Genomic DNA, 56,355 nt, shown 5'->3' with positions numbered 1-56,355 from the left:
GCCGTCCGTCAGATAACGGAACGCGGTTATTCCGTTGCCGAAGTATCCGACCGTCTGGGCGTTTCTGCGCACAGTCTCTACAAGCGGCTACGGGCTATCAAGCCTGATAACAGCGAACAGCATGCCCGGGATTTACTGGAAGCCAAAAGCGAGATCCTGAAACTACGGGCGCAGCTATAACGTACCGAAGAAGAACGGGATATCCTGAAAAAGGCCGCGCAGCACTTTGCAAGGGAGCCCGACTGAAGTACCGCTTTATCAATGAACACCGCACTGTGTGGGGTGTTATGACGATGTGTCGGGTACTGAATGTCGCCCGGGCCGGGTTCTATGCGTGGCTGCATAACCCGGTCTCGGCGTGTGATAAAGATAACCAGCGTCTGCTGATGCTTATCCGCGATTCCTATTCACTGAGCGGAGGCGTATACGGTTACCGGCGGGTTCATGGCGATCTGAACGAAACCGGGGAAACCTGCGGCAAAAACCGGGTGGGCCGTATTATGCAACTGAACCGGATTAAAGCCGTGCGTGGCTATAAAGCGCCACGGCGTATCGCCGGCCGACCTTCAGTGGTTGGCCCCTAATCGCGTGCAGCGGCAGTTTACCGTTGTCCGGGCCAATCAGGTCTGGGTCACCGACATCACTTATAGTGTGCCCGGAGTTCAGGGTGAGCATGGATGCTCAAATGAACCACGAGTCTGTCTGGAATATTGAACCGGTAACTCACGATGAGAAACCCAACAATCCCACCAGGTGTGACGGTGGAGAACCTGAGCGGCAGTGACCTGCGGCATGCCCGCAGGGTGATGTAACCCGCTGACAACGGGGATTGAGGCGAGATCACTAAGCCGAGATGATCCTCAAGGTTACGTACTGAAAGGCTGAAGAACATGAACCCGTTAATCCGCCTCTGTGGGTTGAAAACGTCACCACGGCCTACGTGATCTGACAGGCCGTGCAGGAGGAGCTGGCAGTGATACGTAAGCACTGCCGGTCGAAGGTGTTTTGACATGTATGCGAAACTCCGGGGCAGCAGCGTCTATCACACTCGCGTTGCTGACTTCTGCCAACTTGCGGCAAGCAAGGATAAAGAGTGCGACGGGCAGCCTCCTCAGTATGTCTGAGTCCAGACAGGAAAACCGGGGAAGGTCAGCGACGGATGTTAAGGGGGCATGGCTCCGATGACGCGCTGGCTGGCGGAGCTTCCGTAGTAGTCCGCGATGGGGAAAGCCCATTACATGGCGAAGGGAAGCAGTTTGAATGTGTTTGCGACGTGAATTAACTGACCTAACGAGGTGAAAACCTTTGATAATCAGCGAAATGCAACGCAAGCTTGCCACATGGGCAGCCACCGATCCGTCCCTACGGATTCAACGGCTGCTGCGTCTGATAACACAACCAGAATGGCTGGCTGAAGCGGCGCGGATCACGCTTTCATCAAAGGGGGCGCATACCCCCGGTATTGATGGCGTGAACAAAACAATGCTACAGGCCAGACTGGCTGTTGAGCTGCAAATCCTCAGGGATGAATTACTCTCAGGCCACTACCAGCCCTTGCCCGCCAGACGGGTTTACATCCCTAAAAGCAACGGCAAACTGCGACCACTGGGTATCCCCGCGTTGCGGGATCGTATTGTTCAGCGGGCCATGCTGATGGCAATAGAGCCGATATGGGAGAGTGATTTTCATACGCTCTCATATGGCTTCCGGCCTGAGCGCAGTGTCCACCACGCGATCCGCACGGTGAAATTACAGCTCACAGACTGCGGTGAAACCCGGGGACGCTGGGTGATTGAAGGCGACCTGTCCAGTTACTTCGACACCGTACATCATCGACTGCTGATGAAGGCTGTACGCCGCAGGATCAGTGACGCACGTTTCATGACTCTGCTGTGGAAAACCATCAAGGCGGGACATATCGATGTCGGTCTCTTTCGGGCGGCCAGTGAAGGTGTGCCACAGGGCGGTGTTATATCGCCGCTATTATCGAACATCATGCTGAATGAGTTCGATCAATACCTGCATGAGCGCTACCTGAGCGGGAAAGCCAGAAAAGATCGGTGGTACTGGAATAACAGTATCCAACGGGGCCGAAGTACGGCGGTCAGAGAAAACTGGCAGTGGAAACCCGCGGTGGCGTACTGCCGCTATGCCGATGATTTTGTCCTCATCGTCAAAGGCACCAAAGCACAGGCGGAAGCCATCAGGGAGGAGTGTCGGGGTGTGCTCGAAGGCAGTCTGAAACTCCGGCTGAACATGGATAAGACTAAAATCACCCATGTTAATGACGGCTTTATCTTTCTGGGGCACAGGATCATTCGCAAACGCAGTCGTTATGGCGAGATGCGAGTGGTCTCAACGATCCCGCAGGAGAAAGCCAGAAACTTCGCCGCATCGCTGACAGCACTGTTATCAGGCAACTACAGTGAAAGCAAAGTCGATATGGCTGAACAACTCAACCGAAAACTGAAAGGCTGGGCCATGTTCTATCAGTTTGTTGATTTTAAGGCCAAAGTCTTCAGTTATATCGACCGTGTCGTGTTCTGGAAGCTGGCTCACTGGCTGGCCCGCAAATACCGTACAGGTATCGCTTCCCTGATGAGGTGGTGGTGTAAATCACCGAAACCGGGTCAGAGCAAAACGTGGGTTTTATTTGGTAAAACCAATCACGGCAAGCTCAGCGGCGAAATACTGTACCGGTTGGTGGGACAAGGCAAGAAGCTGTTCCGCTGGCGGCTACCCGAAGGTAATCCCTATCTGAGGACGGAAACCAGAAACACGTATACATCGCGCTTTACAGAAGTGGCAATGGCGTTCGCCAGCATTTAAATGGAGAGCCGGATGCGCTGAGAGGTGCACGTCCGGTTCGGAGAGGAGAGGCAGGGAAATAGTCCGACTACGCCCTGTCTCTTACTCTACTCCGGACCTGGCTGGGATGGTTGTATCTGGCGGTGGTTATCGACCTCTTTGCCCGTAACGTGGTGGGCTGGTCGATGAAGTCGACCCTCTCACGCGAACTGGCACTGGATGCGCTGATGATGGCGGTCTGGCGACGTAAACCGGACGGAGAGGTTATCGTGCACTCAGACCAGGGCAGCCAGTACGGCAGCGACGACTGGCAGCGTTTCTGCCTGGCTAATAACCTGGCGCCCAGTATGAGCCGGCGTGGCAACTGCTGGAATACTCGTTCTTCAGTTCGCTGAAAAACGAAAGGATCAGAAAACGCATCTATAAAACCCGGGATCTGGCCCGGGCCTATATCTTCGATTACATTGAAGTCTTCTATAACCGGTCCCGCCGCCACAGTCATCTCGGCGGAGTCAGTCCGGAGGCCTTTGAACAGGCCTCGTCGTGAGGACAGAATTTGTCTACCGATGTGGGGCCAGTCCAACTATAGGGCAGAATCGTCTATCCGGGTGGGGTCAGTCCATAAATGACTCTGAGGTGTCCGTTAAATCAGTCGCGATTCACTCTCGACCAAGTGTTGATGTGATATTGACTTACTCTTGATATATTCCCTGTATCATTACTACAACCATAAGCTAACTCATATTGGCTAAGTTAATAATGCTTTATGAGAATATTATTTCTACAGATTTAAGGTAAAGGCATGAAACAAGTTTTTCGCATGGGATTGTTAATGAGTGTCCTTTCTTCTGGTGCGTGCAGTCACTCTACTCCAGATATTGTGGCTGGGTTGAGTGGTTTGCAAGTTCCTGTTATTCAACGTACGCCTGAGATGACTAATTCTAATCAATATAATAACAAGCTTGTTTTCTCTGAGAACGCTAAAGAAATAAGTAGTCTGAAAATTTACCTGAAAAAAAATTACCTTGAAAAAGCAAATGTCAGAGATATATTTGATGATCATAGCTTGTCGCATGAGGTTTATATAGCTCTTACTAATCTCGAGCAATCTGACGCGATAAATGAGAAATATCTCAGTGATGGAAATACCCAGGGATTAATCCAACTTCATCAAACACTACATCCCTTTGTTTCAAAAATTTAAATCGCCTCGAAAATGTGAAACGGATACCGGAGAAATACGCCGGGTAGCCATCTTCGTGGCTGTGATGGGTGCATCCAACTATACGTATGTCGAGGCGTGTGAAGGCCAGGACATGATGTCCTTGCTAAACGCCAACAGCCGCTGCCTAACCTTCCTCGGCGGCGTGCCGAAGCTGCTTATCCCCGATAATCTCAAAAGCGCGGTGAAAAAAACCGATCGCTACGAGCCGGTCATCAACGACAGCTATCAGGCGCTGGCGGAACACTAGCAGAACGGACATATGCGCTCCCCGCAGTATTGTCGATAACACTGCAGATAAATCCAGCGTACCGGTGCCTGTCATGTCTTACGGTTATGTTTCTTTGGCATGAGTTTTCAACCCCGTGACTCAGTAATGCGTTGCTGTAGCCAGGCTTCCACTTCGCTTTCAAGCCAGCGGGAGCTTCTGCCCAGCTTAATGGGTTTAGGGAATTCACCCAATGAAATCAGTTTGTAGAACCATTTGTCCGTTAAGCCGGTGAGCTGGGTGATAAACGCCATATCGACAAACTTATCGGTAAGAAGGCTGGCTGGTGTGGTCATCGTTTGTTCTCCGTTGATGGTAAGGGAGAAGAAGTCAGATATTCGAATGGTGCAGACTTCTTCAAACGATGACGGTCCGACGTATTTTTTTATCGTCGGGTTCAGCTGTACTTACGCCGCCTGCCACTGACTGCCGGGGCATGGCTTCCGCCACACGATGAGCACCATTCTGCATAAGCAGGGTTTTAACTCAGCGTGGATTGAAACGCAGCTTGCGCATGTAGATAAAAACTCGATACGTGGTACTTACAATCATGCTCAATATCTGGATGGAAGGCGGGAAATGATGCAGTGGTACGCTGATTACATTGATGATCTAGCATTAGGAAACATTATTATCAAAGGGACGTTTGGCAAAAGCGCATAGTTATATTGGTGGGCTGGTTTCCTTGACGCAAACAGGGAGAAGAGCATTAGTCCTTTTGATTACGCCAAAATCAATAACCCACTCAAGTAGAAACAGCACTGTTCAGTACAGCAAGTGTGAAATGATGTCGTGGTATGCGGATTACATTGACCTGCTTATCAATTCATCAGCAGGTAATATTTAGTGGTAGACCCCTGGTCCCTGAAGGACCGAGGACATTGTTCTTTTATTTTTTGTTTGCCCGATGGCATATAGTGCTTTGATTAAGTCAGGGCAATGGTCGAAGGATGCGGTGGAGCACCAGATGAGCCATATGGAACGTAACTCGGTACGCGCAGCATATATCCATAAAGCGGAACATCTGGATGAACGCAAATTGATGCTGCAATAGTGGGCGGACTTTCTGGATTCGAACCGGGAGAAAAGTATCAGCCCGTTTGATTTTGCGAAAATTAATAACCCCATGCTGACCTGATGAGACATGCTGCAAAATGATGGCCCATAACTCCGTAGAGTAAACATGAGTTATTACATAAAGAAGGCATCCATACTTTAATGTTCGGATGCTTTTTTCTAACAAACTGAAATTAAGGAGAATTATATAATGACTACGATATGTCCGGAATGTGGTTCTGATCGTGTAAGTGAACGACACATAGGCAGGAAAACGGGAGGCATTGTTGGCGTTCTGTTGGGAAGGTTTGTCGCTGGTGCAACGGCTGGTGCTGAATTTGCAGCACGGTGGCGAAATGGAAAATGTGAAGATAAACAAACCGACATTACTAACTGACGGTTGTATCTAATACTGGGGGCCGGTCAGCCGCGCCAGACATTAAACTTGGTCACATACCTCAAGCTGCATCCAAACTCCTATCAATTAAGTAATCCTCTGCACCAAGTTTTATAAGCTGTGCTCTCGCTGCACGGCTAAATGGCGCATCAGCCCGTGTTTTGGCCTTAAGCTGTTCTATCTGTCGCTCTATAGTTTTCATTGGTGCTTCATCACCCAATGGATCTAAGTCCTCAACACTTTGTTGAATAGTTTCAAGAAGTTCTTTTGCTTCTCTCATGACCTGAAATCGCGCTTCACGCATTTTCTCAAAATTAAGGCCATAAATAACAGCAGACTGGTGTATCCTTAATGCTGCTTGTCCAATACAGTGTCTACTCGAAGTAAATCTACCGTTGTCGTCATAGTCTATATAGGTGAGGTCAGCTTGAACTACAGGGTCCAGAAGAGTGACTCTTTCATCATTAATACAACGATTATCCCAGCTTGCTTTAGGGCTACCATTTAGCAGAGGGAACCAGCTACCTTTACCTACGGTGTTACCTAATTCATCCGTGTTCAAACGGTTACAATTTTGAGCGGAAAGTCGGAAGTTCCTCCAATCAAATGCTAACCATGCATAACCCTCGACATCGACTAAATTTTCAGCCCTTTTTGCTTCTGCTTTAGGTCTGAAATGATCTACATCGAAATTTGCACCCGCATCTTTAGCTTCAGAATACCAGCACTTACCATAAGACATTTTGGCAAGATACTTTGAAAAGCCTCTCCATATATGAGACTTTTTCTTGATGAAATCTTTCCTCTGCTCGGCGGGTAATTGTTCCAGAGCATTTTGTGCCCGCTGAGCAACATTAAGTACCTTTTCAGGAATAAGCGCAGCGTCTCGTTTGATGAAAATCATTCGCTAGCCTTCTTAGCTTGAAGTACCTCAATTACCTTCTTCATGGCAACTCGTCTCTGAGCTGCTTTATCTGGAGTTAAGGGTGGCCTTTCACTGTATTTTAGATCTTGCCATGCTAAAAGGAACTCACTGTATAATGGATCTCTGTTTTCAAATGAAAACCCAAGTCTGTTTAACTCATCATTAAGGAGGTCTAGTTGGTTGCTCTGAGCTTCTGTTCGGCTTTCGATGTGGGCTAGTTCGTTCCTATCATCCAGTAACTTTTGGGTCTCAAGATCCAATGTTGTATTTAGACCAAAAACTTCAGTAAGTGTGGCCATAAAACCAGCACCACGTGGATCTATGTAAGGTTCTTGTGAGTGAACATTATACTCATCATCACGCCACATGACTTGGACTTGCTGTTTTTTTAGCTCAGCAATAGCCAAAGGATGGTGTGTAACCATCAGTAAATGGCTAGTTTCATGGTTGGGTACGAATTCACGCAGGAATTTCAGATAGTTAATGGCCCATGACGGATTAAGGTGGGTGTCAGGTTCGTCGAGTAAAAACAAGGAGTCTTTGCCGCCGGTAAATTTGAGTAGACCCAACACGGTTAGTAGTTGTTGTTCTCCTTCGCTGAGTTCTCGGAAAGTAAGAGGTACTTTACTACTGGATACTTTCACCCGAATACTTACTTCAGAGATAATTTCTGATAGCAGTGTACTTTCGAGCATTTTAAAAAGCTCATCATCACTTAATCCTTTTGCAAATGTGTGTAGTACTTCGACATTAGGTAAAAATAAATGGAAAAATTCGTTTCGAACATGACTACCAGTTAAAGATGTGTCTTCTTGTCGTATCACTTTTATAGGTGCTAGCGTATATTTTATTAGCTCATCTAGGAAACGACGGACTACGCCACGTGCCCCCCAGAATAGCTCGCCTTTTTGTTTTGCCCAGCCGGGTTGTCGCATCACAAAGTGAATACTATCTAAATCTTCTATACCTAAATGTTCCTTAATAAAGGTGCGCTGAGGGCTATTTTCGTCAGATAAGAAAAACGCCAAGAGTACAAACTGGCTGTGGTAGGGCTTTGCATAAAAAAGCGGACGAATGTCGCCCTTAAGATTTAGCTTTTTATCCGGCTTATCATTTAATAAATGACGATAAAAATCTGTCCGATGTTTCTTGAAGTAGCTTTCTAATCGATCACTAGGACCTGAATAGTAGGCAAACACATAGTTGGGCAGGTAAGGCGCTTTACCTTCTTTATTGCGCTTAACTTTTGAAAATGGAATAACTATACCTGAAGTCTTTTCATCAAATATGTCTTCAGGTAAGTCGTCATTCAAAAGATTTCGCATACGTACTTCGTATTGCTTTGCCAGCGTTCCACGATCTGGATCGGCATCAATGGTGATTTCCAGCCATCGATTACTGGGTCGATTGGGTTTGTGAGGTTCACCCAATCGATAAGTCAGTTCGTATGAAAACGCTGGCGCCTCACCTAAGTCAAGATTGCGGAATATAGATACTAAGGCTTCCAGAACGTTGGATTTACCGGAACCATTACGACCTACCACAACGGTCATCAGATGATTTTCGTCAAAGTCCACTTTCACGTTTTCAAGATTTTTAAAGCGTGAGCGGATATAAAGTTTGTCGACTTTCATAGGCTGTCCTTAGTACTATGCTTTGCTTATCTCGACTTTCTCAGCTAAGGTGAACCAATCTTGGCCGTCACCACCACGCTCAAGTTTTACAATGGATTTTTCAATGGCAAGAGCGTCACGAATATCTAGAAAAAACTGTTCCAGTTGCTCAGTACTGCTGTCGTTGGGATAGCCAGCCGCCGCCAACAATTGCTGACCACTAAGCGGTTCTCCAGCTTGTTTTAACGCTTCAACTACTTTGATCATCTGTTTGCTCATACGGCTACCTGCATTTTTTTTTACGGCAGAACGTTTTGGTTTAGGTTGTCTTTTGACAGCCTCACGTTCGGTCTTAATTTTTTTTAGCAAGACTTCGACACTGTTTTCTCCGCTAATTAAATCCGGGTTGGCCACGCGCCAATCAGCAGTGAGCTCACCCCGGAAAGCTTTGACTAGTATGGATTGACTGATTTTATTGATTCGCTCTAATGCAATTGCAGCTTTTATTTCAGCGTGATCTGCGAAGGTGAAAAGTTCTTCAACGCGGCGGACAATTTCGATTTGTTCTTTACACGAAGGGAGTTGTAAAGGGTATGTAGCCAAACTCTTTGCTGATAGATTCGGCTGAGCAGAACCGTTATCAAACTTATTAATTAAATTTTTAGCTGGAGGACTAATAAGAAAATAATATGCGAAATCTCTGTCTATGTAATCACTTGGTCTGACAATTACAAGGGAGGATGCAATCGCCCCTGTTTTGTAGTGAACACGGGCGGTTTTTCCCATTGTTGCTCCACGGAGGCAATAAACTAGGTCTGTTGATTTCGTTTTCCCTCCACTTAATGAGCCATACTTAGTTTCCGAAATGAAATTCATGCGTTCATCATCAAGTGTCCCGTCTGCATTAATATGCCCTGTATTTATAAATGGAATTCCTTTTTCTACATATTCACTTTTATTCGGATAATTTTTCCCTCTATCACCATTTATGAGATTAACAACAGACCCTAGTCTTACCCATTGCCATCCCTCGATAGGGTCAAGATAATATTCATCTTGGGTTAACGTTGGCAGATTGACATTGTGTTTCACAGCTACGTTTTTGAATTTATTCTTCATTCGCCATACCTCTGTCAACTTTCCACTAACTGCGGCGGTGAGGATTGATTGGCGGAAGGTTTTTAGGATTTCAGGGATGCGTTCGAGGCGGGCCTTAGTAGCTTCCACCTGCGCCAACAGGGTATCAAGCTTATCGGCAATAACTTTTTGTTCAGCTAAAGGGGGAAGTATGAAAGGCAACGTTTTTGCAGTAGCGCCCGAAATTTCCTTAAAGGTTGTGCCCGTGCCCATACTTTCAGCTACATCCTTAATGCTTCTAAGGTAGTGGTAGGCATAAACTGAATCAACACCATAGGTAAAAACAAAGCTCTTAAACCCTTGATTAGTTGAAATCTCATTTTGTGCAATGGCTACATATCCAATCGGTGCACGGCTGCTAAACAGCAAGCTTCCTTTAGGCAATATTTTTGCGGAACTCGAATCGTACCCTTGCTGACTCAAATCTCTAGCACCGAAGCTTATATATTTGCCAGTATAACCACGAAGATCCGCTGGAGTTAACCAAGGAATCCCAGTACCCGATTCTTTAAAGTTTTCTTGATTACCAGTCTTTGGGGTCCCTCCAGCAACAACGTCTGCAATGTCCCCAATCTTTAGATCTATCCAATTGCATGAATTGGTTGAAATCATTAATTAGCCCCTTCCAACGCCGCCAACAACCAATCCAGCTCATTCAACGCGGTTTCCAGTTCTTCTTTTGCTTCTCGCGCAAGCACGTCAGGCTCGGGCAAATTGGCGGCATCCACGCTATCTTTATCTATTAGCCAAGAGATATCCAACGAGTCACCTTTGATGTCAGCGATCCATTTACGGCTAAAGTAGCGCCAGCGTGAATGGCTGAGGCGTTCATCAATATCCTGATTTTCTTCCACTATGTCTTTGCGTACTTCAATCTCTTGTGCACCGAAGCTGTATTCACCTTCAGTACGCTTGCTGATTCCTGCAGGGTTGTCACCATACACTTTTTCAAATGCGCCGAGGTGTGGGTCTGTGCCGAAGTCTTGTGGCGCAAAGCCAATGTCGGCATCACCAAAGGGCGTGCGCTTACCAAAACTAGGCATATTGGTACGCAGGTCGTATACCCAAACATTCTCAGTACAGTTTTCTTGCTGATATTTGTTTTTTGCGCTCCCTTTAGCGAAAAATAATACATTGGTTTTTACGCCATGTGCGTAAAAGATACCAGTTGGTAAGCGTAAGATGGTATGGAGATTGCATTTGTTCATTAAATCGCGGCGAACATCCGTACCAACACCAGACTCAAATAGAACGTTATCTGGCAACACTACAGCTGCCCGACCACCAGCCCTAAGCCCCAGATAAATATGCTGCAAAAAAGCAAATTGTTTATTTGTATTAGGAAATGGAATATCGCTGCGCAAAGGACGCTGTCCCCCGGCCTTGTTACCAAAGGGAGGGTTGGCTACGATTACGTCAGCTTTATCCAACTCCGCTGCGTCATCAGTTAGCGCATCACCATAAATAATACTTGCGTCTAAACGATGTAAAAAAGTATTCATCAAGCAAATTCGACGAGTATTCTTCTCTATTTCTACACCTTGGTATTTAGGAGGGTTAGTTTGATATTCTTTGTGCGAATATTTGTTTCGAATGAAGCTATCAGCAGAGACTAAGAAACCACCACTTCCGATCGCAGGGTCCTGAATTAATTCGCCAAGGCCTGGTTGTATTAATCTCACAATAGTATTAACTAAAGAGCGTGGAGTGAAATACTGCCCAGCCCCCGAACGAGTATCTTGAGCGCTCTTATCGATTAAGCCGCTGTAGAGGTCACCAAATCCATCTTTTCCTACTTGATGCCACTCTATTTTTGAAATACCGTTTATGACAGCTTTTAAATTTTCGGAATGAGAAAAAACCGTTGTAGGGAATGCATAAATCGCTCTTATAACTTCATTTTCAACATTTGCACCCAAATGCGTGAGCATCTCTTGATAGAACCCTAGTAAGCCTTCTTCTTCATGGGATTCTAGGTCAGCCCATCGATAACCTTTCGGTATCAATTTTTCTGAACCATTTTCCTGAGCAATCTTGAGAAACAGTAGATAGCTGAGTTCAGATACATACTGATAATAGGTGATCCCATCACCTCTCAGGATGTTACATAAACTCCAAATTTTTTGAATGATTGTCTCTTGTTTCATGTTTTCTTTAACTCAGGATTAAACTACGCTCAGAATGACAATTCTACGTTAAGAAAGCGATAAAAAGATACTCATTGGTAATCAGTTTGTCTTGTCTTCCGTCAGAGATAGTGGGATCTCAGAAGCCTTCGTGTGGAAACTCATCAATTCAGGCTCCCTGCAGGGTATTGGCACAGTGGTAGTAATTTCAGCATATATAGGTTACTACCCTGACTTGGCTCATTTAGGGAGGAGGGGAATCACACATCGACAATACTGTCAGGTAAGTAATCGTCCTGTCAGACGAAGAGTCGCGAGTGGTTGAATACGATGACTGAAGCAATGCGTGTTGAATACAAAATCAACATTATCACAGCGTTTCAGTATGGTAGTCTGAATGCAGTATTCAACCCGGATCTGATTACCGATAACTCACTCAAACATGAAACAAGGTAACCGGTGCTGACCAACTGTAAATAGACCCGTTTTAGTTCCATGCATTTTTTTTGATCCCGGCCAAATAATGGTACTGTCGGTATTCCTCCGGTGTCATATTGTTCAGTGATTCATGAGGGCGTTCACAGTTATATTCTGACACCCATCTTTCCGTGATTTTCCGCACTTCATTCAGCGTACTGAACAGATAAAAATCGAGTATTTCTGTACGGTATGTTCGGTTAAAGCGCTCAATAAAAGCGTTCTGTGTCGGCTTACCCGGCTGGATAAACTCCAGTTTTACTGCATGTTGCTCTGCCCATTCAGCCAGTGCAAGTGAGATAAATTCCGGACCATGCGTAACATGACAGGATAGCCGCGATTTGCCGCGATCCTGTCAAGCACACGGACCACGCGCTGAGCTGGCAGATTCAGATCGATTTCAATCGACAACGCCTCACGGTTAAAGTCATCAACGACATTGAACGTGCGAAAACGACGTCCACAGACCAGGGCGTCATGCATAAAGTCGACAGACCAGCTCTGGTTCAGCGCTTCCGGAGTGGCCAGTGGCGAGGGATCACGCACCGGCAACCGCTGTTTGCCATTACGGCGAAAATTCAGTTTCAGCAGACAGTAAATACGGTGGATCCTTTTGTGATTCCACGGATGTCCCTCCCGCCTCAGAACCTGAAAAAGTTACGGAAAACCGTATCGTGGGTATCGCTCGGCCACTGCCTGCAACGCGACAATAACGGGTTCGTCCCGCGTGGTATCCGGATGGTAATGGTAAACCGTTCTGCTCAGGTTCAGACTCCAGCAGGCCTGACGGATACTGAGTCCAAATGTCGTTATCAGATGAGTGACCATCTCTCGCTAACAGGCTGGTTTTAAAGCTTTTTTTCGATAACATCTTTCAGTGCCCGGTTCTCAAGGCTCAGGTCGGCAAACATCTGTTTGAGACGCCGATTCTCGTCCTCAAGATCCTTGATTTAATATCAGAAGCCTCCATGCCGCCGTACCTGGACTTCCAGTTAATGGGATGGACTACCTCCTCCCGCTACGGTTAACTGTACGAAATATGCTCACCAGGAGAATCACCATGAATATCGTATTTCTGGGTATTGATCTGGCTAAAAATGTTTTTCAGATCTGCGGGTTAAACCAGGCCGGCAAACCGGTTTATACAAAACGCACTGGCCGAAAAGAATTGCTCCAGACGCTGGCAAATATTCCTGCATATCTGATTGGGATCGAAGCGTCCACCGGGGCATTTTACTGGCAGCGTGAGTTTGAGAAACTGGGTCATAACGTAAAAGTCATCAGCCCCCAATATGTAAAACCTTTTGTCCGGGGGCAAAAAAAATGACGGTAACGATGCGCAGGCGATAGCTGTGGCTCTGATGCAACCTACGATGTAGTTTGTTCCACCGAAAAGCCCTGAACAGCAGGATATTCAGGCTCTGCACCGAGCAAGACAGCGTATTGTCAATCATCGTACTGCGACAGTCTGTCAAATCCGGGGACTGCTGCTTGATCGGGGAATAACAATCGGCGCGGCAGTCTCAAGAGTTCGTCGTGCTGTTCCGCTTATCCTTGAAGATGCTGAAAATGGTCTTAGCGTTAGAATGCGCAGGACGATTGCCGAACTCTATGATCTCTTTAACGATCTCGAGCGTCGGATCCATTTTTTTGATAAGGAAATTGAAACAGTATTCAGGCAATCAGAAGCCTGTCAGCGTATCGCCAAAGTTAAAGGCATTGGCCCTAAAACGGCCACGGCCGTTATTGCTGCTATTGGCAAAGGAACTGAATTTAAGAATGGCCGCCACTTTGCTGCATGGCTGGGTCTGGTTCCACGCCAGCATTCGAGTGGCGACAGGCAGGTGCTGATGAATATGACGAAAAAAGGCGACAAGCATCTGCGAACACTTTTTATTCATGGTGCCCGCGCTGTCGTCAGGGTTGCCACGAATAACAATGATAGTCATATGAATCAGTGGGTTAACCAATTAAAGGAACGGCGCGGATTTAATAAAACGACCGTGGCGGTCGCTAACAAAAACGCGAGAATAATCTGGTCGATGCTGAGAAATGAGACCGAGTATCAGGTAGTGTGAAATTAATCCCCTGCCAGCAAAAGTTGCAGCGTACTGAGAAATGGTGACAGGTTGCACCTGCACACTCGGAACCTGACTATTATATTGGCCTCAGAGGCCGTCCAGTTGTTGAGGCGATTGTGTGCGGATTACCCATTTGGGCACAGATTTTCCTGATGCCGGATAGATGTAAGCAACAACCCAAAACCAGATTCAGTACTTGCAAAACGGAGGTAGTCCATAGATGTAGTAGGTGGCTTCAGATATACCGGCCTCCCGGCAGACATCTTTAACGGTTCGTCCTGCTTCAACCGACTTAATCACAGCGATGATCTGATTCTCAGTAAAACGGGCTTTACGCATCGCGATCTCCTTCGTTGGAAGATTGATTATGCCGGATGATCTCTAAATATGAATGGAATTAAAACGGGTCTATTTACACTGGCTTCTCACCATTTTCTATTTTCACTATAAATGAGAAAACAAAGTTAACATCCAGTGAAGATTTAATGTCACAAAGTGGTTTTACTTTGTCCTCAATTAAATCAACAAGATGATGAAGTTGATCACTGAGATCTAATGAAACCTCCTCCTTAGCGCAAATCTTCCAGCTAGTTTCAATACTTGGCCGTCTTTCTCTTCACCTTGGTTTCAGTTGGAGACATACCCTAGCGAATAGTAACATCCTCCGTATCGAATTTTTCTCCATAGATGGGAAAATCCGCCATTGCAGTTGTTCGGTAATGACTCCAACTTACTGATAGTGTTTTATGTTCAGATAATGCCCGATGACTTTGTCATGCAGCTCCACCGATTTTGAGAACGACAGTGACTTCCGTCCCAGCCTTGCCAGATGTTGTCTCAGATTCAGGTTATGTCGCTCAATGCGCTGAGTGTAACGCTTGCTGATTACGTGCAGCTTTCCCTTCAGGCGGGATTCATACAGCGGCCAGCCATCCGTCATCCATACCACGACCTCAAAGGCCGACAGCAGGCTCAGAAGACGCTCCAGTGTGGCCAGAGTGCGTTCACCGAAGACGTGCGCCACAACCGTCCTCCGTATCCTGTCATACGCGTAAAACAGCCAGCGCTGACGTGATTTAGCACCGACGTAGCCCCACTGTTCGTCCATTTCAGCGCAGACAATCACATCACTGCCCGGCTGTATGCGCGAGGTTACCGACTGCGGCCTGAGTTTTTTAAGTGACGTAAAATCGTGTTGAGGCCAACGCCCATAATGCGGGCGGTTGCCCGGCATCCAACACCATTCATGGCCATATCAATGATTTTCTGGTGTGTACCGGGTTGAGAAGCGGTGTAAGTGAACTGCAGTTGCCATGTTTTACGGCAGTGAGAGCAGAGATAGCGCTGATGTCCGGCAGTACTTTTACCGTTACGCACCACGCCTTCAGTAGCTGAGCAGGAGGGACAACTGATGGAGATGGAAGCCACGGGAGCACCTCAAAAACACCATCATACACTAAATCAGTAAGTTGGCACCATTACCTATTCCTTTATCTATTAAAATTACCTTTGGATAAGACTGGTTAGCTTCTTTTCTAGGAAATGTAGATAATTTATTTTCTGCATCTACATCTTTTTTTGCAATTGTGAGAATCGGAGATGGGTAGTATTTCCTAACAATAGGATTATTTTTTAGTTCTTTTAATAATGCTACAACTTCAGTGTTGGAATTTTCTTTGGGAAATAATGTAATGATGTTGTCTGAAAAAAAACGTGATTCAGCAACAAACTCAATCGTAGGGAATTGTAATTTCAAGTCGTTAACAAAACTTTTATAAATTGAGGATATTTCATCATCACTTAATGTTTCATTTTTTCGAGCAGTGAATAACTCCACAATTATCTCGCGTTTTTTCTCCAATAATTCTTGAGCTAACTCAACATCACTAATAGAGCATTTATCATTTCCTGTGTATAATTCAATGTCTTGGATCGCACTAACTTCGCTTCGTAGTTTTCCAACTTTAGGAACAATCTCGCCATTTTTATTAAATTTTATTTCAGATTGAACTTTCGCTTGAGATAGACGTTCAGCCAGGCTTGGTAACGATTTTTCATTAACCTGAACATATATTTCACCAATATCACCACCGCCGATAACTGGATATTTGTAATTGAATATTGCAGAAGTAGGTCTATGGCTTTTGGCTATAGCATCCTCTTTTAATGATACTTTTATAGTTGCAAATTTTTTGTTTTTCCTTTGCTGCAATTGCTGGGAGATCAAAGAGGTTTTAAATATTAACTCTGCTTTATGCCGAGCGAAAGCAGAGTCATCACCGTGGAAAAAATCTTTATTGTCTCCACCTGGAATTACTTCAGGACTATAAATATATTTTTTGCTGTTTTTTATCTTTAAAATGTTTTTTTTATTCATTTTTATCTTTCACCCATCTTGATATGGTACTTTTGTGTTTTCCAATGAGAGTAGAAACGTCTTGTATAGAATAATCATGTTTGGTTATTAGGTTCTTTGCCAGCTCATGCTCAGACCCCGAAAGTATTGATTTTGTTATTTCATTGTTATAATTGGCATTTATTACAAAGTATGCTTTGATTGCATTGTATAGGTCTACTGTTTTACACTCATTTATAATAGTGAAGCGCTTAATAAATTCAATGCAGTTTTTTATTTCTGCTGGCGTAAATCCATCTAAGATTATATTTAAAAAAGTAAGCTCGCCATTAGATATCGTCATTGGTGATAGATATGCTGATATTATCTTTTCACGAATAATTTTTGTCGGTTTAGGAACTTTTATTTTATTCTGAAAACGTCTCCACACCGCTGGATCTAATAACCCTTCATGGTTTGTTGTCGCTATTACAATGCCGCTTTCTTTTCTTCTATCTAAGCATTGGAGAAGAGTATTCACAACCCTTTTTATTTCTCCAACTTCCTTGCTGTCATCTCTATATTTAGCGATTGCATCAAATTCATCCAATAAAAGGATGCAATTATATCTTTCCGCAAAATCGAAGAGGGATGATATATTTCTTGCGCTGGTGCCTAAATAAGATGACAGCATAGCATCTAGCCTTGCAGAAACTAAGGGTAGGTTTAGTTTTGCTGCTAAGTACTTTGCTAATTCGGTTTTTCCTGTTCCTGGTTCTCCGAAGAAAAGACAGCTATAGCTAGGTAATATACCATTGGTTTTTAAACGTTCTGCATATTCCCATTCAGCTAAAATTCCATCAATTGCACTTGTAATATTTTCATCAAAAAAATGAAATTTTTGGAATTCGTTAATTTCGTTGGGGAAAATAACTTCAGCCAAAGGCATACTGTTTTCTTTATCAACAGGCAAAGGTGTTGATGCGGTCATTTCGCTTTTGCTGGAGAGAAATCCTTTGCTCCACGTTATTTTTTTATTGTCAAGAGCAAGGTTTTTTTTTGTGTCAGCTTTGTCCACCAGAGCACTAAGTGCTCTGGCTTCGATAGTTAGACCATCCTTCTGGAGGCTATCTCTCAATTTGAGAATTGCTTTAATCACCTCCTGCGAAGGGGCATCTTTCAAAGCAAAACGACAAATTGTGGCGATTAGGTTCATATACTTAGTCATTACATCATTCTTAGACTTTGTTGCAGATTCTTGCAACTATACACCTTGGGATGGATGCAAAAAAGATGTTTTGTGCAACATTTTTCTGAAATAACGGCATATTACTCGATTCTATGTTTTCCTAAGACCAAAAAACGTCGTAAATGAGACTTATGTGCCTTTGATAACAACCCATCTTGATATATTAATATTATTCAATTAGATAGGAGTTTATCGGTCGATTTTAAGGCGTTGATCTCGTCGGTGGTTTATGAAGAACAATCTATTAGTACTATAATGTCGCAAATTTGTTTGTTTTATCGATATCAAAAGCCACTCCGTGCGGTAGTTGATACCATGATTGACGCCACTCGGTGAGTAATTTTTGCCTTTTCACGTTCATAATGGTTCTTACCCGTTTTTGGGTAAAATTTGTACAGTCTGGGGTGGCATTGACTCTGACTCGAAATCCTGCTTCATTCAGAAACAGAATTCCGGCATGATCTACACTCGGCGAATGGAAGTGGTGCCGATGAAAAAATCACGATTCACCGAAGAGCAGATTGTCTTTGCCCTGAAGCAAGCCGAACTGGAGACGTCCTTGCCGGACGTCTATCCTAAGCTGGGCATTTCTGATGCCACATTCCATACTTGGCACAAGAAATATGGCGGGATTTCCCCTCCTGAGCTGAAGCATATGCGGCAGCTTGAGGAAGAGAATCTCAGGCTGAAGAAGCTGGTTGCCGATCTCAGCCTGCAGGATGTGCTGGCAAAAAAGAACTGACTCTGGCGCGTCTGCGCGAATGGGTCCCGGACCTTCAGGCACGCTATGGATCCAGCGAGCGGCAGGTCTGTTTTGCACTACGGATCAGCCACAGCTCTTTCCGCTACCGCTCTGTGGCGGCAGACGACAGCGCACTACGCCTTCGTATCAGGGAGATCACCGAAACCCGGGTCCACTATCGCTATCGCAGGGTTCACGTCATGCTCAGGCGGGAGGGCTGGCGGGATAATCATAAACTCATTTACCGACTCTATCGCGAGCAGGGTCTGTCCCTGCGTCTCAAACGCCCACGCCGAAATAAATCGGCACAGCGGCGACAGTCCCAGCCTCAGGGGTTGTATCCAAATCATGTCTGGGGCATGGATTTTGTCTCTGACGCCTTATTTGACGGGCGTCGGTTACGTCTGCTGACGATCATTGATCTCTACACGCGTGAATGTCTGGGGATTTGCGTGGGTCAGAATCTGCGCTCAACGGAGGTCGCAGAGATGCTGAACGCTATTGCGCTCAGACGTCCCTTACCAACAATTGCTGAAAACCGATAATGGCTCTGAATTTGCAGGGAAAATGCTGGACAAATGGGTGTACGAAAGAGGGATCCGCATCGACTTCTCACGACCGGGAACGCCAACGGATAATGCCACAGTGGAGTCGTTCAACGGCAGGCTGCGACAGGAGTGTCTGAACGAAAACTGGTTCATGTATCTGGAGGATGCACGGTGCAAAATCGAAGCTTGGCGCATCACTATAACCAGAGACGCCCTCATTCTGCGCTGGGCTGGATGACCCCGTCCGAATTTGCTGAAAAGTCTGCCGGTTGCCAGAACATGCAACTAACATGAAGCCGGTTATTCCTGATTATGACTGGAGCATATTCGGGGTCAGGGTCATTATGAAGACATTACTAACATTGGTGTGTATTAATCAACGGGGAGCAGGTCCGCATCTATGGGATACATATTTAGTAGGTGAATAAGATAAGAGGTTTCCGTTTAGGGGGGATAGATATAAAAATCACTTTTGAGTTCACCAAAGAACAGTGTATCTTATAGGCAAGATATGTTTAATATATACGACCATATATTAAACGCGTACGAGATAATGGATGAAATTAAACCCCTAACTTACAACAACCCAACCCAACCCAACCCAACCGAACCCAACCCAAACAAAATTTTAATCAATTCTGTTAAGGCGGCATATGACATCTGAAAGTAATAGAACCGGTTCAATTGGCGTTAACTATATATCAGGCATCTTCACGAAATGGGGATGGGGATTTCAGCCTATTTCTCAAGAAAATGATGACGGTTACGACGGATTACTATACATCCGCACAAAAAAGATTGACCCAACCGATCCTAACAATAAAAGTAAGCAGTCCTGGAATTTCACTGGTGGAGTGATTCACGTTCAAGTCAAGACAGGGAGTAGCTATATTACAAAAAAAGATAAAGACATAATGAAAATAAAAATTAACAAACTTGAGCAAAAAAAAGAGATATGGCAAATATCACCTATCCCATGCATCTTAATTCATGTTGATCTGGATGATGACGATGAACCGTTGCTTTCCTACTGGGCTGACTTGAAACTTCAAGATACATACAATCCAAAAGAGAGTTCTGTCATTACCATTCCTATAAAAAACCGTCTGGCTAAATCAAAGGAATGTCAAGGTCCACTAAGACGTTTAGCAAGAGTGTCAAAAAATTACTCTGAGAAACCAATTTTAGACTTGAGACATAATGACTCATTAAAAGGGATTCTTCCCTTAAGCCTTCCGGGGAATTTAAAAGATTCACTAAAATATAGAGCAATAAAATTTTACCAAGAATGGAAGGAAACAGGAGCGAAAAACCCTTTCTTTGGAGATATTTTAATTAATAGAACAGGGTGGAGCCATATAACACGAAAAGGGCGACCTATTGCAAGAATCGAAGCTAGCTTTGGGTTGTTACCAATTGCAGCCAGAATAATCAACGAGGTTTCCAGATGGAGAATGCTTACTCCTATGAGGCGTTATGATAATAGAAAAGATGGCTTTACCTCAATCGTTGATTTTGTAGGATTAACGGCCAAGGTTATTTTAAAGAATCGTTCTTCAGCTGAAGTAATGGTTGTTCTAAAAAGAGAGATAAAGTTTAAAACAAGTGAAGGAGATACAACCGCTAAAACTAGGCTTTGGTTTTATACTGTTTACGAGCCGGGCAGAGGGAAATAGGCGTTGGCGGTACACTCGCGCTCTGACTGAACCCAGACATGAAATCTTCACCGGTGCCAGAAAAAGGTCTGGCTCCTATATATTGCGGATACCGCAACGCCAGATGACACAATACTATATAAATGGATAGAGTCAATATTGTGAAACTTTTTTAACAAAATTATAACGCTTTTCCGCTAAGACCCAATATTAGTCAGCTAAGATAGAACATGGATTTTGAACATCTCAAACACTTAACCGACAACAACAGAAGCCCGCTTTTGCTGGCTGCATGTATCACTGGGTATGACTATAACGATGCTTTGATGATTCTCCGGGAGCTGGGTTGCAAGTTGGCCGGTACAATTAAGGCCGGTAAAAAAGATAGATACTGGATTGACGGCGCTTACATGCGAAGCTGTTGAGCATAAAGCCTACCTGGCAATTGGTGAGTATCTGGCCTTTGCTGGCGGAGCAGTGTCGATGCCCGAACGTCTGGAGGAAATCACACTGGCCGTGGCCGAGCTGCGCAACCGGCGTGGCCATGAACTGAACGTAAGAACGTGATCCGCCCCCTCCGTATCTAGTTCGATTTCGACCGTTTTTGGGTTGAGTTCTCAGATGGTCGCGTAATCGGCTCCCCTCTTTTCTGGTATCCGCGCCTGGAGCATGACAGTTTGGCGCAGCGCATGGCTTATGAGTTATCTTTCGAAGGCATCCACTGGCTGGAGTTCGATGAGGATTTATGCGTCGAGGGGATATTGGCAGGCGGCAAGAGTTCCCAGATACGCGAATAGTAGAAACTAAAAAGCCCCTATTGAGGGGCTTTATTTTTATGCGGCTTGAGGTGACAGATGGTAATCGCCGGAACCAATCCAACACATACGGTTACACTGGCCGCTAAGGGCATCAAGCACGTCATAAACAACATCTTCTGCATCCGCAGACATATCGCGTTCGAGAGCGTTATTTAGGACGTTGAATGCAAGAGCGCCGCCGTCGCGACCCAAGGCATCAACCATATCACGGACGAGCGCAAACAGAGCCTGACGACTCGCACCCTGCGTAACAATCTGGTTAATTTCTCTTTCGTAATTCACTCTATTTTTCTTCATCATTTTGAACCTCCCAAAGATGCCGGGTGGCTTCCAGGTGCTTCTCGTATTCCTGGATGTGCATATCATGCCTTGGGACAATCATAGCATGGGTATCTGAATCCACAATGATCTCTAAATGCTCATTGTAATCAAAAACGCTGACATCAATCCCAAAACAACACAATCCACGTCGAGGTTGGAAAAGATGCGAAGGGATATTGGTCTTCGGGGGTCTCGTAAGCGATAAGCCCTGCTCCAGATGAATAAACCGACCTTCTGTAGTCAGTCTAACGTCTATAACCTGATCAGCCTGAATATTTTCTTCAATCTCTGAGCGAACAGCCAGACAATCACGAGTACCCTGCATTATCAGTGGGAGCTGGTCAATATCAGCCGTCATCATACGCAGGTATCTAATCGTCACTTCATCGCTTCCTGATTGCCAGAAAATTGGTGAACGCATTCTGCCGCAATGACTTATTCACAACAAGAGGTACTACCAGAAAAGGCAGTGATATCGGGAATAATGAGGCGGTCTGATATTTTTGCCCACGGAACAAACTACTTGACGAAGTTTTTTTTCCCGGGCCCGTGATTTCTCTTCCGGACCCACGCATGCACATTTCATTAGCTGTTGGTGGGGAAAAGGTAAGTGGTTAGTCAGCAGTGACTTCGGTGCTGTGGTCACCTGCCAGGCAGTTCAGGCAGCTCAGGCAGTAGTGTTCAGCGTAGTAATCGCTGTAGCAACCAAGGCGGTGCCCGTCGGCCTTGCGTACCAATGGTAACGACGCAGCATGCGTATCCGTCGCGCCTCCAGCGGCTCACGGGGCACATACGGGCAGTGGCGTCCGTTCTCCGTCAGGTCTTCCCATGTGTGCTAGAACCACGGGCGGTTGGAGGCCCATTCAGGGTGGAATGCCAGCGCACTATCGCAGAGGTAGTAGGTATAGTGGTTGTAAGGATAAATCTGGGCAGTGGTCGCTCCCCCTGATACTTTGATTGCCATCGAGAGCAATAAACGATTTTGCGTACATAGCATTGGTCCTTTGTTGGATGACGTGCAGGGCTAAACCGTCCCAGAGAGGGCAGCAGTGCAGGTCATACGACTGATTGATTTAAATCAGGTGGGAGATGTGATTGCGCTAGTAGGTTACTGGCGGGATTGTGCGATACGTTGTTGCAGCCAGGTTTCCACTTCGCTCTCAAGCCAGCGGGAGCTTCTGCCAAGTTTGATGGGTTTAGGAAATTCGCCGAGCTGAATGAGCTTGTAGAACCATTTGTCAGTTAAGCCGGTGAGTTGAGTGATAAACGCCATATCGACGAACTTATCGCTGAGAAGACTGGTGGGTGTGGTCATCGTTTGTTCTCCGTTGGTGGTGAGGGAGAAGAAGCCAGGTATTCGAATGGTGCAGACTTCTTCAAACGATGACGCACTGACGTAATTTTTGATTTTTGCAGATTTGACCAGAACTGTTCTTTTTCCTGGTCATGCCAAGCCTTAAAATGAAAGCAGTGACAGGATAACTATCTCAATATTCTTTGGACGAGAACGGCCATTATGATGAATTCAATACCGCCTTTTAGCACAGACCCTGAATTATTCTGGACGAGTTCAGATCTACAACATATGGCGCGAACGATTGAATCATGCCTTGCAGCCCACTCCATCAACGCAAACATAACAGCGTATCCTTCAGGAACTGTATTTACTCTCTTTGGTATTGAAATTGCACCGGGTATACGGGTCAGCAAAGTTGCCGCACTCATACCTGAAATATCACGTGCTCTTTGTGTTTTTGGCGTAACGATGCTCAAAAACGTGCCAGGAACGTCTCATGCGGGAATATTGGTTACAAATAGGGTGAGGCAAGCTCTATCGCTGGCGAGAGTTTTGAATACGAGGGTATTTGATGAATCTGTTTCGCCGCTCTCCATGATGCTGGGCGAGGATATCCTGGGCAATCCCGTAAGTGTGGACTTATCTCGCATGCCACATCTGCTCATTGCCGGTACAGTCTGTTCGGGTAAGTCAGTCTTGATCCATGCGATGATGATAAGCCTGTTATACAAATCGACACCCGCTGATGTCAGGTTGTTAATGGTTGATACCCAGCAACTTGAGCTAACGTCTTATGACGATATTCCACACTTACTTTCGCCAGTTATCACTGATGTCCAGGATGCAGCAAATGCATTGAATTGGCTCGTCGCTGAAATGGAACGTCGCTATAAGCTACTTCGTGCTTTGGGCGTCAGAAATTTAGCGGGGTACAACGACAGGATTACTGAAGCAAAGCTCATTGGACGTATTATTCCTGATCCTTTCTGGCAACCAGGCTTTAGTGGAACAGAGACGCAACCCCCTCTCTGTGAAATGCCCAACCTTATTGTGTGCATTGACGATTATTCCGATCTGTTACTTTGGCGTGGAGCAGTCGAGGAAAAGCTAATCACTATCAGCAAACAGGGACATGCCGTGGGGATTCATTTAATCCTGGCGACACGTAATACATTGCCGGGTGTGATAACCAGCCGAATGAAAGCCAACATTCCGGCCCGCATCGCGCTGAGTGTCTCCGCCAAATCAGATTCCCGATTGATTTTAGATAGCGAAGGTGCTGAGGCTCTTTATGGGGCTGGTGACATGCTCTTTGCCCGCCCGGATGCCGTTGGGTTAACCCGGGTACAAGCCCCTTATGTCACTGAAAAGGATATTAGCGACGTCGTTGAATCATTGAAGATGAGCGGAAAAACAGATTATATTGAGGGCATTACCGGAGAAGTATACGATACCGAAATATCAGCAGTGCAAGAGCTGGATGTATTATTCGATCAGGCAGTGTCCTTTGTCCTCGAAAGGCGTAGAGCATCTATCTCCGGTGTGCAGCGCCAGTTCCGTATAGGCTACAATCGCGCTGCGCTGTTAATTACTCAAATGGAAAACCTGGGGATTGTCAGTGCCCCTGATTCAAATGGGAGCAGGTTGGTATTAGCGCCTTCTCCGCGAGGATGACTTTTTAATGCCGTACGGACATACCTGATGATGTCCGTAGTTAATTCCGTCCTCCCCCGGGAGCATTTGCGATCACCGCCCGACCCGTGGACGGCCTCTACGACTGGTCGCAGGAACATAGCTCAACTGGTAAGTCACTTTCTCGTCCTTCTGGTCCTGCTTACTCAGGTAGCTCAGAATGTATTGCATGCCTTTACGACCCTTCACATCGTCATATGACGTTACCCGCTCCCCACGCACCCGATAATGTGCTTTAGGCTCACACCGGTGTGCATAGCCCTCTCCGTCAGTAATTTCCTCCCACAGCTCTCTTATGGCCTCCCAGAAACACCAGACTTTCCTGTGACACTGACCATCGATATAAAACGCAGCATGGATGTGGTAACGGTGATCTTCTCCGTATTCCAGCACCCAGGCATACCCCACCAGACCGGATATTGTCGTACGTTGCTCTGTCAGCCAGACCATATCGGCGACCAGTTGATTCATGTCAGCATGGTTAAACGACTCACTGTCTTTACGGTACGCAAAATCCACCCGCAGCATTAAGAGTTTCGAGTGGCAGCTAAAGAGCTGGTTCTGATGATCGAATAAATTGTCCTGTAATGAATTATCAGGTACGTGGTTTCGGTTGATATTGTGGTTCATAATGTTATCCCGTGATAAATACTGGTCATGGGATTACAGCAGGATGTTATTTTTTACTGAGTGGAATGAATCGGGCTATCGGGTATGAGTGCGAGGGGTATTCATACTGAACGCGGTCACTGATACTATCAACTGTCTGTTATCGGCGTGAAGGGTATTATTCATATCAGACACCGCATAGCCAAAATGTGCATACCGGGTCTGAATGGGGAATGCGTTAATATGGCTAAAATCCCACAGAGAGTTATCCCGTTAAATCATGTCACTGCGATTACAAATATGCTTCTTTATAAAATAACACTAATAACCTAAATGAATATTTTAACGCCCCATTTCCGACTTTCACTCCAGACCCAAAAGCTCTCTCCACCTCAATTTTTCCCATCATTCTCCGATGCTCATTAGACCTCAGATTGGTCGGGTTACTGACCGACACAGACCACCAGAGATTCCTGCAACAAGCCGCGCTGCGAACCATGGTCGCCCCAGTCTCCCCGCCCTGATGTCAACCTCCCCCGTGGACACCACCATGATACTTCCGGCGTGGACCATATCGCCCTGTAACACATCGTGTATCTCCGCAGCCCGCAAAGATACTGCCCGTACGGGAACCAGTTTGAATCCTTGAGATATGCTTTACCCTGTAGATTGCATCATTACAATAAAAAACGGTGAATTAACCATGTTAAAATCACTAACATGTTGATATTAATTAACTATAAAAATAATAGATTGTGTGATATCTATGAGGAATCACACATGAATCATTGTTATTTATTGCTTGTATCAACAGTAAAAACTGTGAAAAACACCCTGAATACAATGATAATAGTGATGTTTCTACTGTGAAATTATCCTTGTGGCATCAAGTTTTCCTGTAGATACCTGTAGTAAATTTATAGGTAGTGATTACTAATTAAAAAGGACAAAAGATGAGCAGGACTGTTGAGGTCAGGTCGGTCAGGGAGGGGGTTTATCTTCTCTGGTGCATGGGGGATTACGACGGTGCTCGTCACTATGCTTTTTCCGGTAAAGGTGACATCAGCAATATCAATACAAAAATCGACTTACTGATTAGCCAGGAAGAGAAAGAAAATAATAGAGATAACAACAATAAAAATTCTTTTAAGAAAAATAGCCAAAAGTCGCCACAGCAAACTGTATTGATGTTACTTAATGATTATGCTGGCACTGCAGTCAATGAGTCTCATCTGGAGTGGGCTAAAGGGGATGAACATGCATGTCTGTTTTTATGGCTGTCGCTCTATAAAGACTACACCCGTGATGACGATATCGCTTCAGATATTCTCGACCGCAAAGAAAGGATGCCCCGAAGAAGAGAAAGACGTGATGAAAAATATGATAATACAGAAATGCTGAATCGCCCTGATCTTCCGGTCAGCACACCAGATAACGCTACGCAATGTTATCTGGCAAGTATTTACCTGCTGGATTTAATACTTATCAGTATGGAAGATAAAAATAAAGAGATGGCTTATATTCGGGATGACTATTTAAGAATGAAAGAGGGTATCAACACCACCTTTTCATGGCTGTCTGACGCAGATACGGAAATGCTTGCCTTTACCTGGAAGCAAATTAAAGAGCACAGAAGACTACTATCAGGATTTGGCAACGCCCGTTTTCACCCTGCAATACAGAAATATGCGATACCGGTACTCTTCGAGTTATGGAATGCCGGACGGGATGAAAAAGAACTCTTTCTCAGCAGATTACGAAAGCGTTACGCAAACACAAAACACAGAAAAAAAGTTGCTGACAAGGCACCGGTTAATATTCGTATTTCTCAGAGTGCAAAAAAGACGCTGGTAAAAATTGAGAAGCGCCTTAACCGCAACAGGGCTGATGTGATTGAATATCTGATAGAAAAAACCTGGGCTGAGTTGAATCAGAAAAACTAAAAAAATCTCAGTTATATATCATCTTACTGAATTCCCTTCCCTTTACCTTCACCAGGCCATCCACCGCGGATGGCCTTTTTTATATCGAGGTTTTCATGAAACAGCCTTCAGGCTATGCCCTTATCCGTCGCCACCTGCGGCGCTATCCCCGCATTCTGCGACAGCATCTTCTCCGGGAGCTCAGCCACCTCGTTGCGTATGAACCTGTGATTGGCATCATGGGCAAAACCGGCGTCGGAAAATCCTCGCTGTGTAATGCGCTGTTTCGCAGTCAGGTCTGTGCCATCAATGCCGTAGAAGCCTGCACCCGGCAGCCACAGCGTGTGCGTCTGCGTTTCGGCAGCCATTACCTGACACTGGTGGATTTGCCCGGTGTGGGGGAGAGCATCAGCCGCGATGACGAATACCGTGAGTTATACCGCGAACTCATGCCACAACTCGATATGGTGCTGTGGGTGCTAAAGGCCGATGACAGGGCGTTCTCGGTGGAAGAGCATTTTTATCAGGGGGTATTCGCACAATACAGCGGACTACAGCCACCTGTGTTGTGGGTCCTCAACCAGGTTGATAAAACCGAACCGGCTGAACAGTGGAACTGGTTGTCAGCACAACCTTCAGTATCACAGAGTGAGCATATTACGCAGAAGCGTAAGGCCGTCGCCCGTCAGATGGGAACAGCAGAGACGAATATTCTTCCGGTGTCAGTCAGGGGGCGGTACCACTTGTCCCGTCTGGTGGAGGCGATGATTACCCGCCTCCCAAAGCAGGCCCGTAGCCCGCTGGTGCCACACCTGCAAAGTGGGTACCGCACTCCCGGCATAATCACTACCGCCCGCAACAGCTTTGGCGATGCCGTGGTGGAAGTGATTGACGCGGTCATAGATTTGGCCCCGCTGCCACAAGTTGCGCGTTGCGCGCTCCAGAGCGTCACACACACCGTGGCCCGAGCTGCCCGGACCGTCTGGTCCTTCTTCTTTGGCTGATTTCCCTGTCGGTAAACCCGTCTTCCGTTTCGATAACTAATTTCGCCCTGTCACGATCGATTTTGTCGATCGACCCGATCGGTTTTATTCATTATCCCTGGTAAATATCAGGCTATAGAATTCCTCAGGGATACTGTATTCAGCCATTTACTGATTAAAAATCAATGCGATGAATTGCAGGAATGCCTTCATCCGGAGAAAAGTAATGAAAAGGTTTTTTATGGCGCTGACCGCCAGTCTGTTGTTCACCTCACTTCCCTCCCTGGCCGGCAGCGATATGCCCGTTAAAGTGGAGGTCAGCCATGCCGGTCATGAATGCTATGGCTGCGTCTATGTCACCGTGACAGCAAAAACCGACACCGTTATGATAAAGAAAATCGATGTTAACCGGGGAAAATGCCCGATGCTGACACACCGAAAAATAGCCTACAGGGGCCGGAACGTGGATGGCTGGTGGCCCACAGATAAACCGTTCACACCCCGCAAAATGACCTTCGCTGACAGTGTCTTCTGGAAATTTGGTCACACGCTCGACTTTGGTAAAGCCTGCAATTTTGTTGAGGCCAGGGTGTTCACCGACCAGGGCACATTCACCGTCAGCCAGTGATATGGCCAGTATCACTTATCCGCCCTCTTTCTTAACGCGTCTCACCGCCTTCAGGAGAGACCCGTATCGTCTTAACCATCACCCTCAGGGAATACCATGAAAAAGAAAATACTGCTTTCCACTCTTCTGATATCTGCCCTGACTCCGGCAGTGTCACAGGCCTTTGGTAACCGTGATATCTGGGCCAGCGGCTGGGGTCAGGGGATGTCTGAGTTTGTGATTCTGGGGAAAGGGCAGTCGCAGCTTTACCTGACCTGCGAAGACACCGGCTCACGAGCGGCCACCATGACCTTCACCGACGCAAACGGTCATCAGGTCAGGATGGATAACGGCCAGTCGCTGGACATGAAAATTGACGATGAGGAGCCTGTCAGCGTCAGTGACAGCGAGTCACATGTGGGCTCAGACAACGTGGCATGGGCATGGGATAAACTGCGCACCGGTAAGCGGGTCATTGTGTCCGGGGAGGGCGTAAAGGCAGCCGTGTTTACGCTTAACGGTGCGGGGAAGGTCCTTCCCGCGTTCGGGGACAGCGGCTGTCTGCCGAAATATGCCCTGCCGTAATAAAGGCCGGTAACGCCTTTTTTCTGAATTCATTCACGCTCACGACAACAGGAACCTCAGTCCATGACGGATATCCCGGCTCAGGCAGAACAAACCCGCCAGCCCTGACCACTGCACCAGTATTTCACACCGCCGACGCCCTGCTCACCTGAGCGGGGTGTTTTCTTTTATTTCTCATCAGGGATCAGATATGCAGAATACTGATAATGCGTCGCTGCCACCCGGCCCCTTCACCCGGGCACAGGCGGAAGCCATGGTCGCACGCTACCTCAACGTCACTGTCGAAGACGACCAGGGCACCCATTTTCGGCTGGTCATACGCGACTGCAGCGAAATGCTGATATGGCGGGACTGGAATTTTGCCCCGCAGGCCGGAGAGATGCTGAACCGCTGTCTCATCAGCGACGGTATCCCTGTGTCACCGCAGCCACTGAGCCACTGAGTGGCGAAGTTCTGCTCATTTTTTTCAACAGAACACAGTCCCCCACAGGCCATGCACCTTCCGGAGCATGGCCTTTCTGCTTTTATGCCCTTTAACCTGATATCAGAGGTATTAACCATGCGCTTAGCCAGCCGTTTTGGTGCGGCCAGTCTCGTACGCCGCGACCGCCCACTGACCCGCGACGAACTGTCCCATTACGTCCCCAGCGTATTCAGTGAAGAAAAGCACGAATCACGCTCAGAACGTTATACGTATATCCCGACCATCACACTGCTTGATAATCTGCAGCGGGAAGGCTTCCAGCCGTTCTTTGCCTGCCAGACCCGCGTTCGCGACCTGAATAAACGCGACCACACAAAGCACATGCTGCGTCTGCGGCGTGAGGGGCAAATCACCGGCAAACAGGTCCCCGAAATCATTCTCCTGAACAGCCACGACGGCTCCAGCTCATACCAGATGCTGCCGGGCCTGTTTCGCTTTGTCTGCCAGAACGGACTTGTCTGTGGCGAAACCTTTGGTGAGGTTCGCGTACCGCACAAGGGCAATGTGGTGGAGAAAGTCATTGAAGGAGCTTATGAGGTGCTGGGGATATTTGACCGGGTGGAGGAGAAGCGGGATGCCATGCAGTCACTGCTACTTCCTCCGCCGGCACAACAGGCGTTTGCCAGAGCCGCCCTGACGTACCGCTTTGGGGAAGAGCACCAGCCGGTGACGGAATCACAAATTCTCTCTCCGCGCCGCTGGCAGGATGAAAGCTCCGACCTGTGGACCACCTACCAGTGTATCCAGGAAAACCTGATTAAAGGCGGTCTGCCGGGCAGAACAACGAAAGGTAAGCGGGCCCACACCCGTGCGGTTAAAGGCATTGATGGCGACGTGAAGCTCAACCGCGCCCTGTGGGTAATGGCGGAAAGTCTGCTGGAGAGTCTGAAGTAATGCAGTGTATTCCCGGCGGCGTGATTCAGGTTTCGCCACATCAGTTCCCCCTGAACAGTGAGCAAGGCTGCCGCTCCATCTCTGATGACGACCTGTGCGCCTGGTGCTCTCACCTTCTTTATCGTCCCGGTGAACTCAGCCAGTGCAGCGTAAGTATCCCTGAGGGGCCCTGGCCTTCACGCTGTGATGAGAATGGCTACGCACAGTCCTGTCCGTCACTTCGTTTTAACAACCCATCCGAAAATACAAAGGAAATCAAATGAACAACATGCTCACCCTGGACGACAATACCGTCGACTCAGCATCCACTGAACAACAGCACGCAACCGCAATTGTCTGCACACCTGTACCGGATGAACAGCGCATTGCCTTCTGGCCGCAGCACTTTGGCAGCATTCCACAATGGATAATCCTTGAACCGGCTGTTTTTGCGTGGATGGAGCGTTTCTGTGAGCACTACAACGGCGGCATCTGGAATTTTTATACTCTGGCCAACGGTGGGGCATTTATGGCTCCGGACACTGACATAGGCGACGATGAAAAATGGGTGCTGTTTAACCCCATGAACGGCAACGGCGCGGAGATGAGCGCTGAAGCCGCCGGGATTGCGGTCTGTCTCATCGCCTACAGCCACCACGCCTGCCGTACGGAATGCGATACCATGACCGGACACTATTACCGCCTGCGCGATTACGCGATTAACCACGCGGAATGCAACGCCATTATGCGTATTATTGACTGAGAGAGCTCTGGTATGGAACAACAGCTACCGTTATTTGCCGCCTCATTAACGTCATCAGAACAACACACTATCCGGGAAGCCTTAACCCTGCTGGAGTACCAGCTACGTGAACCCGGCACGTCATTTACCTCCAGCCATGCGGTTCGTGACTGGCTGCGTCTGCAGCTTGCCACACTTGACCGCGAAGCTTTCACCGTCCTGTGGCTTGATAACCAGAATCGACTGATAGCCCACGACACACTGTTCCTGGGGACGATCAACACTGTCACCGTTCATCCGCGTGAGGTCGTTAAATCCGGCCTGAAAAATAACGCTGCCGCAGCCATTCTTGCGCATAACCACCCGTCGGGAGAGGCTGAACCCAGTAAAGCCGACAGGCTGATTACGGAACGTCTGAAACAGGCTCTGGAACTGGTTGACATTCGCCTGCCGGACCATCTGATCATCGGCGGGATGGATATTGTCTCTTTTGCTGAGCGCGGCTGGCTGTAAGGAGTAAACAGCGATGAAAATAATCAGCAAACGTCAGGCAATGGCAATATACCGTCAACACCCGCAGTCCCGGTTGTTTCGCTTCTGTACCGGGAAATACGTGTGGTCCGGCAGTATCTGCCACTATGCTGGCCGGGAGGTGCAGGATATCAGTGGTGTGCTGGCTGTATTCGCTGAACGCCGCCAGGACCGTAACGGCCCGTATGTCGTATTGCGTAGCGTCACGCTCAATTAACCTTAATTAAGGAGCACTAAATTGTCGAATCCAATACCTCCAGTAAACCATGATGTCTCTGAGCCCTGGTGGGGGCTGAAACCGGGCATCACTCCGTGTTTTGGCGCACGACTGGTACAGGAAGGCAACCGCCTGCATTATCTGGCTGATCGGGCCAGTATCGCCGGTGTGTTCAGCGATGCGGATTTACGCCATCTCGATCAGGCATTTCCGGTACTGCTCAAACAGCTGGAATTAATGCTGGTTTCCGGTGAGCTCAATCCCCGCCATCAGCACTGTGTCACGTTATATGCAAAAGGGCTGACCTGTGAAGCAGATTCCCTCGGATCACATGGCTACATTTATACAGCAATTTATCCGACACCAGACGACAGCATAACCCGGTAACCCCGTCCCATAATCCTTCATTCTTTTTAACCCGACTTCATTCAGGAACATTTCATTATGCAAACCTTATCCGCCATCCCGAAGCGGAAGGCACCGTCACGCCCGACGCCCGTTGAAATCTGGCAGCAACTTCTTACGTATCTGTTAAAAAGACATTACGGCCTTTCGCTTAGCGACACGCAATTTTCCGATGAGGAGATTATTACGCAATATATTGACGCCGGTATCTCACTGTCAGATGCACTCAATTTTCTCGTTGAAAAATCTGAACTGGTGCGGATTGATCGTCCCGGTTTCTCCATTAAGCATCAGTCCCCTTTTATCGGGGTGATTGATATTCTCCGGGCCAGACGGGCAACGGGTTTGATGCAACGTAACGGGTATAAAAGGATCACTCTTCTCATCGCTGGAAATGCAGCTCAGGAGCAACATTCATGAAACTATCCCTGACGGCAGAAGCCGATGCTATCAATGTACTGGCCCTCAACATGGGTCGTATCATCGTGGATATCGATGGCATTGAACTGGACGACATTATTAACGCGATCTGCGACAACGGATATTCACTTCGTATTGCTGATACCCCCGGAAAGCGGGTTGTTGAAGATCCATTACTACCCGCCGCCCACCTTACCGGTATCCATTGCAGTACCGCGCATATCACCGAAGCCGACAACACCCTGCTGTACAAACAGTCGCATCAGCATGAAGACTTTAGTGAGTCAGAATGGATCCATTTTTCGGGCACCGGCTATCTGCTCCGTCTGAGCGCGTGGTCATTTCCGGTGTTGCGGCTAAAACGACTCGGTTTGTCGAAAGCCTGTCGTCGTCTGGTGGTAGCACTTATGCGTCGTTACTCCGTCAGCATTATTCATCTTGATGCCTGTGGCGAAGTGCTGCCAGGTTTTCCCACATTTGACTGGTAACACAACATCAATCACCACAAAAAACTCTAATGCCAGAGTTAACCACTGAAGTTGCTCTCAATAGTCTGACTGGCTGCAGGACAATATCGATAACGGTACGAGGATCATCTTCGACAACGACGAAGACAACACCAACTCAGCAAAGTTGTTGTCCTGGATTGAGCGGGTGCGAAATGATGTTCGCACCCACTCAATCCAGCTTCTGCAACAGACCAGAACTGATTAACCACCAGGCAATACTCATTACACACGTATAAGCGCCAGCCCTTACCGGCTGGCGCTTTACTTTTAGATAAAGGAAAGAAAAGATGTCAGACCTTAACTTCACCGAATCCGAAGTGTTAACCAGCCACACCGACATGATTTGCTCCACCAGCATTGAGCGCATCGTCACCGGACGTAATGCCGCGCTGGCACAGATTGAAGCGCTCATTCAGCAACTCAACGATATTTCAACACTGACCCGTTGTATTGGCGGTAAAACCGCTCTGGACTGGGCCATGAAGCAGAAATTCCGCTGTGGTTGCTGGTTGATGGAGAAACCAGAAACAGCGATGAAAGCCATTACCCGTAATCTCGATCGTGGTATATGGCGCGATTTAATGAAAAAGTCAGGGATGCTTTCCATCATGGACGCTCAGGCGCGTGATCAGTGGTACAGAAACCTTGAGGGGGATGACATTCCTGCAGTCAGCGAAGCCAACATTCTGAGCACTTTTGAGCAACTTCATCTGAATAAAGGTGATGTGTTTGAGCGTGGTGTGATTAACGTATTTAAGGGTCTGAGCTGGGACTACAAGAGCAACAGCCCGTGTAAGTTTGGAAAAAAGATTATCGTGACAGGGCTGGTGAAATATGATCGTTGGGGATTTGGGCTTCTCTGGGGCTGGCAACGCGATCGATTAGCTGACCTTGAGCGGATGCTGATGCTGATGCTTCTGGACGGAAAACCGGTTCCCGACAACCGTGCCGACGTCACCCATCGTCTCGCCGATCATATCCATGAAAACAGGCACAGCAATCGTTACGAGGATGAGATGTTTTCGATCAAATACTTTCAGAAGGGAACTGCTCATATCACCTTTAAGCGGTAAGCACTGGTCGATGAGCTGAATGACATCATTGCCCGGCACTATCCGGGGGCACTACCATCCTAATTTTGATGTAGAATAAGAAGGTAGGTAGTTGGCTTCCTGATTTGGTCATCCAACTTGTGTGGTTTGTCGCTGAAATGAAGCGAGGCGAATTTTGTATAGCAATGTGTGTAGGGTTTGCTTTGTTGTTTTTTAATATGTTGAAATTATTTGTATTTTTTAATTGTATTCGATTCCCTTCGCCCGCTCCAGCCCTTTAAAAGCCTTGTAACTCATTGAGTTAGCTCTAAGGTGATGTGACCAAAGTACCGCTATTTACCCTGATAGTTGCCGCGATTTGTTGAACGGTGAACAGGGAGTTTAGCAAAGCGCTGGCGGTCGTTCCACTGGTCATACCGCGATAGCCCAACATGAACCGAAAGCCGTGTGCCCGGCATAACTCCCGTAGCATTCATCTGTTCCGCACTTAGCGCGGTGTCCCGTAACAGCCTGTCGTGATGACACGCCACGGATAAACGAGCTGATGTTGGGAAGCCTAACCAGTCCGGGAAAGGGGCTGGCTCTACCGTGGTGTTCACCGTGCCATAAATGAACGGTACTCGATAAGAGAACTGATGGTTGTACAAGATGATGATGATGCGCCGGGGGCGCTGCTGCTGGGTGTACCCAACACGGCGCTAATGGCTTGCTATTGCCTGTGTATGGGGTACGTTTAACTGTTGGATGGGTGGCTCCGTCTGCACCAGCCCCGGCTCTGCTATGGCATCCGGGGCATCTCTCCCGAATTTCTCTTCCTGTGTTTCCCCATCCGTGCTTCGCAGTTGAGCTTCACAGTGGTAATAAATAACAACCCGTTGCATTAGTATCGATCATTTTGTAGCCTGAGATTAATCCTAATCTTGTAGGGCGTTGCATGGTTGACAATGAGCGTTTGCATGAGCAAGAATCCGCCGAAACAGAACTAGATAAATTGTTAGAAAAGCTGGAGTTGACGCAGGAACAACGAGACTTCATTGACTCGATGCGGGACGATAAACGTAGTGAAGAGGGTTAATCATGGATGTGAACAAAGACGCGATCTTCTCTGTGTGCGGGAAGTACCGTTACGCGATTTCTAGAACCTGGGACGCTACAAAGCCTTACGCTCTTTTCATTGGTTTGAATCCATCGTATGCGGATGCGGATCTTGATGACCCCACACTGAAACGTTGTATCTCATTTGCACAGAACTGGGGCTTCGGGGGTGTACGTATCGCGAACCTGTTCGCGTATGTATGTACTGACCGTTTTGAAATGATGAGATTCCCGGAGCCTGTCGGGGCGGATAATGATAAGTATCTGGCAGAATTGATAGCTGGTGCTGGTATCGTTGTTGCTGCGTGGGGGAATGAAGGGCGGCACCTGAAACGCTCTGCCGTAGTACGGGCGTTCCTTCCTGTAGATACGAAGTGTTTTAAAATTAACGCAACGGGAGAGCCTATGCACCCGTTATATGTGCATGGTGATACTAAACTGATTCCGTTTCTGATGCCGGATAATGCTGCTGTGGGGTGCTGAACGTCAACGCAAAGTGGCTTAAGCAGTGGGGAAAATGGTTAGCTTAGCGTTATCTGGTTCAAGGGGAGCTACCCTACAGCCTCACTCTCTGAATGCAAAATAGCCTCACAATCCCACTGTTAAAAGTCCCGGCTTGAAAAATTGCACGCTTATAGTTGCGCCTCCCTCAACTCTATAGCTCGCCCGCGCCCCCGTGCGCATGTGCGTGCCCGCGCGTCAGGGGTCGCTGAGAAAACCCTAAGATTTTGCTCATCCGAGACAACCGTTGCAGGCGCGAAATGCTGGCTGGTTACTGCTGCGGTTGCAATGTTTGATTCAACGCCTTTGTGATTTCGAGATCGTGGCGGTGCCGTGCTGATCTCCTGTGTGCGCTTTGCGCTGCGTTCGCTGGGTGCGCCGGGGTTTTGCTGTGACTCGGTGCCAGTCTGCCGCTGGCTGTCTCTGTCTCATCCGGGTATACCGCATTGTGATGTGCCGCCGCTGTCGCAATCAAATTTATTTTATACCCTATTGACCACGGTTTTTAAGTGTGATCTCCTTCATGTCGGGATGTGATACTTCACTGAGATTTGGAGGGAAATCATGATTAATGTTCGTCTGTACGCGAGGGCATCCACCGCTGAGCAGCACGCCGACCGTGCCGTGCCTGCGCTGGAATCTTTTGCTAATGAGCGGGGCTGGTCTATTGCTGCGCGATACATCGAGAACGCCAGCGGTGCTAGGCTGGAGCGCCCGGAACTGATGCGCCTGCTGGGTGAGGCGGAGGCTGGCGATGTCCTGCTTGTTGAAAGCATCGACAGGCTAAGCCGCCTGACTCAAAAAGAATGGGCGACTCTGAAACAGAGGATTCAGGATAAGGGGCTGGTGATCGTCGCCGTTGACCTGCCAACCTCGTGGCAGTTGCTGAACGAAACCGCGTCAGAGCTAACCAGCGGCATCCTCAGAGCCGTTAACGCAATGCTGATCGATATTCTCGCTACAATGGCTCGCGTGGACTACGAGACGCGACTGATGCGCCAGCGGCAGGGCATTGAACGAGCCAAAGCTGAGGGGCTTTATCGTGGGAGTCAGAAGGATGCCGCCGCTCGCGAGACCGTCAGAGAAATGCTGGCGCAGGGTGTGAAACCGGAGCGCATCATGAAAGCTGCCGGGATAAGCCGGGCGACGTTTTACCGCATCAAGCGAGAGTTGGCCGCCAGCGTCTGAATCGTGGCTGCTTCCTGTTGACATGCTCGACGCCGTGTGATTTTATAGCCATCTAGATGTCTAAGTGAGGTGGCGAGCTGGTCGCCGTGGGGGTGATGTTGTTCGATGCCGTGAGGCGATCTGTGCGCCTCTCTGCGAGGGTGTGAGCCGTTGAGTGTGGGTTACTTGTTCTAAGAGATTTATCAACTCAGAGATCGTTACGCTGCGTCTGGTGCTGTGCCATTGCTGCCGGGTGGGGTTATTGGGTGGTGCGGTCGGGCTGACCTACAACCAAATGATGTGCCAACACTGGCCGTTACTGGGCTGTGGGTGATGGATGACCTACAGCTTTCGTATTAATTTCAGAGCGTTATGTTATGCGCGATGTCGTAATGCTATGATTTATAATGTATTTTCGTATTACTTGCGGCTCTCGATGTGAAGAGATGGCGGGGCTTTAGCCGTGCCAGACGATGAACATCGAGATCAGATTGTGAAGTGATTCATCACTGAAAAATTCCGGGTGGGGCCGGGGAGGGGGTTCAACGATAATTGGTTATGTCGTGGTGCTGGGTTACATGCTGTTTCTATAGGCTTTTAATGATTTCAGCGTACATGTGTACACTTAACCAATTAGCGTTATACCCCTACCCACCGACACCCCGTGGGTGGAGCGAGGTGTGCCTTGCACATCCTCCCCAAATCCACCTCCCTAACGCGGAGACGTTCCGCCGTCTCCACACCTCTCAACGGTGCAGTGCTTACGCCTGCTTGCACTCACCTGTCCGGCTCGTTTATCAGTCGCCGCCTGCTGCTGCGCTTCTCTTTCGCTTTGCTCTATGCGATGCTCGGTACTCATCGCTTACCCGCTTGCCGTACTGGCTACAGGTCGGGAGTTATGTAGTGGAACGGTAATTTAAAGCGGTATTACTCAAACAGCTAATTGCTGAGATAGTAATGATTATTGAAATAGAAGAAAGGATTGAATTATTACAGGGAGAATAAATAGGAAATACTAATCCAGATAAATATTAAAAGTATTATTCAGCTAGGTAATTGTTCTAACTGTTATACAGCGTATCTTCGTTCGTACCGCTCAATCACTCATCGTATTCGATGACAAGTCATCTCATACTCTTCGTTCTTCGCCGACTGGCTTATCGTTCGCTACGCTCACTGCCAGTCGCTCACTCCGATACAACTTCTTAAAACCATTATACAAATAGCTGTCAAGAAAATTAAAGCTGATAATTCCGATCAATTTTAATTTATTGATCTGTTAAATTTATAAGTAATATAGATAACCATTTAATTAACTGAAATTATTAATAAATTTAAAGGTGTCTATATTGTAGGGAAAGAGCGACACCATGGGCCAACTTCACACCCCAAATCCGCCTACCTGAAATTACCCTGCCCAACACGGCCAGCCCACACGCAGCAAGGCTTTGCAGGTGGTTGGTTAAAAAATAAACTCAAGAAGGTGACTATACCGGAGAGATAACCTACGTACAGCGTTGCTGACAAAGAAAGCTACTAAATTGGGGAAAGGCTACCACTAAAACGGGATACTACCGTCACAAGCTGTGGCCGAAAGCCTGCCTACGGCCTGACCCTCGGCAATGCCCGCCGCTCCTGCGTTTAGTCCAGAGCGCCGGAAGAAAGCATCTATATGGGAGAGACAGAACTCCGACGCCATTGCAATGATGGTAACTACTAAGGAGGACAGACTGCCACACTCCCGGCGCTTCCATCCTACGCCCCATTCTAAACTCACCTTGATTTTTGGAGACCACAGTATGCACATAACGCTTAACCAAGTAGACCACGCTGCCATTCAAAAAGAGTACGAAGCCGAGGAGCGACGCGAAAAAGCGCGTCGTGCCCGCCGCAATCAAAAGTTTGTGAAGTTCATGCGCCAGAATTATGGGGAGCCATTGTATCACCCAAGCCCGGATGAACTTTGCGGCATATACATCCACGAATTAGGGCAAGTTGTCTGGCGTGTACGTTCCCGCACAAGGCCGTACCGATTTACGGATTACGAATCGGTGGAAGTTGCCCGCTGGGCTTTCGACCGAGATTGCAGGGAAGTCGCGAGGACTAACCCGGACGCTGTGAAAAATCCTAAAGGTATTCCCCGATACACCAAAGAACATGAGGATTACTTACGCTGGCAGTTAGCGTTAATCGAAAGTCGGACACCCGAAGATTTAGCTTGGGCGCGTAGTATTTAATCCTTCTCTGGAGTTTGCACCATGCCAACCAATTTAAACCGCTTGCTTGCGCTGGCCGCTGACGCCGAACCGCTGAACACCGAGCCTGCGGATACTCAGCAACTGGTTGCGGATAAGATCGTTATACCTCATTCCAAGTTATGCCCTGTTAAACAGCGACCAGTGAAGGCTGCGTTTAACACGGAGTCCGGGCAGTATTTCTACAATGCAGATGGTTCCGTTATGTCGTTCCGTGAATGGAAAGAGGCGAACGGAATCGGACGCAAGACACACGCCCGCCGCGCTGATGCAGGGTTGCGCCAGATTATCCAGCCGGGCGATGCAATCCACTGTCGCCGTGCTGAGATAGAAATGTGGCTCAACAAGAAGCCAGCCCGGTACGCTGACCCCCTGCCGCCAGACTTCCCCGGTGTGCGTGTCGATGATGCCGCTCTGAAACCACGTGAGCACGCTATCCCGGAAGCGACCACGGGGCAAAACGCCTTTCTCAAGGCGTGCCGCGAGTTTCTGATTTGCGATGAGAAGACCATGCGCCGTATCAGTCGCGGCATGAGCAAGCTGGAGGCGATGCGCCGCGATGACTTCACCAGACTGGGAGACTGCCCGGAGTTTCGCCAGCTATGGTGTGGAGAGGTTAGGTCTGTTGATGACAATTTCAACACGCAGAATCATCATTGTGACGCTGGAGGTGCTGACCTGACGCCATCCATCCCGCCGCTGGTTACTGCGCCGTACAGGTTCCGCGAGCTGGAGCAATGCGACCGCCCGGCGTTTGTGCCATTGCCGCCGCCAGATGGTGGCGACTGGCGACCCGGACAGCAGGACGTAGCCGCCGCTGTGTTTGCCCGTGACCGCGATATGTTGGCCGTGCTGCCAACTGGTTACGGAAAGACGGCTGCATTCACCTATGCCCTGCAATTTGAATCCGGTGCTGGCGAGGGGCTGACCGTTATCGTTGTGCCGACGAACACCATCAAGCAGCAGGTGTTACAGCAGTTAAGGGAGGCTGGCGTTCACGCGGTGGCCTTTGGCGATAAACTACCGAAGCGGCGTAATGCGCAGCAACTTGCGGGGGTGGCTGCTGGCGCTTTCCGCGTCGCTGTCGTTTCGCCGGAGCATCTGGTGCCGGGTAGTCAGGTACTGGCTGCGCTGATGGCCGCTGGTGTGAGCAGGTTCATCATCGACGAGGTTCACACCGTTGATGACTGGGAGTTTCGCACTGCTTTCCCCGCGATGAAGCACACCCTGCAAAATGCCTTTCCTGATGCGCAGCGGTGTGCATTCACCGCGACCCTGCCAAAAGGGGATGAGGCTGACCTGATGAAAGAGTTGGGTTGTCGTGGCGGGTTCCTCACCTTTCGGGCTGACGTTTCAAGAGAGAATATCCAGTTGATTCCTGTCCGGCAATGTGCAATTCAGCGCCGGGCTGCTGTTGGTCTGGTCGATGCCCTCCCGGTGGATGAAAAGACGCTGGTTATGGTGGACAGTATCAAGATGCTTTACGCGTACCTCGACGAGCTGGGAAGCCGCGCCCGGCCTTATCATTCTGACGTTGAGCGACTGAGCCGCGACCAGCGGCACGCTAACGCAGAGTGGTTTGCTTCAACGCCGGGCGCTGTTCTGGTGGCAACAAAGGCTTTTGGCTTGGGGGCTGACATTCACGATATTCGTAACGTCATCGTGACCTACGTTCCCGAAGACTTGGCCGACCTCGTTCAGATGGTCGGGCGTGCTGGTCGCGATGGCGAGCCAGCACGCGCTTTCATTCTCTGGTCGTCGCTGGCGCTGTACGGCGACCCAATCACGTATGATGCCGACTCTGCCCCGGTGCCGTCCGGGGTACCTGATGAGCTTGCTTATTTCTACCGCCCTGAAAACTGCAACTGGCAGTACATCGCTAAATACCTTTGAGTCGAAAGGCTCCCCCTCATTCTCTGGAGTTAATCCATATGCCTGTTACCGAACATGCGCAGCGTCGTGCTGCGCGTGCGGATGCGCTCGTCACCGCACAACTTGCCTTCGCCCTGAACGGCTATTCCTTTGATGGATTGGCTGAGCGCCACCACCAGACCCTTAACCGTGAGGCTTTGTTACGTCAAGCAAGTACGCCTCTACAGCGGTATTGCCTGCTCAATAACTGTGAGCCTTGGGAATGTCTGGCCGCTGTGCTGAATAGATTCCGACGCCGGGAGGATGGCGCTCGTCTTTGGCCGACCTATCGCATGGCTCGTGAGGTCTTTAATGGGACTGTTCACCCTGCCGACAAGACGCGCGACGAGATATTTCAATCCGTGCAGCGTCGCCTGTTTTTACCAAAACCAGTACATGCCGAGGTCATCCAACACCTGCGAGCAATGGGACTAACTGGAGACAACCACCAATGACGAAATCTGAATTTGAAAATGAAACGTGGCGAATGAAAGGCTTGCTTCTTGGGGCGCTAATCCGCCGCCTTGAGGAAGACAAGGCTGGTGAGTCGCGCATGGCCGCAGCGGAGTTATCCAGTGCGGTCAACTTCCTTAAGGCCAATGCCGTAGAAGCGCCGGACGCATCGTTTAATCGTGTATTTGAGGATGAAGATTGATGACGCCCCAGCAATTCCGCCAATGGTTCGCCTCGCTGCCTGAAAAATATCAGCGTCAGGCCAAAGCCATGTACGACAACGCCCGGCGTGGCGGTGGTGTTCATACCGCATCAAGCCTCGCCTTGATTAAAAACCTTGTAGAAGATTCGATTAACTTTGACGGAGAGTTTCAGTATGACAACCACCAGTAATGCAACCCTGACCATTGCCGACATCCAGCACATCAACCATTTGTGCATTGTTGAGCACATGAACAACGCGCAGATTGCTGATGCCACTGGTTTCAGTCTGGCAGATATCGACGCCGTAATCCGTGGCGTTTACGTGGACGATCTCGCCGAACAGTGGAAGGATGACGCTGATATTACCCTGCAAGAATACGACACTATCCGCCGTCGCTATCAGCCCGGCAAGTTGCATCGGGACACTGAGTATGCCATCGCTCGCGATATGCTGATTCGCCCTGAAACTGTGTTGGCTATCGCACATTCCCGCTTTAGCAATGCTCACACGCACCCGGCAGAGAAAACCGTGAAGGTGAAGCCAGCTAAGCCGAAAGCAGTGCGCAAGTTAGTGCCTACTGATTTAGATGAAATCCACAAGTTAGAGCGCTTCGGTTGGCCTGCTGCGGAGATCGCCGGGAAGCTGGGCGTCCCTGTTGAAGTCGTCGCGCATGTGCAACGCTGTCTGAGAAATCGTTGGTCGTACCCGGATACTCTGGAGTCTGTTAACTCCAAATTCAGCGAGGCTGAATGATGGAAGAGAACGAACCGCTGCACCCCGCCGTTAACCCTGATCTCTATGTGAACCTTGACGAACAGCGTGAAGGGTACGCGCCGATTGAATCACGGGGCTGGGGCGTGCTGACGCAGAACCTGTCCGGGGAAGGGCGAACTGACCCCGGCCAAACACTTAACCACAATCCGAAACAACGCCCGCGCGGCTCCGTTGGTGAGCGTCGTTGGCTTCGTAAACGTGGATTACTTTAACGAGGAATTACCATGAGCAAAACTATCGTTTTAATGGAGCCACGCCGCGCGGCTGATTGCGGGCAACAACTGAAATTCATTGCTGAAGCCTTGAATCTTCGTCAAATCGATTTGGCTCATGTGTACCAGATCGACAGACAAGATCTCGGCAAAGCGTACCACGGACAGAAAATGATTCCTGCCCGATGCGTACACGCGCACATGCTTTTACTTGAACTGGCACATCGCCGAATTACATCACAAGAGGTTGCATAATCATGGCTGACCAGAATGTTAATCCGTACCTTTCGGGCGCTGATACTGCGCCGCAGCAATCGCCGTACATGGCCGCACCTGTAGGCGCTGACAACGGCGCTAGCCGATTCGACCAGACAACACCTGATGCTGATTTCCTGAAAACGCAGCCAGCGAACATTAATCAAAGCTGGAGCGAAGGTAACTTTGCCAACCAGCAAGACCAGCAGATTGATGTTGCTGCGCAAGTGGGCGACACGCTGCAATTACAGGATGGCACTACTGTTGAGTTGACTCCTGAACTTCATGGGCTGATGGGGCAGTTTCACCAGTCTGTCGAAAGCCAGCTAGGGCAGGGGACAGTTGACGCCATGTTGCAGTACGCTGGCACACTCGACGCTGGGACGCAATCCACCCTTGAACGTATGGTTATGTCTGGCGACCCTGCGCAGATGCAGCGGGCGGTTCAGTACCTGCAAGAGCGTATGGCCGCTGGCTCTGCCACTGGTTATGTCCCGTCGCAGGGGAACACATATGGTCAGCCCGCCGCGCAACCTGTCGGAATGTCACACGCTGAATTCATCGCGGCGTACGATGCGCTGAATCAATGGGCTGCACAGACTGGCCGGGGTGCTGGCACGCGAGAATACGACCAGCAGTATCATGCGCTGGTTGCTCAACGCAGCGCCGGGAAGCGTGCCGGGCGCTAACTGGAGAATTCCATATGTACGATGAGAATAGAATCCGAGTCCTGACCGAGGTAGAGAAACAATCTCACTCGGTCGATAGCATTCTTTCCATTCTGCTTGATAAATACCCCAGCACCAGCCACGACCATCTGACGCGTGTCGCTGAATGCCTCGTTACTTTTGGCTGGGGTGTTGCTGAATACGATGCGTACCGCGCCGGGACGCTTGGCGAAGAGAAGCGCCAGACGATGGTCGCTTGGTTTACTGAGCGGAATTCCGCGCAACGCTGGGCTGCCTGATTCCGATGCCAGCGCCTGACGGTGCATTGTGGGCTGCAAGTCCGACTGGACACCTGACCCTGCGAATTTACTACTTACTGTCCACTAACCCCTGAGAACCGCACCACATGCGGCTTCCGAAAGCCTGTTTTTAATCATCTGAGGTTCATTATGAGTATCCAGAATTTCCACGCTGTCGAGCGTGTCGTTGACGTGCGTCCTGAATACGCCTTGCCGCTGGGCGCTCGCTCTCGTTCGCGCTCCCGCCGCGCTGCTGCAACACCTGATGTACTGAATCCTGCGTACATCCGGGATGTGCTTTCTAATCCTGATGCGTACCGCCCCGAAATTGTAGAGTGGGTGCGTGCCGATGCTGTGACTCGTGGCGAGAAAGTTACCCATGCTTTTAATCCAGACGAAGCGGTTTATATCGTTGCCCGGTCTGCCACGTCTGATACTCGCACCTCTGGCGTTAGCCGTGGCCTGTCCCCGGAGTTGCCGCCGAAGATGGCCGAGCGTATGCGCGAACGTGAACGGCACGAGAGGAACCGAGCCAGACCCCGCAAGGCAATCACTGAGGCTGTACGCGCAGACATTATCGACCGCGCCGCTAAAGGCCAGTCGAATCGCTACATTGCCGAGAAGGTTGGCGTATCCAAATCATCTGTAAATACGGTGCTGAACATGGCGCGTATGAGTGTTCATTAATGTAGGATATGCGTTTGCACTGTTTGCTGTCCACTAATCGCTGAGAGCCGCGCCAGCTCTGGCCTCGCAAAGCCAGTTTCGGGTACTCCGAGACTAAATATCGATAGTTCGTTTTAACCCTTATTTCCCATCGCTTTGAATCCTGCCTCGGCGGGAGGAATCCGCATGTCTGTGCCATGACGATGGTGCGGTCTTCATCAACCTACGTAGGAGTTTTGTTTATGGCTGATACTTCGTACAGTCCCGATCTGTTCCGCCCACATTATGGCGGGATGGAATCCGACAATGATATTCACATCGAGGCTTATGACCGGGACGTCCAGACTCGTTTAGAGTCCAAATCCGTATTTCTGGCAGAGGGGCTGTCTACATACAGGCCGCTGAAAGCCAGCAACCAATACCGCATTGATCGCCTGAGTGGTGATCTTGAGGTGAAGGGCAGAACCGCAGGGCAATCGCTGGAGCCTACCGCCGTTAAGTCGGACAAGCTGATTATCTCTGTGGATACGCTGAGCTATATCCGCATCCCGATTGACTATCAGGATGACTGGACAGCACCCACCTTTCGCGCAGAGCTGAGCCGCAATATCGGTACTGCTCACGCTAAATTCTACGACGAAGCGCACACCATCCAGCTAATCAAAGCGACTGACTTTGTACCGCCGCCGACGTTGCAACCAACGTTTAACCCACTAACGGATAACGTTGTATCGCTCGACCTGACAGCGGGGAGCGAAGAGGACGCCGCAAACGAACTGGTTCACGCTATCAAAGCTGCTGTTAATCGATTTCTGACTGAGAAAGATATTCCGGTGGCGGAGCTGGTACTGCTTATCGACCCGGCTTGGTTCAGCATCCTGATGGAACATAAGAAGCTGATGAACGTCCGTTACAGCCGGGATAGTGGCAACGATTACGCATGGCGTCGTGTTGGCTATGTCGCTGGGGTGCGAGTTATCGAGCTGAATAGTTACCCGCAGGAAGCCATTACCGGGCATGAACTGGGCGCTGATTATGACGTTACCGCAGAGGAAGCGCTGACGAGGGCGACGCTGTTTAAACCTTCCTCGGTACTGTTGACGGTCGAAGCGCAGAGCGTCATCAATCGCCAGTGGGATGATGAGCGCGAAATGACGATGGTGATGGACTCATATCGCCTGTTCAACGTTGGGCAGCGCCGCCCGGACTGCGTTATCAATTTCCGACAAGCTGCATAACTGGAGGGGCTGAGTCATGGTTAATGATGCTTACGCCCCGGAGCTGCTGCGCTCTTTGTTTCGGTACGATTCGGAGACTGGCCGCCTGTTCCATGCAGTGGACAGGGTAGGCGCTAATAAGCGTGTTTACGCTAGAGCCGGGGAATTGGCCGACACCGCAACGGACAGCGCCGGGTATCGGCGCGTGTCTGTCCGCATTGGTGGAAAGTCATACATGCTTTACGCGCACCGTGTCGCCCTCATCATTGCTGATGGTGGTATTCCTGCCGGGATGCAAACTGATCATATCAACGGCATACGTGATGACAATCGTCGGATTAACCTTCGCACTGTTACACCGCAGGAGAATCAGCACAACTACCGCAAAGCGAAGGGATACAGCCGTCATTCCTGCTCTGGTCGGTGGGAGGCTTACATTCGCGTTGGTGGCGTTCGACATCACCTCGGTTTGTTCACGACCGAAGCGGCTGCGCGTGCTGCGTACCTGAAAGCGAAGCGACTCTATCACCCATCAACGCCAGCCGACTTGTTAAGGGCTGCTTAAATTTTATAGGTGATAATTAATGGCTGATGAAAAACGAATCAGGCAGATTAGACCACTGGCAGATGATGACCCACGCCGCCAGCGGTACGCCGAACTTTTGGCGCAAGCTGGCCGGATGACCATCCCCCGGTTGCATCCGGGCGACGCTAACAGCGTAATGAGCCAACTTGCGACGATGCTTGGCGCACCTGTCCCGTTTATTGGGACTATGCGGGAGCACGCCGCTGCATGGCGTTCCTGTCTGCTGGAGCAAGGGCTTGGCGATCTTCTGGATGGATTGAGTAAACAGGTGCTGACAATCTTCTTTCTACTCTGCTGGAGAGACAGCGCTTTGCGATTGGCTGGGAAACAACGGGAACAAATCGCAGCGGCAAGTGAAGGTCTGACCCTAGAGCGCTACCGGGCAATGCGCCCGGATAACAGCGAGGATAAAGAAGATGACATTGACGATTAAATTACGGTGGCGGTACATCGAGCCGCCGCCTACGGCTGGCGCACTCGCTGACCTTAAACAGTGGGTAATGGATGCCGGAGAGCCTGAACTTGAAGCTGAATTTCGTAAGCTGCTGGGACTGATGCGCCGCAATGGTATCAGCGATGGGCGCGTAAATGCGGTGGCTGATGAGCTTTATGCTCTGGTATGCCAACGCCAGCGCGAAGAATACGAAGCCTGCAAGCGGGCTGCGTCTGACAATGGAGGATTTGACGAATGGCTACTACCGAACAGAAGTTGAGAAAAGCTATGCGGGGCTATCTGGAATATCTCGGCAATATGCCGCTGGCGGAACGGATTACAAACGCTGCTGCATTCGAAGATGTTTATCGCTTTCTGTTGAATGGTTCCGGGCGGCTGGAGTTGCGCCGCGCTGATGTGGCCGCTGTCCGTGTCTTTCTGTGGAATTATCAGTACCGACGCTGTGCCATGACCGGGAAGCCGTTGCGGTTAGAATCTGCTGTGCTCGACCATTGCCACCGTACCGGGCGTGTGCGGGCTGTGACGCACCGCGCCGCGAATTCGGCGGAGGGTGGGTATCGTGTCGGGCGCATGGTGAGGCTGCCGAAAGCGGCGGCGGATGCTCTGATTCGTGCGTACCGCCGCCAGTACACGGGGCTGAATGTTACATACCCGGCGTAATGGCCTCAATTTCTGAATAGCTGACCAGCTCCACGTAATTCGATAGCTCTTTCATTTCCGCCCCTTGGCTGTATGTCTTGAATGCCTCCGTCTTTGCTTTCTTCTCAGTGTGTCCGGTAATCGCTCCTATGCGCTGTTCTGGTACGCCTGCCCGGTCTAAGCAGGTGATGAAGTGACCGCGCAAGGAGTGAAAGCACTGGCGATCTGTTGCCGCTGGCAGCACGCGACGGCGTAGCCGCGTGAATGCTTGCGAGTACCACGGCCCACGTTTGCCATCTGCGCGTTTTATCTTGTTTGACTGGGGCAGCAGGTACTCCCCTTTATTCTGCTCAAGGTATTTATCCACGATACCAAATAACAATGAGTGAATCGGGACGTACCTGATGCCCGCTTTCGTTTTGGATTTGCTGACGTAGAAACAGCGTACCCCTTCAACTGTGACAATCTCGTCTCGTTTGATGCTGGCGATCTCGTCAAGACGCATACCGGAATACAGCCCGATTATGATTACGTCCCGCAGTTCGCTACCTGCCTCTTTTGTTAACGCTTGTAGCTGTTGAGGCTCAAAAGGTTGATAGCTTTCGTTTGACTGGCGGGCTTCCAGATTGTGGCCGTGAAACGGATTATCGGGAGTGATGTTGTCGTATTTACGCCGGGCGAAGTCGTACAGTGTCCCCAAGCAGGTTAGCCAGTTTTGCAGCGTCTGTCGGGAAAACTTATCTTGATTCACTTCCAGAAAGTCAGAGACAAGCCGCCGCCCGATTCCGTTTATAGTAATGGTTGGCCGCTTGATTGATTTAGTGAATGCCGATACAGCGCGAACGGATTTACTCAATGTGGAATAAGAGCGCCGATCTTTGTATTGCTCGATGTACTCTTTGCTTACATCTACCAATTTTGGTGATGGAGGTTTTCCCCGTTCTGCTGGAGTAGTTACGGGCGCGGTAATGTCGCTGGATATTCCCGCCAGTAAGTGAAGATCTGAAATAGCAGAATGAATCCGGTTTATAGGGTTATCCGGTTTCATCATGAGCTGGAGCTTTCGGAACTCTAATAAGTATTGGTCACGGAATATGCGAGCTTGCATGATGTCCCGCGTGCCTGTCGATTTCTTGAGTGAGCGCCGCCCGTGCCATAAGTGGCGCATGTACACCGGGATAAAGATTTGAAAGATGAATATCCCATCTTTGTTTGCATAAAGATAAGAAGTCTTCTTGATTGGCATGGTAATTACCTTGTAATCTACCGCTACCAACTACCGGGATAAGTACCGCGATTACTTATTTTGGTTCACAATTCAATGGGTTAGCTATGAGGGTTCGATTCCCTTCGCCCGCTCCAGATCTCTCCCCTTGTGGAGAAGCCTTAAAAGCCTTCTCTATCAGCAACTTAAATAGTTACCTATTTTAGTCGCCTATTGGTTCTACCATTGTGATCCGCCCTTGGTAACTGTCACGCTAAGTTACATGGTGAGATGACAGTATAACTCAGCGTTGGCGGCAGTTGCATCCTCACACCGCGATAGAAAACGTGAAGAAAAAGCCCATCCAGGCATCGTTATGTCATCGACAGATTGAACACACGCGCCCTATGAGCCACGTAAGCAGGTTTATGGTGATAACGTACCTACAAACGACATGTAGGCTCTATCAGCGCTTCAGCCACGCTCCCGCAAAGGTACACGGTTATCCTGATAAGGTGTGATCCCTCTGACAGTCTGATGAAGTCGCTACGCTTGTTGCTGTATCACCAACGGGGCTTTATGGCTTCTATTGTCCAAAATCAGAGAGTTGCACAAGTTATGCTCGATAGTTAATCTAAGATAAATCTTAGATTGCAAGAGGTTTTTTGATGTCTTCAAAAGCAAATCGAACATACAAGTATGGCGACCAACCGATAAGAATCACTACTGTCCAAGTGATTGAGGAACAGTTCGGAGGGGCGGCAACGGCGAAGCAAGTGGATGCTTATCTGAAAGAGCGATTTCCACATTATAAAGACGACACCCACTTGAATCTCATTGTCAACTCAGTCAACTGCAATCGTAGCTACTGGAGTTTCAACAAAACAGCCAGGCGAACTGATGATGTAACCCATCGGCATCATGAGTATGACCGATTGTTCAAGCGAGGGAAGATCTTTGAAATCTATCAACCCTCTATTCATGGTATTTGGGAGTTGTATCAGGATCAGCAAGGTAAATGGTGTTACCGTAAGGTGAAATCTGAGTTTGAAAAGGCTGTTGATGATGCGTCAGAACTGCCCCCGTCAGAACGCAAAGAGATTTTAGACGCTGAGAATAAAACTCCTGAGCTAATCGAGGTTACAACACGAGTTTATAAGCGAAGCCCCTATGTGGTAGCCGAAGTTCTTTCAAGGGCTAATGGCAAGTGTCAAAGCTGTAAGAGTGACGCTCCTTTTCTCAAAGTAGACGGCACACCATTTCTTGAGGTTCATCACATTGAGTGGCTTTCGAATGGTGGGGAGGATTCCGTTGAAAATGCGATTGCATTGTGCCCGAACTGTCACAGACAGGCGCATTATGGCGTTTTGGAGTTAGTACCAGTTAACAAATAAACTGAACATGCTTGTGATAGTATGAATAGGGTAAGTATCTTGGGGATTCTATGAGACCTTATTTAATATCTTGCTAAGCAGGGAATGTAAATATCGACATTTTTATATTATGGGAAACTTATGAAAAGTATCTGTAAGTTATGTCTCGAAGAGAAAGAACTACTGGAATCTCATAGCATACCAAGAAGCTATTTCAAACGATTGAAGAAGAATGATTCGCAGTTGATTATATTTCAAAAAGGTAGTAAACCAAAACGAGAAAATGTTGATCCTAAAGAGCCACTGACCTGCTCCCCGTTGATTAGTACACCCCGATGTTAGTAATGTCTTCATAAGCCACATGAGGACATCCCCATGAAGAAGCGTTTTTCCGACGAACAGATCATCAGTATTCTCCGCGAAGCCGAAGCTGGGGTACCCGCCCGTGAACTCTGCCGCAAGCATGCCATTTCCGATGCCACGTTTTACACCTGGCGTAAGAAGTATGGCGGTATGGAGGTGCCTGAAGTTAAGCGCCTGAAGTCGCTTGAGGAAGAGAACACCAGACTCAAGAAGCTGCTTGCCGAAGCCATGCTGGATAAAGAGGCGCTTCAGGTGGCTCTTGGGCGAAAGTACTGACGACAGACCAGAAGCGGGAAGCCGTGATGTTGATGTGTGATGCGACCGGTCTGTCGCAACGTCGTGCCTGCAGGCTTACAGGTTTATCCCTGTCGACCTGCCGCTATGAGGCTCACCGTCCGGCTGCTGATGCGCATTTATCAGGGCGCATCACTGAGCTGGCACTGGAGCGCAGGCGTTTTGGCTACCGTCGTATTTGGCAGTTGCTGCGCCGTGAAGGGCTTCATGTTAATCATAAGCGCGTGTACCGGCTTTATCACCTCAGTGGCCTGGGCGTAAAACGCAGAAGACGTCGTAAAGGGCTGGCAACAGAACGTCTGCCGCTGCTCCGTCCGGCGGCGCCCAATCTGACCTGGTCGATGGATTTCGTCATGGACGCACTTTCCACCGGTCGCAGGATCAAGTGTCTTACCTGCGTCGATGATTTCACAAAGGAATGCCTGACGGTCACTGTTGCCTTTGGGATTTCAGGCGTTCAGGTCACGCGTATTCTGGACAGCATTGCACTGTTTCGAGGCTATCCGGCGACGATAAGAACTGACCAGGGGCCGGAGTTCACTTGCCGTGCACTGGATCAATGGGCCTTTGAGCATGGTGTTGAGTTGCGCTTAATCCAGCCGGGCAAGCCAACGCAGAACGGATTTATTGAGAGCTTTAACGGACGATTTCGCGATGAATGTTTGAATGAGCACTGGTTCAGCGATATCGTTCATGCCAGGAAAATTATTAATGACTGGCGGCAGGATTATAACGAATGCCGCCCGCACTCCACGCTGAATTATCAGACACCGTCTGAATTTGCAGCGGGCTGGAGAAAGGGTCATTCTGAGAATGAAGATTCCGACGTTACTAACTGAGTGTTGTATCTAATCGTGGGGGCAGGTCACCACTTCTATGCTTCGAATGTGAGCAGTTTATCAGCCATGAGTACGAATCGTATGGAACAAGATTGTTGAGAAATCATCATAATATACGTAAAAACTCTGACCATATTATCATCAACTCTTTCGATTATAAGCGATTTTATCTTTTCTTACTAAGTATACTATGGAGAGCCTCTATCTCTAAAAGTGTGCATTATTCAACTGTTAATGGAGTTCCTGAGTTGGATGACTTGATGAGGCATTGCATTAAAAATAAACAGGTGAGAATAAATAAACTTAGTCATTTGAAGGTGGATAACTTCATCCGTATTTGTGTATTTAGATTGATCGATACAACGAATAATATTCCTGATCACGTTATTAAATCTATTCTTAGTAACTTTGCTTTTATAAAAAGTGATGAGGCTGACAGTGTACTATGGTATTTCGTTGTGGAGGGATTTGCTATATTCTATGTTTTCTCTGCTTCTAAAGATTATCATGATGTCATTAGAATGAGATTAAAATCACAGTTAACTTCTGGTAGTCATCAGAAGATCTTTAAGATTGATATTTTTAAAGACGCTCTCTTCTCCGAGATTTTTATTGATTTACTTACTGCCGCGAATGAACAGAAATGATGATTTAATAATCAAAGTGTTCTGAATACTCTACAGACGTCTTAATACATTTGCATTGTTCAAACGGACTGATCGTCATAGATTGTATTGCTGTAAATACACGCCTTAGTATTGTCAGTCTCCTGTTAGTCTATCAAGATTAGCGTGATAAGTTCTACGTGAGTTTGTTGGGTCATGAGCGCCAGTGTTATCAGTAATACCCTGTTTTTATGTGTGACTTCTTATAAATCCATTTTATTGATCTTATGTCTATAAGTCCGGTGTGTAGCGTTATGAGCTACATAACATAAACAGGTGCAGAGTGGCAATCACTGCGATCATCCGTACCCATGTACTTGTAATATGCAGGTACTACAAGTACCTCGCTTATGCTCAGCTTGTTACTTGTATCATTAACGGGGCTTTGTGGATGGTATTGTCTAAACTAAAGTACATCCAATAAGGCGGAGGAAGATGATGAGCATCACGTATAAAATCACATACGAACACAGAGACGGGAAAGAAACCAGAGCGGAGACGGTGTTACTTCGCTCTGACCACGAGCCAACACAAGATGAAGTCCAGGACGCAGTCAGAAGGGATTCCGCCAGATTTCACTCTGGCAGAGGGGGGACGGAGATTGCTGGATTCTCTATTATTTCAGTTGTATCTGAACCTTAATCCATAATGGCTTACCCCTCATTAGCCTGATTTGGAATGTTAAGAGAAAAAACAAAACACTCAAGTTGCTCTGAGGTTAAATATGTTTAATAACAAACTGTTGACGGTGGATCATGTGTATTAAAGGATTATCACTTTTTTTCTGTGCCATTTGCGTCGGTTGTAGCGGGGGTTCTCAGCGGCAAGAGCACTTAGATGTGCCTACTTATTCGGAGAGTTATGATCAGAGCTTAGGATGGCTTGTAACCGCTCGTTACAGAGACGTAAGTAACGCGGATATTGTAATGTCACTGATTGGGGACTTTTGCAAAAGCAAGGGGAAGGAAGCAACTCTATATAAGACGAATGCTGGTACTTCATCCTCCATTCAAGATATTTGGGCTTGTCAGACTCCCCCATTGTTAAATGATACAGATGTACTAAGCGGGATTTATTGCCATTTCATTGCTAACGCGCCCCGCTACTCGGTAGATTTCACGAACTCCCAAAAGGAAATTGCAGAAAAAATATTTGTTAAAACTTTCATTAAAAAGGGGATTGAATATCCAGTTGGTGGCTTTTACGAAAAGTACCTGAATAACTTTTCTGTGTGGGCAGTAGCCAAACACAAAGAGAGCGCTACTACTGATGAGGTACGTGAGTGGTTTGACACACATTGCCAGTAGGCAAAACGCTGATGCTGTTGCACCACCCATTGTCATACCATCAATGGGCAATAAGGCTTTATTGTCCAAAATCTGTTAGTTGCGCATTTTCTGCACCCTGAATACTCTGCGATTAATCCTAATAACTCAAGGGTGAGCATGGCTATCGGGAACAGACAGATTCAAGATGAATCACCTGAGGAAGAGTTAGAGCGCTTGCTGGAAGAACTTGCACTGACGCATGAGCAACGAGAGTTTATTGAGTCCATGCTACAAGAGGACGGGGATAGTACCAATGGGGAGTAACGCTTGCACCATCACTGTATTTGATGAATGGCTAATGTTCGTGTATAGACTATTTCGACTTATGATTTTACGATTTAGATAAATCATACAAGGAGGACGGTTTATGAGCGCACAGGCAGAAGAAGGAACATTACGCCGGATGACTTTAGGCGAGATAGCAATGGCTCGTAGGGTGTTCGGTGATTCGATAGTGTATAGCCGTGTCTGGATTCATTGCGACAGCTATTTACCATTCGGACTACAAAAACAGAACTACGCGATGACTCCAAACGGGGAGTTATGGTACAGAAAGTCGATGTACAGGGAAGATTTTTCCGCAAACTCGGTTTTCATCGAAGATAAATATGTTTTCATCCATGAGCTGGGGCATGTCTGGCAACACCAACACGGGCAATGGGTGAGAATGCGGGGAGCTTTTAGCTGGGCTGCTGAATATACCTACAGGCTGGATAAAGAAAAGCTCACTGATTATTCTCTTGAACAGCAAGCCTCTATTTTAGCTGATTACTGGTTACTGCTGGTTTATGGGATCAGTAAGTGGTCTTACTATCAGAGACCAGGGCGCATGGGGATGTACAGGGGCGTAGATTTGTTGCAGGATGTCCCTTCGCTTTACCAGAAAATCGTAACAGGGAAGGGGCGTTAAACATGAAAAACAAAATGTTGCTGGGTGTTGTATTCCTCTTAACGGGATGCCCTGGGCCAGGTGATCGAATGGTAGATCGTGAATCTACAACGGCATTGATCAAAGATAATCAAGTTTGTGTGTTGTCACCACTGGAGCCGCAGGAACGGATCACTGCTATTCAAATCAAAAGCGATAATAGCGACTCTCTTCACAAGATTTTCGATGACAAGCCTGTTTATGTGCCGAAGGGGGAGTGTCTTCCTGTATTTGGATTTAAGTTTACGTCTGGGGAGCGGTATAGCTTCGCGTATGACGTCCAATCTGATAAGTCAGAATCACATTTAGTCACCGCTGAACTTTCATACCCTAAAGAATAGGGGGCAAACTGCCCCTTTATATTCATTTCAACGCACGTACGTGATCAAGTAAGCGTTTAATGCGCGTATATATCTCTTAATGCATATAGTCTATCACGCTTGCTGAAGCCGCTTAACAACCTGATCGAAGGCTCCCGCTTGTAACTGGGAGATTCCTCAAATATCAGTAAGATGGGTCAGTAGGTCTTTAGTCGGTAGAAGGTGGCTTTGCTGATAGCCAGCCTATCTTGAACCATTGCTGGAGAGCAACCTTGATCTAATAGCTCTCTCACCTGTTCAGCGGTTGCTTTAATCGGTCTGCCACAATGTTTGCCTTCCGATTGAGCACGCTTGATACCTGCCGTTCTGCGCTCTGCTATCAGGTCTTTCTCCAGGCTGGCAAGTCCTGCCATCATGGTAAGCATTGCTTTACCCACTGGTGTTGACAGGTCGAACCCTTCTCGCAAGCTGACAACCTTCACGCCCTTCGCTTGCAACATTTCAACTGTCGACAGTACATCAATGGTATTACGTCCCAAGCGGTCTATGGCAATCACAATCAGCGTATCGCCTTCTCGCACATAGCTGAGTAGTTCACCAAACCCTGGACGATCTGATGCCTTTACTGCACCACTCACGGCTTTATCACTGAACCAGCGATTAACACTATATCCAGCTTCGGTTATCTGCTGCTTCTGGTTTTCAACGTTCTGGTCGCTGGTGGAAACTCGCACATATCCGATCACAGTTGTCATGATGTTCTCTAAGTCTCAAAAGATAGTATCAAAATAATAGCTGTCCCAAAATAAAAGATCAACCTTTTGAGACAAGGCGAAGCCGCATTTTGCCGTTGTGTCTGTCGTTTTCAGAAGACGGCTGCACTGAACGTCAGAAGCCGACTGCACTATAGCAGCGGAGGGGTTGGATCCATCAGGCAACGACGGGCTGCTGCCGGCCATCAGCGGACGCAGGGAGGAC

Annotated in this window: 60 protein-coding genes and 12 pseudogenes (1 of these 72 only partly in view); 53 read left to right on the top strand and 19 right to left on the bottom strand. The window is 48.2% G+C overall.

Features of this window, described 5'->3' with window-relative positions:
* The 5 genes and pseudogenes from ACJBF3_RS10775 to ACJBF3_RS10755 all read left to right on the top strand — a co-directional run.
* Positions 1-648: pseudogene (locus ACJBF3_RS10775) on the top strand (IS3 family transposase) (its annotated part extends 39 nt beyond the left edge of the window); the annotation flags it as partial.
* A 672-nt stretch (positions 649-1,320) separates the two neighbouring features.
* Positions 1,321-2,829 (top strand): group II intron reverse transcriptase/maturase, encoded by a 1,509-nt coding sequence (gene ltrA / locus ACJBF3_RS10770; protein ID WP_213734520.1) that lies wholly within the window; start codon positions 1,321-1,323, stop codon positions 2,827-2,829.
* Positions 2,830-2,912: 83 nt separating this feature from the next.
* Positions 2,913-3,355: pseudogene (locus ACJBF3_RS10765) on the top strand (IS3 family transposase); the annotation flags it as partial.
* A 255-nt stretch (positions 3,356-3,610) separates the two neighbouring features.
* Entirely contained in the window at positions 3,611-4,012 is a 402-nt protein-coding gene (locus ACJBF3_RS10760) for a hypothetical protein (protein WP_213734515.1), read from the top strand.
* Positions 4,013-4,034: 22 nt separating this feature from the next.
* A pseudogene (locus tag ACJBF3_RS10755) lies at positions 4,035-4,277 on the top strand (IS21 family transposase); the annotation flags it as partial.
* Between the two features lie 110 nt (positions 4,278-4,387).
* Here the strand turns inward: ACJBF3_RS10755 and ACJBF3_RS10750 are convergent.
* On the bottom strand, positions 4,388-4,594 hold the full coding sequence (locus ACJBF3_RS10750; protein WP_213734556.1) for an AlpA family transcriptional regulator: 207 nt from the start codon (positions 4,592-4,594) through the stop codon (positions 4,388-4,390).
* A gap of 136 nt (positions 4,595-4,730) precedes the next feature.
* Between ACJBF3_RS10750 and ACJBF3_RS10745 the strand changes: the two are divergent.
* Positions 4,731-4,961, top strand: a pseudogene (locus tag ACJBF3_RS10745) (tyrosine-type recombinase/integrase); the annotation flags it as partial.
* A gap of 244 nt (positions 4,962-5,205) precedes the next feature.
* Positions 5,206-5,436, top strand: a pseudogene (locus ACJBF3_RS10740) (integrase); the annotation flags it as partial.
* A gap of 376 nt (positions 5,437-5,812) precedes the next feature.
* Here the strand turns inward: ACJBF3_RS10740 and ACJBF3_RS10735 are convergent.
* The 5 genes and pseudogenes from ACJBF3_RS10735 to ACJBF3_RS10715 form a co-directional block, all read right to left on the bottom strand.
* Positions 5,813-6,655 (bottom strand): hypothetical protein, encoded by an 843-nt coding sequence (locus tag ACJBF3_RS10735; protein ID WP_213734501.1) that lies wholly within the window; start codon positions 6,653-6,655, stop codon positions 5,813-5,815.
* The gene (locus ACJBF3_RS10730) at positions 6,652-8,310 is read right to left on the bottom strand and encodes an AAA family ATPase (protein WP_213734503.1); all 1,659 of its coding nucleotides are present in this window, start codon (positions 8,308-8,310) and stop codon (positions 6,652-6,654) included. The genes ACJBF3_RS10735 and ACJBF3_RS10730 overlap by 4 nt, the downstream gene beginning before the upstream one ends.
* Before the next feature lie 15 nt (positions 8,311-8,325).
* On the bottom strand, positions 8,326-10,038 hold the full coding sequence (locus ACJBF3_RS10725) for a restriction endonuclease subunit S (protein WP_213734504.1): 1,713 nt from the start codon (positions 10,036-10,038) through the stop codon (positions 8,326-8,328).
* Entirely contained in the window at positions 10,038-11,573 is a 1,536-nt protein-coding gene (locus tag ACJBF3_RS10720; RefSeq protein WP_213734506.1) for an N-6 DNA methylase, read from the bottom strand. Before ACJBF3_RS10720 ends, ACJBF3_RS10725 begins: the two co-directional genes overlap by 1 nt.
* Before the next feature lie 466 nt (positions 11,574-12,039).
* Positions 12,040-13,023: pseudogene (locus ACJBF3_RS10715) on the bottom strand (IS3 family transposase); the annotation flags it as partial.
* A 66-nt stretch (positions 13,024-13,089) separates the two neighbouring features.
* On the opposite strand from ACJBF3_RS10715, the pseudogene ACJBF3_RS10710 reads away from it, so the two are divergent.
* A pseudogene (locus ACJBF3_RS10710) lies at positions 13,090-14,107 on the top strand (IS110 family transposase).
* A 225-nt stretch (positions 14,108-14,332) separates the two neighbouring features.
* Here the strand turns inward: ACJBF3_RS10710 and ACJBF3_RS10705 are convergent.
* The 5 genes and pseudogenes from ACJBF3_RS10705 to ACJBF3_RS10685 all read right to left on the bottom strand — a co-directional run.
* A pseudogene (locus ACJBF3_RS10705) lies at positions 14,333-14,449 on the bottom strand (transposase); the annotation flags it as partial.
* Positions 14,450-14,522: 73 nt separating this feature from the next.
* Positions 14,523-14,708, bottom strand: a complete 186-nt coding sequence (locus tag ACJBF3_RS10700) for a DUF4279 domain-containing protein (RefSeq protein WP_213734540.1) — start codon at positions 14,706-14,708, stop codon at positions 14,523-14,525.
* Between the two features lie 132 nt (positions 14,709-14,840).
* Positions 14,841-15,538 (bottom strand): IS1 family transposase gene (locus ACJBF3_RS10695; protein WP_223216367.1). Its coding sequence is split into 2 segments (ribosomal slippage): positions 14,841-15,289 and positions 15,289-15,538, totalling 699 coding nucleotides; the frame shifts between segments, so codons are not numbered across the junction.
* A 28-nt stretch (positions 15,539-15,566) separates the two neighbouring features.
* Complete coding sequence (locus ACJBF3_RS10690) at positions 15,567-16,487, bottom strand: hypothetical protein (RefSeq protein WP_406545017.1); 921 nt, start codon at positions 16,485-16,487, stop codon at positions 15,567-15,569.
* The gene (locus ACJBF3_RS10685; protein WP_213734532.1) at positions 16,480-17,709 is read right to left on the bottom strand and encodes an AAA family ATPase; all 1,230 of its coding nucleotides are present in this window, start codon (positions 17,707-17,709) and stop codon (positions 16,480-16,482) included. Before ACJBF3_RS10685 ends, ACJBF3_RS10690 begins: the two co-directional genes overlap by 8 nt.
* A 475-nt stretch (positions 17,710-18,184) precedes the next feature.
* Here ACJBF3_RS10685 and ACJBF3_RS10680 point away from each other — a divergent pair.
* The 4 genes and pseudogenes from ACJBF3_RS10680 to ACJBF3_RS10665 all read left to right on the top strand — a co-directional run.
* Positions 18,185-19,278, top strand: a pseudogene (locus ACJBF3_RS10680) (IS3 family transposase).
* Between the two features lie 359 nt (positions 19,279-19,637).
* Positions 19,638-20,660 carry a DUF4365 domain-containing protein gene (locus ACJBF3_RS10675; RefSeq protein ID WP_149692550.1) on the top strand — a complete coding sequence of 341 codons (1,023 nt, stop codon included), beginning with the start codon at positions 19,638-19,640 and terminating at the stop codon, positions 20,658-20,660.
* 375 nt (positions 20,661-21,035) lie between these two features.
* Positions 21,036-21,206, top strand: a complete 171-nt coding sequence (locus ACJBF3_RS10670; RefSeq protein ID WP_188092853.1) for a hypothetical protein — start codon at positions 21,036-21,038, stop codon at positions 21,204-21,206.
* Between the two features lie 41 nt (positions 21,207-21,247).
* Positions 21,248-21,436: pseudogene (locus ACJBF3_RS10665) on the top strand (DUF2442 domain-containing protein); the annotation flags it as partial.
* A gap of 36 nt (positions 21,437-21,472) precedes the next feature.
* On the opposite strand, the gene ACJBF3_RS10660 reads toward ACJBF3_RS10665, so the two are convergent.
* From ACJBF3_RS10660 to ACJBF3_RS10645, 4 genes and pseudogenes are all read right to left on the bottom strand, one after another.
* Complete coding sequence (locus tag ACJBF3_RS10660; protein ID WP_149692551.1) at positions 21,473-21,757, bottom strand: hypothetical protein; 285 nt, start codon at positions 21,755-21,757, stop codon at positions 21,473-21,475.
* Positions 21,741-22,199, bottom strand: coding sequence for a hypothetical protein (locus ACJBF3_RS10655; RefSeq protein WP_149692552.1), 459 nt, complete (start codon positions 22,197-22,199; stop codon positions 21,741-21,743). Before ACJBF3_RS10655 ends, ACJBF3_RS10660 begins: the two co-directional genes overlap by 17 nt.
* Positions 22,200-22,392: 193 nt before the next feature.
* Positions 22,393-22,770: pseudogene (locus tag ACJBF3_RS10650) on the bottom strand (hypothetical protein).
* A gap of 116 nt (positions 22,771-22,886) precedes the next feature.
* A complete protein-coding gene (locus tag ACJBF3_RS10645) occupies positions 22,887-23,093 on the bottom strand; it encodes an AlpA family transcriptional regulator (RefSeq protein ID WP_191225905.1) in 207 nt (68 codons plus the stop codon).
* Positions 23,094-23,294: 201 nt separating this feature from the next.
* Here ACJBF3_RS10645 and ACJBF3_RS10640 point away from each other — a divergent pair, with 201 nt between their 5' ends.
* A complete protein-coding gene (locus tag ACJBF3_RS10640) occupies positions 23,295-24,749 on the top strand; it encodes a DNA translocase FtsK (RefSeq protein WP_149692537.1) in 1,455 nt (484 codons plus the stop codon).
* Between the two features lie 72 nt (positions 24,750-24,821).
* Here ACJBF3_RS10640 and ACJBF3_RS10635 read toward each other — a convergent pair whose 3' ends face one another.
* A complete protein-coding gene (locus ACJBF3_RS10635; protein WP_149692536.1) occupies positions 24,822-25,397 on the bottom strand; it encodes an inovirus-type Gp2 protein in 576 nt (191 codons plus the stop codon).
* Between the two features lie 932 nt (positions 25,398-26,329).
* Here ACJBF3_RS10635 and ACJBF3_RS10630 point away from each other — a divergent pair.
* The 33 genes and pseudogenes from ACJBF3_RS10630 to ACJBF3_RS10470 all read left to right on the top strand — a co-directional run bounded on the left by ACJBF3_RS10630 (position 26,330) and on the right by ACJBF3_RS10470 (position 48,084).
* Positions 26,330-27,319: a hypothetical protein gene (locus tag ACJBF3_RS10630; protein WP_149692535.1), complete on the top strand. Its 990-nt coding sequence runs from the start codon at positions 26,330-26,332 to the stop codon at positions 27,317-27,319.
* A gap of 95 nt (positions 27,320-27,414) precedes the next feature.
* Entirely contained in the window at positions 27,415-28,302 is an 888-nt protein-coding gene (locus ACJBF3_RS10625; protein ID WP_191225903.1) for a GTPase family protein, read from the top strand.
* A 205-nt stretch (positions 28,303-28,507) separates the two neighbouring features.
* Positions 28,508-28,909, top strand: a complete 402-nt coding sequence (locus ACJBF3_RS10620) for a hypothetical protein (protein ID WP_047358714.1) — start codon at positions 28,508-28,510, stop codon at positions 28,907-28,909.
* A 96-nt stretch (positions 28,910-29,005) separates the two neighbouring features.
* Positions 29,006-29,473, top strand: a complete 468-nt coding sequence (locus ACJBF3_RS10615; RefSeq protein WP_047358713.1) for a hypothetical protein — start codon at positions 29,006-29,008, stop codon at positions 29,471-29,473.
* A gap of 190 nt (positions 29,474-29,663) precedes the next feature.
* On the top strand, positions 29,664-29,915 hold the full coding sequence (locus tag ACJBF3_RS10610; RefSeq protein ID WP_047358712.1) for a DUF905 family protein: 252 nt from the start codon (positions 29,664-29,666) through the stop codon (positions 29,913-29,915).
* A gap of 117 nt (positions 29,916-30,032) precedes the next feature.
* Complete coding sequence (locus ACJBF3_RS10605) at positions 30,033-30,851, top strand: DUF932 domain-containing protein (protein ID WP_406545012.1); 819 nt, start codon at positions 30,033-30,035, stop codon at positions 30,849-30,851.
* 268 nt (positions 30,852-31,119) lie between these two features.
* Entirely contained in the window at positions 31,120-31,593 is a 474-nt protein-coding gene (locus tag ACJBF3_RS10600; RefSeq protein ID WP_024156447.1) for an antirestriction protein, read from the top strand.
* Positions 31,594-31,605: 12 nt separating this feature from the next.
* Entirely contained in the window at positions 31,606-32,085 is a 480-nt protein-coding gene (gene radC, locus ACJBF3_RS10595) for a DNA repair protein RadC (protein WP_024156448.1), read from the top strand.
* Between the two features lie 13 nt (positions 32,086-32,098).
* Positions 32,099-32,320, top strand: a complete 222-nt coding sequence (locus ACJBF3_RS10590) for a DUF987 domain-containing protein (protein ID WP_043017585.1) — start codon at positions 32,099-32,101, stop codon at positions 32,318-32,320.
* 21 nt (positions 32,321-32,341) lie between these two features.
* Positions 32,342-32,707, top strand: a complete 366-nt coding sequence (locus tag ACJBF3_RS10585; RefSeq protein ID WP_047408718.1) for a type IV toxin-antitoxin system YeeU family antitoxin — start codon at positions 32,342-32,344, stop codon at positions 32,705-32,707.
* Between the two features lie 57 nt (positions 32,708-32,764).
* Positions 32,765-33,145 carry a TA system toxin CbtA family protein gene (locus ACJBF3_RS10580; protein ID WP_024156451.1) on the top strand — a complete coding sequence of 127 codons (381 nt, stop codon included), beginning with the start codon at positions 32,765-32,767 and terminating at the stop codon, positions 33,143-33,145.
* A complete protein-coding gene (locus tag ACJBF3_RS10575; RefSeq protein ID WP_024156452.1) occupies positions 33,142-33,633 on the top strand; it encodes a DUF5983 family protein in 492 nt (163 codons plus the stop codon). Before ACJBF3_RS10580 ends, ACJBF3_RS10575 begins: the two co-directional genes overlap by 4 nt.
* A 73-nt stretch (positions 33,634-33,706) precedes the next feature.
* Positions 33,707-33,859, top strand: coding sequence for a hypothetical protein (locus ACJBF3_RS10570; RefSeq protein ID WP_375379967.1), 153 nt, complete (start codon positions 33,707-33,709; stop codon positions 33,857-33,859).
* A gap of 82 nt (positions 33,860-33,941) precedes the next feature.
* Positions 33,942-34,724, top strand: a pseudogene (locus ACJBF3_RS10565) (DUF4942 domain-containing protein); the annotation flags it as partial.
* 916 nt (positions 34,725-35,640) lie between these two features.
* Entirely contained in the window at positions 35,641-35,781 is a 141-nt protein-coding gene (locus tag ACJBF3_RS10560) for a hypothetical protein (RefSeq protein WP_063855369.1), read from the top strand.
* 2 nt (positions 35,782-35,783) lie between these two features.
* Positions 35,784-36,284 (top strand): DUF1643 domain-containing protein, encoded by a 501-nt coding sequence (locus tag ACJBF3_RS10555; protein ID WP_063855370.1) that lies wholly within the window; start codon positions 35,784-35,786, stop codon positions 36,282-36,284.
* Between the two features lie 582 nt (positions 36,285-36,866).
* On the top strand, positions 36,867-37,490 hold the full coding sequence (locus tag ACJBF3_RS10550) for a recombinase family protein (RefSeq protein ID WP_084832448.1): 624 nt from the start codon (positions 36,867-36,869) through the stop codon (positions 37,488-37,490).
* 1,778 nt (positions 37,491-39,268) lie between these two features.
* Positions 39,269-39,706, top strand: coding sequence for a hypothetical protein (locus tag ACJBF3_RS10545; protein ID WP_158695547.1), 438 nt, complete (start codon positions 39,269-39,271; stop codon positions 39,704-39,706).
* Between the two features lie 21 nt (positions 39,707-39,727).
* Positions 39,728-41,617 (top strand): DEAD/DEAH box helicase, encoded by a 1,890-nt coding sequence (locus tag ACJBF3_RS10540; RefSeq protein WP_105612178.1) that lies wholly within the window; start codon positions 39,728-39,730, stop codon positions 41,615-41,617.
* A gap of 38 nt (positions 41,618-41,655) precedes the next feature.
* Entirely contained in the window at positions 41,656-42,090 is a 435-nt protein-coding gene (locus tag ACJBF3_RS10535) for a hypothetical protein (protein WP_105612177.1), read from the top strand.
* Positions 42,087-42,290 carry a hypothetical protein gene (locus tag ACJBF3_RS10530; protein WP_105612176.1) on the top strand — a complete coding sequence of 68 codons (204 nt, stop codon included), beginning with the start codon at positions 42,087-42,089 and terminating at the stop codon, positions 42,288-42,290. The genes ACJBF3_RS10535 and ACJBF3_RS10530 overlap by 4 nt, the downstream gene beginning before the upstream one ends.
* On the top strand, positions 42,290-42,481 hold the full coding sequence (locus tag ACJBF3_RS10525) for a hypothetical protein (protein WP_063930139.1): 192 nt from the start codon (positions 42,290-42,292) through the stop codon (positions 42,479-42,481). The genes ACJBF3_RS10530 and ACJBF3_RS10525 overlap by 1 nt, the downstream gene beginning before the upstream one ends.
* Positions 42,465-43,046 (top strand): hypothetical protein, encoded by a 582-nt coding sequence (locus ACJBF3_RS10520; protein WP_163365100.1) that lies wholly within the window; start codon positions 42,465-42,467, stop codon positions 43,044-43,046. The genes ACJBF3_RS10525 and ACJBF3_RS10520 overlap by 17 nt, the downstream gene beginning before the upstream one ends.
* Positions 43,043-43,279 carry a hypothetical protein gene (locus ACJBF3_RS10515; protein WP_226840822.1) on the top strand — a complete coding sequence of 79 codons (237 nt, stop codon included), beginning with the start codon at positions 43,043-43,045 and terminating at the stop codon, positions 43,277-43,279. The genes ACJBF3_RS10520 and ACJBF3_RS10515 overlap by 4 nt, the downstream gene beginning before the upstream one ends.
* Before the next feature lie 12 nt (positions 43,280-43,291).
* Positions 43,292-43,534: a hypothetical protein gene (locus tag ACJBF3_RS10510; protein ID WP_406545005.1), complete on the top strand. Its 243-nt coding sequence runs from the start codon at positions 43,292-43,294 to the stop codon at positions 43,532-43,534.
* Positions 43,535-43,536: 2 nt separating this feature from the next.
* A complete protein-coding gene (locus ACJBF3_RS10505; RefSeq protein ID WP_105612173.1) occupies positions 43,537-44,223 on the top strand; it encodes a hypothetical protein in 687 nt (228 codons plus the stop codon).
* A gap of 14 nt (positions 44,224-44,237) precedes the next feature.
* Positions 44,238-44,501, top strand: coding sequence for a hypothetical protein (locus ACJBF3_RS10500; protein ID WP_105612172.1), 264 nt, complete (start codon positions 44,238-44,240; stop codon positions 44,499-44,501).
* Between the two features lie 150 nt (positions 44,502-44,651).
* Positions 44,652-45,188 (top strand): hypothetical protein, encoded by a 537-nt coding sequence (locus ACJBF3_RS10495; protein ID WP_226840821.1) that lies wholly within the window; start codon positions 44,652-44,654, stop codon positions 45,186-45,188.
* A gap of 221 nt (positions 45,189-45,409) precedes the next feature.
* Positions 45,410-46,405 (top strand): capsid protein, encoded by a 996-nt coding sequence (locus ACJBF3_RS10490; protein ID WP_105612206.1) that lies wholly within the window; start codon positions 45,410-45,412, stop codon positions 46,403-46,405.
* Between the two features lie 16 nt (positions 46,406-46,421).
* Positions 46,422-46,949 (top strand): HNH endonuclease signature motif containing protein, encoded by a 528-nt coding sequence (locus tag ACJBF3_RS10485; protein ID WP_063930133.1) that lies wholly within the window; start codon positions 46,422-46,424, stop codon positions 46,947-46,949.
* Positions 46,950-46,968: 19 nt separating this feature from the next.
* Positions 46,969-47,403, top strand: a complete 435-nt coding sequence (locus ACJBF3_RS10480; protein WP_105612171.1) for a hypothetical protein — start codon at positions 46,969-46,971, stop codon at positions 47,401-47,403.
* Entirely contained in the window at positions 47,387-47,683 is a 297-nt protein-coding gene (locus tag ACJBF3_RS10475) for a hypothetical protein (RefSeq protein ID WP_105612170.1), read from the top strand. The genes ACJBF3_RS10480 and ACJBF3_RS10475 overlap by 17 nt, the downstream gene beginning before the upstream one ends.
* Positions 47,684-47,691: 8 nt before the next feature.
* The gene (locus tag ACJBF3_RS10470) at positions 47,692-48,084 is read left to right on the top strand and encodes an endonuclease domain-containing protein (protein WP_063930147.1); all 393 of its coding nucleotides are present in this window, start codon (positions 47,692-47,694) and stop codon (positions 48,082-48,084) included.
* Here the strand turns inward: ACJBF3_RS10470 and ACJBF3_RS10465 are convergent.
* Complete coding sequence (locus ACJBF3_RS10465; protein ID WP_105612169.1) at positions 48,068-49,309, bottom strand: tyrosine-type recombinase/integrase; 1,242 nt, start codon at positions 49,307-49,309, stop codon at positions 48,068-48,070. The genes ACJBF3_RS10470 and ACJBF3_RS10465 overlap by 17 nt on opposite strands.
* A 626-nt stretch (positions 49,310-49,935) precedes the next feature.
* On the opposite strand from ACJBF3_RS10465, the gene ACJBF3_RS10460 reads away from it, so the two are divergent.
* The 7 genes from ACJBF3_RS10460 (at position 49,936) to ACJBF3_RS10430 (ending at position 55,398) form a co-directional block, all read left to right on the top strand.
* Entirely contained in the window at positions 49,936-50,661 is a 726-nt protein-coding gene (locus ACJBF3_RS10460) for an HNH endonuclease (RefSeq protein ID WP_023337724.1), read from the top strand.
* A 354-nt stretch (positions 50,662-51,015) separates the two neighbouring features.
* Positions 51,016-52,136, top strand: a protein-coding gene (locus tag ACJBF3_RS10455) for an IS3-like element ISSen4 family transposase (RefSeq protein ID WP_085950818.1) whose coding sequence is annotated in 2 segments (ribosomal slippage) — positions 51,016-51,274 and positions 51,274-52,136 — 1,122 coding nt in all. Because the reading frame shifts where the segments join, the coding sequence is not laid out codon by codon here.
* 248 nt (positions 52,137-52,384) lie between these two features.
* On the top strand, positions 52,385-52,783 hold the full coding sequence (locus ACJBF3_RS10450) for a hypothetical protein (protein ID WP_072058183.1): 399 nt from the start codon (positions 52,385-52,387) through the stop codon (positions 52,781-52,783).
* Between the two features lie 944 nt (positions 52,784-53,727).
* A complete protein-coding gene (locus ACJBF3_RS10445; RefSeq protein WP_032635618.1) occupies positions 53,728-54,108 on the top strand; it encodes a hypothetical protein in 381 nt (126 codons plus the stop codon).
* 138 nt (positions 54,109-54,246) lie between these two features.
* Positions 54,247-54,393 (top strand): hypothetical protein, encoded by a 147-nt coding sequence (locus tag ACJBF3_RS10440; RefSeq protein WP_023294874.1) that lies wholly within the window; start codon positions 54,247-54,249, stop codon positions 54,391-54,393.
* 103 nt (positions 54,394-54,496) lie between these two features.
* Positions 54,497-55,039: a hypothetical protein gene (locus ACJBF3_RS10435; protein ID WP_023294875.1), complete on the top strand. Its 543-nt coding sequence runs from the start codon at positions 54,497-54,499 to the stop codon at positions 55,037-55,039.
* 2 nt (positions 55,040-55,041) lie between these two features.
* Positions 55,042-55,398 carry a putative T6SS immunity periplasmic lipoprotein gene (locus ACJBF3_RS10430; RefSeq protein ID WP_032635620.1) on the top strand — a complete coding sequence of 119 codons (357 nt, stop codon included), beginning with the start codon at positions 55,042-55,044 and terminating at the stop codon, positions 55,396-55,398.
* Between the two features lie 176 nt (positions 55,399-55,574).
* Here ACJBF3_RS10430 and ACJBF3_RS10425 read toward each other — a convergent pair whose 3' ends face one another.
* On the bottom strand, positions 55,575-56,132 hold the full coding sequence (locus ACJBF3_RS10425) for a recombinase family protein (protein WP_023294876.1): 558 nt from the start codon (positions 56,130-56,132) through the stop codon (positions 55,575-55,577).
* A 15-nt stretch (positions 56,133-56,147) separates the two neighbouring features.
* Positions 56,148-56,355 (bottom strand): hypothetical protein (locus ACJBF3_RS10420; protein ID WP_406545000.1); only part of this gene is annotated, 208 nt, incomplete at its 5' end.

The sequence above is a fragment of the Enterobacter sp. PP-008-ECC_S150 genome, from assembly GCF_045257065.1.
In the GTDB taxonomy this organism is placed as follows: domain Bacteria; phylum Pseudomonadota; class Gammaproteobacteria; order Enterobacterales; family Enterobacteriaceae; genus Enterobacter; species Enterobacter chengduensis.
Note: the sequence above shows the minus strand (reverse complement) of the source record. Positions and strands in the feature narration are given on the sequence as shown.

Bases quoted from the DNA above. Each gene is read 5' to 3' on its own strand.
- ltrA (WP_213734520.1), top strand. From the start codon at position 1,321: ATGCAACGCAAGCTTGCCACATGGGCAGCCACCGATCCGTCCCTACGG.
- ACJBF3_RS10760 (WP_213734515.1), top strand. From the start codon at position 3,611: ATGAAACAAGTTTTTCGCATGGGATTGTTAATGAGTGTCCTTTCTTCT.
- ACJBF3_RS10750 (WP_213734556.1), bottom strand. From the start codon at position 4,594: ATGACCACACCAGCCAGCCTTCTTACCGATAAGTTTGTCGATATGGCG.
- ACJBF3_RS10735 (WP_213734501.1), bottom strand. From the start codon at position 6,655: ATGATTTTCATCAAACGAGACGCTGCGCTTATTCCTGAAAAGGTACTT.
- ACJBF3_RS10730 (WP_213734503.1), bottom strand. From the start codon at position 8,310: ATGAAAGTCGACAAACTTTATATCCGCTCACGCTTTAAAAATCTTGAA.
- ACJBF3_RS10725 (WP_213734504.1), bottom strand. From the start codon at position 10,038: ATGATTTCAACCAATTCATGCAATTGGATAGATCTAAAGATTGGGGAC.
- ACJBF3_RS10720 (WP_213734506.1), bottom strand. From the start codon at position 11,573: ATGAAACAAGAGACAATCATTCAAAAAATTTGGAGTTTATGTAACATC.
- ACJBF3_RS10690 (WP_406545017.1), bottom strand. From the start codon at position 16,487: ATGAATAAAAAAAACATTTTAAAGATAAAAAACAGCAAAAAATATATT.
- ACJBF3_RS10675 (WP_149692550.1), top strand. From the start codon at position 19,638: ATGACATCTGAAAGTAATAGAACCGGTTCAATTGGCGTTAACTATATA.
- ACJBF3_RS10660 (WP_149692551.1), bottom strand. From the start codon at position 21,757: ATGATGAAGAAAAATAGAGTGAATTACGAAAGAGAAATTAACCAGATT.
- ACJBF3_RS10655 (WP_149692552.1), bottom strand. From the start codon at position 22,199: ATGCGTTCACCAATTTTCTGGCAATCAGGAAGCGATGAAGTGACGATT.
- ACJBF3_RS10645 (WP_191225905.1), bottom strand. From the start codon at position 23,093: ATGACCACACCCACCAGTCTTCTCAGCGATAAGTTCGTCGATATGGCG.
- ACJBF3_RS10640 (WP_149692537.1), top strand. From the start codon at position 23,295: ATGATGAATTCAATACCGCCTTTTAGCACAGACCCTGAATTATTCTGG.
- ACJBF3_RS10635 (WP_149692536.1), bottom strand. From the start codon at position 25,397: ATGAACCACAATATCAACCGAAACCACGTACCTGATAATTCATTACAG.
- ACJBF3_RS10630 (WP_149692535.1), top strand. From the start codon at position 26,330: ATGAGCAGGACTGTTGAGGTCAGGTCGGTCAGGGAGGGGGTTTATCTT.
- ACJBF3_RS10625 (WP_191225903.1), top strand. From the start codon at position 27,415: ATGAAACAGCCTTCAGGCTATGCCCTTATCCGTCGCCACCTGCGGCGC.
- ACJBF3_RS10620 (WP_047358714.1), top strand. From the start codon at position 28,508: ATGAAAAGGTTTTTTATGGCGCTGACCGCCAGTCTGTTGTTCACCTCA.
- ACJBF3_RS10615 (WP_047358713.1), top strand. From the start codon at position 29,006: ATGAAAAAGAAAATACTGCTTTCCACTCTTCTGATATCTGCCCTGACT.
- ACJBF3_RS10610 (WP_047358712.1), top strand. From the start codon at position 29,664: ATGCAGAATACTGATAATGCGTCGCTGCCACCCGGCCCCTTCACCCGG.
- ACJBF3_RS10605 (WP_406545012.1), top strand. From the start codon at position 30,033: ATGCGCTTAGCCAGCCGTTTTGGTGCGGCCAGTCTCGTACGCCGCGAC.
- ACJBF3_RS10600 (WP_024156447.1), top strand. From the start codon at position 31,120: ATGCTCACCCTGGACGACAATACCGTCGACTCAGCATCCACTGAACAA.
- radC (WP_024156448.1), top strand. From the start codon at position 31,606: ATGGAACAACAGCTACCGTTATTTGCCGCCTCATTAACGTCATCAGAA.
- ACJBF3_RS10590 (WP_043017585.1), top strand. From the start codon at position 32,099: ATGAAAATAATCAGCAAACGTCAGGCAATGGCAATATACCGTCAACAC.
- ACJBF3_RS10580 (WP_024156451.1), top strand. From the start codon at position 32,765: ATGCAAACCTTATCCGCCATCCCGAAGCGGAAGGCACCGTCACGCCCG.
- ACJBF3_RS10575 (WP_024156452.1), top strand. From the start codon at position 33,142: ATGAAACTATCCCTGACGGCAGAAGCCGATGCTATCAATGTACTGGCC.
- ACJBF3_RS10560 (WP_063855369.1), top strand. From the start codon at position 35,641: ATGGTTGACAATGAGCGTTTGCATGAGCAAGAATCCGCCGAAACAGAA.
- ACJBF3_RS10555 (WP_063855370.1), top strand. From the start codon at position 35,784: ATGGATGTGAACAAAGACGCGATCTTCTCTGTGTGCGGGAAGTACCGT.
- ACJBF3_RS10550 (WP_084832448.1), top strand. From the start codon at position 36,867: ATGATTAATGTTCGTCTGTACGCGAGGGCATCCACCGCTGAGCAGCAC.
- ACJBF3_RS10545 (WP_158695547.1), top strand. From the start codon at position 39,269: ATGCACATAACGCTTAACCAAGTAGACCACGCTGCCATTCAAAAAGAG.
- ACJBF3_RS10540 (WP_105612178.1), top strand. From the start codon at position 39,728: ATGCCAACCAATTTAAACCGCTTGCTTGCGCTGGCCGCTGACGCCGAA.
- ACJBF3_RS10535 (WP_105612177.1), top strand. From the start codon at position 41,656: ATGCCTGTTACCGAACATGCGCAGCGTCGTGCTGCGCGTGCGGATGCG.
- ACJBF3_RS10530 (WP_105612176.1), top strand. From the start codon at position 42,087: ATGACGAAATCTGAATTTGAAAATGAAACGTGGCGAATGAAAGGCTTG.
- ACJBF3_RS10525 (WP_063930139.1), top strand. From the start codon at position 42,290: ATGACGCCCCAGCAATTCCGCCAATGGTTCGCCTCGCTGCCTGAAAAA.
- ACJBF3_RS10520 (WP_163365100.1), top strand. From the start codon at position 42,465: ATGACAACCACCAGTAATGCAACCCTGACCATTGCCGACATCCAGCAC.
- ACJBF3_RS10515 (WP_226840822.1), top strand. From the start codon at position 43,043: ATGATGGAAGAGAACGAACCGCTGCACCCCGCCGTTAACCCTGATCTC.
- ACJBF3_RS10510 (WP_406545005.1), top strand. From the start codon at position 43,292: ATGAGCAAAACTATCGTTTTAATGGAGCCACGCCGCGCGGCTGATTGC.
- ACJBF3_RS10505 (WP_105612173.1), top strand. From the start codon at position 43,537: ATGGCTGACCAGAATGTTAATCCGTACCTTTCGGGCGCTGATACTGCG.
- ACJBF3_RS10500 (WP_105612172.1), top strand. From the start codon at position 44,238: ATGTACGATGAGAATAGAATCCGAGTCCTGACCGAGGTAGAGAAACAA.
- ACJBF3_RS10495 (WP_226840821.1), top strand. From the start codon at position 44,652: ATGAGTATCCAGAATTTCCACGCTGTCGAGCGTGTCGTTGACGTGCGT.
- ACJBF3_RS10490 (WP_105612206.1), top strand. From the start codon at position 45,410: ATGGCTGATACTTCGTACAGTCCCGATCTGTTCCGCCCACATTATGGC.
- ACJBF3_RS10485 (WP_063930133.1), top strand. From the start codon at position 46,422: ATGGTTAATGATGCTTACGCCCCGGAGCTGCTGCGCTCTTTGTTTCGG.
- ACJBF3_RS10480 (WP_105612171.1), top strand. From the start codon at position 46,969: ATGGCTGATGAAAAACGAATCAGGCAGATTAGACCACTGGCAGATGAT.
- ACJBF3_RS10475 (WP_105612170.1), top strand. From the start codon at position 47,387: ATGACATTGACGATTAAATTACGGTGGCGGTACATCGAGCCGCCGCCT.
- ACJBF3_RS10470 (WP_063930147.1), top strand. From the start codon at position 47,692: ATGCGGGGCTATCTGGAATATCTCGGCAATATGCCGCTGGCGGAACGG.
- ACJBF3_RS10465 (WP_105612169.1), bottom strand. From the start codon at position 49,309: ATGCCAATCAAGAAGACTTCTTATCTTTATGCAAACAAAGATGGGATA.
- ACJBF3_RS10460 (WP_023337724.1), top strand. From the start codon at position 49,936: ATGTCTTCAAAAGCAAATCGAACATACAAGTATGGCGACCAACCGATA.
- ACJBF3_RS10445 (WP_032635618.1), top strand. From the start codon at position 53,728: ATGTCACTGATTGGGGACTTTTGCAAAAGCAAGGGGAAGGAAGCAACT.
- ACJBF3_RS10440 (WP_023294874.1), top strand. From the start codon at position 54,247: ATGGCTATCGGGAACAGACAGATTCAAGATGAATCACCTGAGGAAGAG.
- ACJBF3_RS10435 (WP_023294875.1), top strand. From the start codon at position 54,497: ATGAGCGCACAGGCAGAAGAAGGAACATTACGCCGGATGACTTTAGGC.
- ACJBF3_RS10430 (WP_032635620.1), top strand. From the start codon at position 55,042: ATGAAAAACAAAATGTTGCTGGGTGTTGTATTCCTCTTAACGGGATGC.
- ACJBF3_RS10425 (WP_023294876.1), bottom strand. From the start codon at position 56,132: ATGACAACTGTGATCGGATATGTGCGAGTTTCCACCAGCGACCAGAAC.